The organism is Paenibacillus pabuli NBRC 13638, from assembly GCF_001514495.1.
Taxonomy (GTDB): domain Bacteria; phylum Bacillota; class Bacilli; order Paenibacillales; family Paenibacillaceae; genus Paenibacillus; species Paenibacillus pabuli.
Map to the genome: position 1 here is coordinate 1 of NZ_BCNM01000021.1, position 57,671 is coordinate 57,671.

The 57,671-nt window shown below is 48.2% G+C and carries 56 protein-coding genes and 2 pseudogenes (1 of these 58 running past the window's edge); 23 read left to right on the forward strand and 35 right to left on the reverse strand.

The window, feature by feature from the left end; translation table 11 throughout:
* Positions 1-323 precede the first annotated feature (323 nt).
* From PPA03S_RS24405 to PPA03S_RS24460, 15 genes and pseudogenes are all read right to left on the reverse strand, one after another.
* Entirely contained in the window at positions 324-578 is a 255-nt protein-coding gene (locus PPA03S_RS24405) for a hypothetical protein (protein ID WP_245683716.1), read from the reverse strand.
* A gap of 258 nt (positions 579-836) precedes the next feature.
* The gene (locus PPA03S_RS24410) at positions 837-1,214 is read right to left on the reverse strand and encodes a retropepsin-like aspartic protease (protein WP_062326750.1); all 378 of its coding nucleotides are present in this window, start codon (positions 1,212-1,214) and stop codon (positions 837-839) included.
* A complete protein-coding gene (locus PPA03S_RS24415) occupies positions 1,215-1,457 on the reverse strand; it encodes a hypothetical protein (RefSeq protein WP_062326752.1) in 243 nt (80 codons plus the stop codon).
* A 105-nt stretch (positions 1,458-1,562) separates the two neighbouring features.
* A complete protein-coding gene (locus tag PPA03S_RS33430; RefSeq protein WP_161557068.1) occupies positions 1,563-1,703 on the reverse strand; it encodes a hypothetical protein in 141 nt (46 codons plus the stop codon).
* Between the two features lie 106 nt (positions 1,704-1,809).
* Entirely contained in the window at positions 1,810-2,190 is a 381-nt protein-coding gene (locus PPA03S_RS24420; RefSeq protein ID WP_240037248.1) for a DUF7674 family protein, read from the reverse strand.
* A gap of 253 nt (positions 2,191-2,443) precedes the next feature.
* Entirely contained in the window at positions 2,444-2,923 is a 480-nt protein-coding gene (locus PPA03S_RS24425) for a GNAT family N-acetyltransferase (protein ID WP_062326755.1), read from the reverse strand.
* Positions 2,924-3,134: 211 nt separating this feature from the next.
* Complete coding sequence (locus tag PPA03S_RS24430) at positions 3,135-4,082, reverse strand: hypothetical protein (protein ID WP_245683717.1); 948 nt, start codon at positions 4,080-4,082, stop codon at positions 3,135-3,137.
* A 134-nt stretch (positions 4,083-4,216) separates the two neighbouring features.
* Positions 4,217-4,975 (reverse strand): barstar family protein, encoded by a 759-nt coding sequence (locus PPA03S_RS24435; RefSeq protein WP_082704301.1) that lies wholly within the window; start codon positions 4,973-4,975, stop codon positions 4,217-4,219.
* A 185-nt stretch (positions 4,976-5,160) separates the two neighbouring features.
* Positions 5,161-5,340 carry a tyrosine-type recombinase/integrase gene (locus PPA03S_RS34290; protein WP_369691093.1) on the reverse strand — a complete coding sequence of 60 codons (180 nt, stop codon included), beginning with the start codon at positions 5,338-5,340 and terminating at the stop codon, positions 5,161-5,163.
* Between the two features lie 452 nt (positions 5,341-5,792).
* The gene (locus tag PPA03S_RS33035) at positions 5,793-6,032 is read right to left on the reverse strand and encodes a hypothetical protein (RefSeq protein ID WP_157284354.1); all 240 of its coding nucleotides are present in this window, start codon (positions 6,030-6,032) and stop codon (positions 5,793-5,795) included.
* Complete coding sequence (locus PPA03S_RS24440; RefSeq protein ID WP_062326760.1) at positions 5,971-8,010, reverse strand: B12-binding domain-containing radical SAM protein; 2,040 nt, start codon at positions 8,008-8,010, stop codon at positions 5,971-5,973. The genes PPA03S_RS33035 and PPA03S_RS24440 overlap by 62 nt, the downstream gene beginning before the upstream one ends.
* Before the next feature lie 681 nt (positions 8,011-8,691).
* Positions 8,692-10,572: a DNA helicase RecQ gene (recQ, locus tag PPA03S_RS24445; RefSeq protein ID WP_062326762.1), complete on the reverse strand. Its 1,881-nt coding sequence runs from the start codon at positions 10,570-10,572 to the stop codon at positions 8,692-8,694.
* A gap of 381 nt (positions 10,573-10,953) precedes the next feature.
* A pseudogene (locus tag PPA03S_RS24450) lies at positions 10,954-11,232 on the reverse strand (Rpn family recombination-promoting nuclease/putative transposase); the annotation flags it as partial.
* A gap of 15 nt (positions 11,233-11,247) precedes the next feature.
* Positions 11,248-13,056: an ABC transporter ATP-binding protein gene (locus tag PPA03S_RS24455; RefSeq protein WP_062326766.1), complete on the reverse strand. Its 1,809-nt coding sequence runs from the start codon at positions 13,054-13,056 to the stop codon at positions 11,248-11,250.
* Entirely contained in the window at positions 13,049-14,884 is a 1,836-nt protein-coding gene (locus tag PPA03S_RS24460) for an ABC transporter ATP-binding protein (protein ID WP_062326768.1), read from the reverse strand. The genes PPA03S_RS24455 and PPA03S_RS24460 overlap by 8 nt, the downstream gene beginning before the upstream one ends.
* A gap of 115 nt (positions 14,885-14,999) precedes the next feature.
* Here PPA03S_RS24460 and PPA03S_RS24465 point away from each other — a divergent pair, with 115 nt between their 5' ends.
* Positions 15,000-15,893, forward strand: coding sequence for a helix-turn-helix domain-containing protein (locus PPA03S_RS24465; protein ID WP_062326770.1), 894 nt, complete (start codon positions 15,000-15,002; stop codon positions 15,891-15,893).
* Between the two features lie 18 nt (positions 15,894-15,911).
* Positions 15,912-16,430: a DUF5412 family protein gene (locus PPA03S_RS24470; protein WP_062326772.1), complete on the forward strand. Its 519-nt coding sequence runs from the start codon at positions 15,912-15,914 to the stop codon at positions 16,428-16,430.
* A gap of 84 nt (positions 16,431-16,514) precedes the next feature.
* On the opposite strand, the gene PPA03S_RS24475 is transcribed toward PPA03S_RS24470, so the two are convergent.
* Genes PPA03S_RS24475 through PPA03S_RS24495 form a run of 5 tightly spaced genes read right to left on the reverse strand, consistent with a single transcriptional unit; the run spans position 16,515 to position 21,709 of the window.
* Entirely contained in the window at positions 16,515-17,645 is a 1,131-nt protein-coding gene (locus tag PPA03S_RS24475; protein ID WP_068964216.1) for a glycosyltransferase family 2 protein, read from the reverse strand.
* A 56-nt stretch (positions 17,646-17,701) separates the two neighbouring features.
* A complete protein-coding gene (locus PPA03S_RS24480) occupies positions 17,702-18,448 on the reverse strand; it encodes a class I SAM-dependent methyltransferase (RefSeq protein ID WP_062326775.1) in 747 nt (248 codons plus the stop codon).
* Positions 18,435-19,985, reverse strand: a complete 1,551-nt coding sequence (locus PPA03S_RS24485; protein ID WP_245683721.1) for a nucleotide sugar dehydrogenase — start codon at positions 19,983-19,985, stop codon at positions 18,435-18,437. The genes PPA03S_RS24480 and PPA03S_RS24485 overlap by 14 nt, the downstream gene beginning before the upstream one ends.
* A gap of 25 nt (positions 19,986-20,010) precedes the next feature.
* A complete protein-coding gene (locus PPA03S_RS24490) occupies positions 20,011-21,000 on the reverse strand; it encodes a polysaccharide biosynthesis protein (RefSeq protein WP_062326777.1) in 990 nt (329 codons plus the stop codon).
* 19 nt (positions 21,001-21,019) lie between these two features.
* Positions 21,020-21,709, reverse strand: a complete 690-nt coding sequence (locus PPA03S_RS24495; protein ID WP_062326780.1) for a glycosyltransferase — start codon at positions 21,707-21,709, stop codon at positions 21,020-21,022.
* Positions 21,710-21,995: 286 nt separating this feature from the next.
* Between PPA03S_RS24495 and PPA03S_RS24500 the strand changes: the two genes are divergently transcribed.
* A complete protein-coding gene (locus tag PPA03S_RS24500) occupies positions 21,996-22,706 on the forward strand; it encodes a GT-D fold domain-containing glycosyltransferase (protein WP_062326781.1) in 711 nt (236 codons plus the stop codon).
* Between the two features lie 83 nt (positions 22,707-22,789).
* Here PPA03S_RS24500 and PPA03S_RS24505 read toward each other — a convergent pair whose 3' ends face one another.
* Entirely contained in the window at positions 22,790-23,206 is a 417-nt protein-coding gene (locus tag PPA03S_RS24505) for a hypothetical protein (RefSeq protein ID WP_062326783.1), read from the reverse strand.
* Between the two features lie 189 nt (positions 23,207-23,395).
* Here PPA03S_RS24505 and PPA03S_RS24510 point away from each other — a divergent pair, with 189 nt between their 5' ends.
* From PPA03S_RS24510 to PPA03S_RS24565, 13 genes and pseudogenes are all read left to right on the forward strand, one after another.
* Positions 23,396-24,529, forward strand: coding sequence for an RluA family pseudouridine synthase (locus tag PPA03S_RS24510; RefSeq protein WP_062326785.1), 1,134 nt, complete (start codon positions 23,396-23,398; stop codon positions 24,527-24,529).
* Between the two features lie 112 nt (positions 24,530-24,641).
* Positions 24,642-25,223: an SLOG family protein gene (locus PPA03S_RS24515; RefSeq protein WP_174532158.1), complete on the forward strand. Its 582-nt coding sequence runs from the start codon at positions 24,642-24,644 to the stop codon at positions 25,221-25,223.
* Positions 25,224-25,415: 192 nt separating this feature from the next.
* A complete protein-coding gene (gene speD, locus PPA03S_RS24520) occupies positions 25,416-26,231 on the forward strand; it encodes an adenosylmethionine decarboxylase (protein WP_062326787.1) in 816 nt (271 codons plus the stop codon).
* A gap of 194 nt (positions 26,232-26,425) precedes the next feature.
* Positions 26,426-26,836: a flagellar basal body rod protein FlgB gene (gene flgB, locus PPA03S_RS24525; protein WP_062326789.1), complete on the forward strand. Its 411-nt coding sequence runs from the start codon at positions 26,426-26,428 to the stop codon at positions 26,834-26,836.
* Positions 26,837-27,042: 206 nt separating this feature from the next.
* Positions 27,043-27,534 (forward strand): annotated as a pseudogene (locus PPA03S_RS34055) (GNAT family N-acetyltransferase); the annotation flags it as partial.
* 150 nt (positions 27,535-27,684) lie between these two features.
* The gene (locus tag PPA03S_RS33750) at positions 27,685-28,140 is read left to right on the forward strand and encodes an NUDIX domain-containing protein (protein ID WP_062326985.1); all 456 of its coding nucleotides are present in this window, start codon (positions 27,685-27,687) and stop codon (positions 28,138-28,140) included.
* A gap of 229 nt (positions 28,141-28,369) precedes the next feature.
* Positions 28,370-28,885 (forward strand): RNA polymerase sigma factor, encoded by a 516-nt coding sequence (locus PPA03S_RS24540; protein WP_062326791.1) that lies wholly within the window; start codon positions 28,370-28,372, stop codon positions 28,883-28,885.
* Positions 28,882-30,201: a DUF4179 domain-containing protein gene (locus PPA03S_RS24545; protein ID WP_062326793.1), complete on the forward strand. Its 1,320-nt coding sequence runs from the start codon at positions 28,882-28,884 to the stop codon at positions 30,199-30,201. Before PPA03S_RS24540 ends, PPA03S_RS24545 begins: the two co-directional genes overlap by 4 nt.
* 113 nt (positions 30,202-30,314) lie before the next feature.
* The gene (locus PPA03S_RS34060; RefSeq protein ID WP_245683718.1) at positions 30,315-30,500 is read left to right on the forward strand and encodes a hypothetical protein; all 186 of its coding nucleotides are present in this window, start codon (positions 30,315-30,317) and stop codon (positions 30,498-30,500) included.
* Positions 30,457-31,101 (forward strand): S66 peptidase family protein, encoded by a 645-nt coding sequence (locus PPA03S_RS24550; RefSeq protein WP_062326795.1) that lies wholly within the window; start codon positions 30,457-30,459, stop codon positions 31,099-31,101. Before PPA03S_RS34060 ends, PPA03S_RS24550 begins: the two co-directional genes overlap by 44 nt.
* A 72-nt stretch (positions 31,102-31,173) precedes the next feature.
* A complete protein-coding gene (locus tag PPA03S_RS24555; RefSeq protein WP_062326796.1) occupies positions 31,174-31,479 on the forward strand; it encodes a hypothetical protein in 306 nt (101 codons plus the stop codon).
* A gap of 380 nt (positions 31,480-31,859) precedes the next feature.
* On the forward strand, positions 31,860-32,555 hold the full coding sequence (locus PPA03S_RS24560) for a threonine/serine exporter family protein (RefSeq protein WP_245683722.1): 696 nt from the start codon (positions 31,860-31,862) through the stop codon (positions 32,553-32,555).
* A 19-nt stretch (positions 32,556-32,574) separates the two neighbouring features.
* Positions 32,575-33,024 carry a threonine/serine exporter family protein gene (locus PPA03S_RS24565; protein ID WP_062326798.1) on the forward strand — a complete coding sequence of 150 codons (450 nt, stop codon included), beginning with the start codon at positions 32,575-32,577 and terminating at the stop codon, positions 33,022-33,024.
* Between the two features lie 371 nt (positions 33,025-33,395).
* Here PPA03S_RS24565 and PPA03S_RS24570 read toward each other — a convergent pair whose 3' ends face one another.
* From PPA03S_RS24570 to PPA03S_RS24595, 6 genes are all read right to left on the reverse strand, one after another.
* Positions 33,396-33,863 carry a DinB family protein gene (locus PPA03S_RS24570; RefSeq protein WP_245683719.1) on the reverse strand — a complete coding sequence of 156 codons (468 nt, stop codon included), beginning with the start codon at positions 33,861-33,863 and terminating at the stop codon, positions 33,396-33,398.
* Positions 33,864-34,034: 171 nt separating this feature from the next.
* Complete coding sequence (locus PPA03S_RS24575) at positions 34,035-34,979, reverse strand: YwqG family protein (RefSeq protein WP_062326802.1); 945 nt, start codon at positions 34,977-34,979, stop codon at positions 34,035-34,037.
* Positions 34,980-35,125: 146 nt separating this feature from the next.
* The gene (locus tag PPA03S_RS24580) at positions 35,126-36,421 is read right to left on the reverse strand and encodes an ammonium transporter (protein WP_062326804.1); all 1,296 of its coding nucleotides are present in this window, start codon (positions 36,419-36,421) and stop codon (positions 35,126-35,128) included.
* Positions 36,418-36,837 carry a hypothetical protein gene (locus tag PPA03S_RS24585; RefSeq protein ID WP_062326806.1) on the reverse strand — a complete coding sequence of 140 codons (420 nt, stop codon included), beginning with the start codon at positions 36,835-36,837 and terminating at the stop codon, positions 36,418-36,420. The genes PPA03S_RS24580 and PPA03S_RS24585 overlap by 4 nt, the downstream gene beginning before the upstream one ends.
* A gap of 320 nt (positions 36,838-37,157) precedes the next feature.
* Positions 37,158-37,661, reverse strand: coding sequence for a GNAT family N-acetyltransferase (locus PPA03S_RS24590; protein WP_062326808.1), 504 nt, complete (start codon positions 37,659-37,661; stop codon positions 37,158-37,160).
* 100 nt (positions 37,662-37,761) lie between these two features.
* Positions 37,762-38,865, reverse strand: a complete 1,104-nt coding sequence (locus tag PPA03S_RS24595) for a peptidoglycan DD-metalloendopeptidase family protein (protein ID WP_062326810.1) — start codon at positions 38,863-38,865, stop codon at positions 37,762-37,764.
* Positions 38,866-39,080: 215 nt separating this feature from the next.
* Here PPA03S_RS24595 and PPA03S_RS24600 point away from each other — a divergent pair, with 215 nt between their 5' ends.
* The 3 genes from PPA03S_RS24600 (at position 39,081) to thrS (ending at position 44,039) form a co-directional block, all read left to right on the forward strand.
* The gene (locus PPA03S_RS24600) at positions 39,081-39,848 is read left to right on the forward strand and encodes a response regulator transcription factor (RefSeq protein ID WP_062326812.1); all 768 of its coding nucleotides are present in this window, start codon (positions 39,081-39,083) and stop codon (positions 39,846-39,848) included.
* Positions 39,845-41,605, forward strand: coding sequence for a sensor histidine kinase (locus PPA03S_RS24605; RefSeq protein WP_062326814.1), 1,761 nt, complete (start codon positions 39,845-39,847; stop codon positions 41,603-41,605). The genes PPA03S_RS24600 and PPA03S_RS24605 overlap by 4 nt, the downstream gene beginning before the upstream one ends.
* A gap of 487 nt (positions 41,606-42,092) precedes the next feature.
* Positions 42,093-44,039 (forward strand): threonine--tRNA ligase, encoded by a 1,947-nt coding sequence (thrS, locus tag PPA03S_RS24615; protein WP_062326818.1) that lies wholly within the window; start codon positions 42,093-42,095, stop codon positions 44,037-44,039.
* Between the two features lie 191 nt (positions 44,040-44,230).
* Here thrS and PPA03S_RS24620 read toward each other — a convergent pair whose 3' ends face one another.
* Positions 44,231-45,097: an SDR family oxidoreductase gene (locus PPA03S_RS24620; RefSeq protein ID WP_062326820.1), complete on the reverse strand. Its 867-nt coding sequence runs from the start codon at positions 45,095-45,097 to the stop codon at positions 44,231-44,233.
* A gap of 127 nt (positions 45,098-45,224) precedes the next feature.
* Here PPA03S_RS24620 and PPA03S_RS24625 point away from each other — a divergent pair, with 127 nt between their 5' ends.
* Positions 45,225-45,767: a hypothetical protein gene (locus PPA03S_RS24625; RefSeq protein ID WP_062326822.1), complete on the forward strand. Its 543-nt coding sequence runs from the start codon at positions 45,225-45,227 to the stop codon at positions 45,765-45,767.
* A gap of 82 nt (positions 45,768-45,849) precedes the next feature.
* Complete coding sequence (locus PPA03S_RS24630; protein WP_062326824.1) at positions 45,850-46,581, forward strand: MBL fold metallo-hydrolase; 732 nt, start codon at positions 45,850-45,852, stop codon at positions 46,579-46,581.
* A 100-nt stretch (positions 46,582-46,681) separates the two neighbouring features.
* On the opposite strand, the gene PPA03S_RS24635 is transcribed toward PPA03S_RS24630, so the two are convergent.
* The gene (locus tag PPA03S_RS24635) at positions 46,682-47,875 is read right to left on the reverse strand and encodes a PQQ-dependent sugar dehydrogenase (RefSeq protein WP_062326827.1); all 1,194 of its coding nucleotides are present in this window, start codon (positions 47,873-47,875) and stop codon (positions 46,682-46,684) included.
* Between the two features lie 450 nt (positions 47,876-48,325).
* Here PPA03S_RS24635 and PPA03S_RS24640 point away from each other — a divergent pair, with 450 nt between their 5' ends.
* The gene (locus tag PPA03S_RS24640) at positions 48,326-49,417 is read left to right on the forward strand and encodes a M24 family metallopeptidase (RefSeq protein ID WP_062326829.1); all 1,092 of its coding nucleotides are present in this window, start codon (positions 48,326-48,328) and stop codon (positions 49,415-49,417) included.
* A gap of 145 nt (positions 49,418-49,562) precedes the next feature.
* Here the strand turns inward: PPA03S_RS24640 and PPA03S_RS24645 are convergent, their stop codons facing one another.
* Together PPA03S_RS24645 and PPA03S_RS24650 are read right to left on the reverse strand one after the other, a co-directional pair.
* Entirely contained in the window at positions 49,563-50,246 is a 684-nt protein-coding gene (locus PPA03S_RS24645) for a queuosine precursor transporter (RefSeq protein WP_062326831.1), read from the reverse strand.
* Between the two features lie 239 nt (positions 50,247-50,485).
* Entirely contained in the window at positions 50,486-51,883 is a 1,398-nt protein-coding gene (locus PPA03S_RS24650) for an L-cystine transporter (protein WP_062326839.1), read from the reverse strand.
* Positions 51,884-52,217: 334 nt separating this feature from the next.
* Between PPA03S_RS24650 and PPA03S_RS24655 the strand changes: the two genes are divergently transcribed.
* The gene (locus tag PPA03S_RS24655) at positions 52,218-53,918 is read left to right on the forward strand and encodes a methyl-accepting chemotaxis protein (protein WP_062326841.1); all 1,701 of its coding nucleotides are present in this window, start codon (positions 52,218-52,220) and stop codon (positions 53,916-53,918) included.
* Positions 53,919-54,065: 147 nt separating this feature from the next.
* Here PPA03S_RS24655 and PPA03S_RS24660 read toward each other — a convergent pair whose 3' ends face one another.
* The 4 genes in view from PPA03S_RS24660 to cobT are tightly spaced (at most 57 nt apart) and all read right to left on the reverse strand, a layout consistent with a single transcriptional unit that may run on beyond the window.
* A complete protein-coding gene (locus PPA03S_RS24660) occupies positions 54,066-55,622 on the reverse strand; it encodes a cobyric acid synthase (RefSeq protein ID WP_062326988.1) in 1,557 nt (518 codons plus the stop codon).
* A 57-nt stretch (positions 55,623-55,679) separates the two neighbouring features.
* Entirely contained in the window at positions 55,680-56,576 is an 897-nt protein-coding gene (gene cobS, locus PPA03S_RS24665) for an adenosylcobinamide-GDP ribazoletransferase (RefSeq protein WP_062326843.1), read from the reverse strand.
* Complete coding sequence (gene cobU / locus PPA03S_RS24670) at positions 56,573-57,133, reverse strand: bifunctional adenosylcobinamide kinase/adenosylcobinamide-phosphate guanylyltransferase (protein WP_062326846.1); 561 nt, start codon at positions 57,131-57,133, stop codon at positions 56,573-56,575. Before cobU ends, cobS begins: the two co-directional genes overlap by 4 nt.
* Positions 57,130-57,671: the end of a nicotinate-nucleotide--dimethylbenzimidazole phosphoribosyltransferase gene (cobT, locus tag PPA03S_RS24675; RefSeq protein ID WP_062326987.1), read on the reverse strand. It continues 595 nt past the right edge of the window; 542 of the gene's 1,137 nt are visible here — the last part of the coding sequence; the start codon falls outside the window, past its right edge; the stop codon is at positions 57,130-57,132. The genes cobU and cobT overlap by 4 nt, the downstream gene beginning before the upstream one ends.

A 57,671-nucleotide genomic window follows, 5' to 3' on the forward strand; every position in this document is an offset into this window, starting at 1 on the left:
TGGGTGAGATGCTCTTTAAACTTATGAATTAAATCACCTCTTAAGAATATTGGGCCAATCATATTTGGGCCTCCTCTTTAAAAAAATTCTGTGCTTTCGCCTAACGTTTGTGTATCTACGAACCCGAGAGGCTTAAGGCGCGCACGCGCCGGGTCCAACGGACTTAGCCTCGTAGGGTTGTGAGCTGATTCCACTTCTCTGACTACTCCATCTTGCGAACCAAGGGCAGAGCCCGCAGCGTAGATAATGTGTTATATGATGGATCGGGCATCTTGAACTACTTCCACAACTTTGTATTTATTCATTGTGTTAATCAGTAAAATCTATGCATAATAACCGCCTTCTAATAAATAAGTTCTTGTCTCTTTATAGTGTTTATAGATTTTACTAAATGCCCTGTTTGCTTTATGCTGGTAATCTATATCACTTATGCATGGTTTAATTACTTTCACTACTTCCCTCATATCCGTATCCCTTGGAATCTCGCCTGATATTAATTTTTCTAAATCTAGTTCAAATAATCCCTCAAAGTTTTCTGAACAATCCCCATACGCATATACTGCTTTGTTATCATCCATTCTATATAACTTGAATTTAATACAGATTGCCACAGAATTCATCCTCTATTTCTTTAATTTTATTGAATTACTTGTTTTTCCGATCTTTCATATAACGTTCCTGTATTCATGAATAATGAAGGGATTGTCTGCTGAAACTCCTCTTCGAATTTCACCCAGCAGACCCAGGCTCCTTTAGGAGCCGCTGCTTGAATATGATGTTAAGTGATGTTCCAGTCTTCCTCGAATCACCACTCAATTTTTTGCGTCTTTTATCTCTTATGAACGAAGTAATTTAAATTTTTTTAGATCAATATTAAATTTTCCTTCCGTCAGTACATCGAGTCCCAAAAGTCCGTTAATGTTGTGATATTTAAATGAAGTAAAGTCTATGTATACATCCTTTAAAATGAAATCCCCTACCTGTATACCGTCGATTCGCTTACTGAAGGCATGCTCTTTACCTCCGATTCCGTAGCTGGTTATGATTTCATCGTCCATACTCACTAGGATCCCAATCTCATCCACTTCATCCTGTGAAATCAAGCTATGACTGGCTCCTGTATCGATCACGATGTTTGATATCACTTTCTTCTGCTTATTAAAATGGACTGTTATTTCCGTGAATAACAGCCCATCTCTATATTCAATATTCATTTAAAGATTTCTCCTTAATCCTATATTTTTCCGTACCTTCACAACGATTTGATCTTTGGAAGTATGGTAAACCAGAGTCTTGTCTCTACTGTTCAATAATTCGCGAGTCGCTTCTTCATCGCTGATCGGGCCAATCACGGCCACATCATCAATGATCTCTTGATTGTCTGTTTCTTCAGAATGAAGAACTTCGAATTTTACGAATTGATTCGGAAAAATCTGTTGAACTTCTTGCCATTTCATCATTGTACCTCCTATGTTTTGATGGTTATATTATACCATTTCACAAGCCTATAGCTCTCACTGGAATTTCACTTAACGTTATTGTGTTCACGACGTCCCACCACCTTAAGCCCGAAGGGCGGCCGCGATGCGGTTAGGTGGTGCGGATGTGTCCGGCTGATCCAGCTTCCCCGAACTCTGAAATGCCTCTCTGAATCCTCTTCTTACTCCGGCCGGACCGAGGGCGAATGCCCGATGCGTGAACATGGTGTTAGCAGATGCCTCTGTCTTCTTCGAAAAACATACACTTCACTCTTCTCTACTCATATATCAATTCTTTACCAAAGTTCTAAATTTATTTGTTTCCTTAGCACTAGCTTCTACCTAAACCTCTGTCAGCTTCAATTTGAAGTTGCGTGGTTGTAGGTCCCATATATTCTTTTGCTGTTCTTAGAATATTTTTATCGTTACCTAATATCTCCAATACTGTTACTGAAAAAATGCTATTTATAAAGTAACCGTCATTGCAATTAGATATTTCTTCAAAATAATCAAATATACTTTCTATTAGCTGTGTGTTTTTATTTTCTTTTAATAGCAAAATTATTTCTGGCATGAAGATACCTTCGATTATGACAGTTACTAAGATCTCACCGTGTTCATCAATTGATTTCAAAAAATCATTTGTTGTTTCAGGCAAGAACATTAACATATCTCTTAGAAATTCATCTGTTTGTTTGTTGATGACTTCCAACTCCTCTATTCATGCAGCTTATATTTAGAAACTCAAGTTTTTCAATCATTGTTTTCACATCGCTCTTACAGAGGTTTCTGCTAACGTTGTTGTGTTCCTGAACCCGAGAGACTTAAAGGAGCGTGGCTTCGCCACTTAGCCACGCAGGGTTGTCTGCCTGACATCCCTTCCTCGAAATGCATCGGGCAGACCAAGGAGCGAAAGCGACGCAGCTGGAAAACAGTGTTATCTGATGTAACAAGACTTCTTTGATTTAGCTGTAAAAATCTTGTATCTTTCTACTATTTTCAATTCGATCTTTAAATTCACCTTGCGTGTATTCATTTATGACCTTATTCCAAAATACCTGAGCTTGTTTGTTGCTTTCTAATTGATAAACTTCCCACTGCCCCTTATGTAAATCAAATATTTGTTTTGCTACTGCTTTACCTATTCCCTCTTTTCTATATTTCTTCATAATAAAAAACTCCGCAATCGAGTAGTAATTCCGCTCTTCTGATTCAATAAATCTTACTAACACAAAACCTATATACTTATCTTCTTGCTTAATGATATATGGAAATCGATGATTAACTTCTTTCCAATAGTCTTCCAAATATGGATATGCTCCAAATAATCCATCATCTTCCACATCACATTTTACAAATTCAGAGAAATCATAAATATAAAATTGCATTAGGTTTCTTATGATATCTTCATACTTTTTAGAAGCTTGAATTAATTCATAATTCATTAAAGTGTTACCACCTTTGTTTTATATGTGTGTTGAGTTTCATGTTATTTCAGATAACGTTAATGTATTCACGACGATGAGAGGCTTAAGGCAGCTAAGCTGCCGGGTCCGACGGACTTAGCCTCGAAGATGTGTTCGCCTGATTCCACTTCTCTGCCGTTCCCTTCGGGCGAACCAAGGAGCCGTCAGGCTCCGCAACGTGAATATGATGTTAGATGATGCCAATGCCCTCGTCGATTTGCTTACATAATTGTTTCCAATATTCCCATGCCTGTATATATTCCTTTAAGTCATTCGGATGATGACGCACACTAAGCCCTATTCGACAGTAAAGCTGGATCAAAGTTTCCTCAATCAATCTCGTTCTTTCAATATTTCCATGTTCAAGTAAATCCGATGCTTTAAACAATGTGTCAGAATTAATATCGTCAGGCGAAGAACAAAATGCATATAGAAAATCATATACGATTGGTCCCACCATTGGTGATGGATCAATCACACCAATTAATGTTGCATTATTATAGACGAAGTTATGAACTCCAGTATCACCGTGCAGCAAATATTTAGTTCCTTGCTTTGAATCATCATAAAATAGTTTGCTAGCTTTTAATTTAACGTAATTATAGTCTTCTGTTGATAATACATTCCTCAGATTCATCCTTGCTTCATCAATACTTATTTCATTAAATTCCTTCCATGTCTTTCGTGGGTATTCTATTCTTCCCCATGTACTTGTTTCTTTATGTTCCACGTATTTGTTGAGTAAATCCATTATCAATATTTTCATCCAACTACTCTTTGGACCACGATTAAAATGAGTTGTTCCATCAAGAAATGTATAAACAAAATATGAACTGTCTTCGGCTGAAAAAAGGACTTTCGGCAATAATACTGAGTGCTCATAGGTATGAAGCAGTTGTTCAACTAATCTAATTTGGCTTGGATTATCAAACTTTAAGATATATTTAAATTCATACTCTGATTCTAATCTTAAAACTAATCCAGAGGTTGTTCCTGATAGTCTTTGAAAACTTACAATTTGATCATTGATTTTATGTTTCTGAAATAGAACATTAACTGATTCGATAGTTGGTTCAATCATTGTAGGCTCCCTTACTTTAGATCTTGCATTGGTTTTATCTAACGTTCCTGTATTCATGAACCTCAAAGGGGTTGTCTGCTGAAATGCCTCTCCGAATCCCTTCTCGCAGACCAAGGCTCCATCGGAGCCGCTGCCTGAATATTATGTTATAAGATGTCGGCGTCTTCTTTGAATAACATTCAAATTGTTTATTAGTCTATAAAATTAATTGTAACCCTATGTTCTCTAAGTACTTGAAGAATCTTTTCAATATTTATTGATTTGTTAGCGTATCCACTTAACTCAATCGTAAATGGCGGTATCACACCGAAGCCCCCACATAAACAATCCGACAAACTATCTAGGCACCCTCCAAAATATCCTCCCGGGCCGTTAATAGATTCACCTAGTAAAAAATAAAATGAAGTTACATCTGTGATATTTCGACCATTAAGATAATAAGTTTGATTAGTTTTGTCTTGATGTTGTAAGCAGTTTGCGAAAGTATTACAATTGTTTCTGATTATTCCCATCCAAATATCACGCTGCAACTCGGAAAAGTTTAACCAAATAGCGTATTTACTCGGTATATAATCTTTCCATAAATCCCAAAGTGCTATAGTTTCCTGGAATAGACCTGTTGGCAAATATCCTTCTAGAATAACATCTTGATCATCTATTAGTTCAGAGGTAATAACCCTCTTCCTCGAACTCAATACATAATAGTAACTACCAATTACAAAACCAAATTTATCCAAAACTAAAATATACAAATTACTTATAGAATGTCTTCTAGTTGTACAATACTCTCTAAATTCATTAGTGAAATGAAAATTTTTAAGTTTAAGATGAACAATATCACCATTCTGAGTATCTTTAAGCTCCATGCTTGGTAACCCACAAATATACTCGAAATGGCCAATAAGTAAATTGCTTTCTTCATCCTTTAAACTATATTTATAAGGCATCATTTACTCCTTACTTAAAAATGTATTGTATATGATCTTTATCTTTACGCCGATTTCTTATAACATCTAATTTATGTACTTCGTAAATACCACAGATCCTGCATGATATCTGAACTACGTATATGATAACCTAAGCAGTGGTATTTGCGAAGAATAATTTGGGGAAAAAGGGATATTTATAGGAACACTCAATCTCCAAGATCCAAACGATCCAGCGGGCTCTGAATACGCTGAATATTCTTCGTACTCACATGCGTATATCGCTGGGTTGTTCGTGCACCCGTGTGACCAAGCAGCTCCTGAATATAGCGCAGGTCTGTTCCGTTTTCCAGTAAATGCGTAGCGAAAGAGTGCCTTAAGGCATGAATACTAACTTTTTTTCACAATGCCTGCGCGTTGTCTGCCTTCTTCAAAAACCTTTTGCACGCTACGCTCGGTCAGATGCCTATCCAAAGATTGTCCCGGAAATAACCAACGATTGGGTCTATACTCAGTAATGTATTCCTGCACAATTTCCCAAGCAAGATTGGAGAGGAGAGTTCTTCGTGCCCTTGATTCGACGAATTCACTCAATATGTGCAGGGTTATATGTGATATGAATGCGCAGTAACTCAGCGGAACCTTTAGTTATGGTAATCGCCTTTTCAGTAGTAGCATATTTATTCATAGGAAATTCTCCTTCGTTTGGATAGGTTATGTTTTTGACCCAAATTCGGAAAAACAAAAAAGGAAGGCCCTTCTTCATCCACTAGGGAATCAGACGACCTTCCGATGCTTTCGGAACATGCATGTTTTGATAAAAGGTGAAGCGGAGCGCTGCTTATACAGTGGCAAGCCGCGTAAGGGTGAGGTGCTGCGCCCAATGGGGCAGCACCTCACGGGATTGCACCGCGTCCATAACCGCGGTGCTCACCGTTGTAGCACCAGGACGGCAAAGCCATGGTGCTTCCCCCACTGCATGCAGCCATCGGCCATGCAGCTCCCCAATGCCGCTGCACCTACATGGCAGCGGCTTCTTCTCCCAGCGGCAGCGTGTAATACTGCGCCTGCTGCCCTTCATGCTGCTGGTATACCACAACCAGCAGCGTCCGGCCTTTCGCGGCAAGCGGGCTGGCGCCAGCAAGCACACGCTCAAGCCGGAACGGAAGCACATCCAATACGGTGTGCTTCTGCAATTCCTTTTCGCCGAGACCGAGGTCGGCGAAAGCACGGCCACCCATGACCGTCTGTGCGGTCATGGCCGAAGTCATCGGCAACGCACGCGAAGCGTTGCCGTCCACCCCGTCCGCCGCTCCATCCGCGGCGGACCCTGTTGCGTCGCCCGCAGGAAGCGACGCTGAACCCCCGGCTTCGCTGCCGATCACACCCGCCGCATCCGCAGCGTCTTCCCCGGCAGCAGCCGAACTTCCCTCAGCGGCAATCGCACTTGTGCCGCTGCTTTCCAGCCATGCCGAGCCTGAGGCACCGGCAATGCGGGGCAGACGAACGTCTTCCGGACGTTCAGCCAACGTTTTCATATAACCCGCCCATTGGTCTTTCTGGAGCGGATCTTCCCACCATATTTTGCGTGGTTTGTATTTGTGACCGAGGAAATAATCCAGCTTCATCAGGCCAAGCACAACATCCATGTGCGGTGTGTCGCGCGACTCCAGGAAGCTGTGCAGACGGGTGAACAGATCCTCCAACTGGTGGCCGATCTTCTGCCAGCCCTGCCCCTCCCAGTAATCTCCGAACGCCTGGAAGAAATCAAATGGCGAGTTGAATTCCTGCTCCATCAGATACTTCAACGTATGGTCCATCCGGTGTGCGTTCCAGTATTTCTCCAGCACATCCTCCAACCGCTTCAGGCGCACAATGTCGCTGAACGGCAGCACATCACTGCCCAGAATCTCATACGGCGCGTGATCCATATACGTGTAATTGTACTTCTCCGCATCCAGACGCAGACCCGTACCACGCAGCATTTTGAGGAATCCGAGCTGAAGCTCTTCCGGCCCCAAGGCGAATACATCATTAAACGTCTTGCGGAACGTATTGTAATCTTCCTCCGGCAGTCCGGCGATAAGATCCAGATGCTGGTCGATTTTGCCGCTGGCTTTGACTTTGTTTACCGTACGACTCAGTTTGGAGAAGTTCTGGCGGCGTTTCACCAACTCATTCGTCGGATCATTCGTAGACTGAACCCCGATCTCGAACCGGAATGTGCCCGGAGGTGCATTCTCTGCCAGATAGTCCAATACCTCGGGACGCATAATATCAGCCGTAATTTCAAACTGGAACACCGTCCCCTGATGATTCTCGATCAGGAACTTGAACATCTCCATCGCGTAATCCCGTTTGATGTTAAATGTCCGGTCCACAAACTTGATCAGCTTCGCACCCTTCTCGATCAGGTACAGAATGTCTGACTTCGTCCGCTCAATATCGTAATACCGCACGCCGACCTCAATACTGGACAGACAGAACTGGCAGCTGAACGGACAGCCGCGGCTCGTCTCAAAATAAACAACCCGTTTCCCGAGATCCGGGATATCCTCTTCAAAACGGTGCGGTGACGGCAGATCGTTCAGATCCGCTTTCGGCCGTCCCGGCATGAGAATGACCTCTTCCCCTTTGCGATACGCCAGTCCATACACAAAATGGAACTTCTTGCTCCCCTCCAGCTCCGTCAACAGCTGATGCAGCGTCTCTTCGCCTTCACCCATCACGATGAAATCGACATTGGGAATCCGGTTCATCCAATATTCCGTGTCGTAGGACACTTCCGGCCCGCCCAGCAAAATTTTCACGTCAGGCATAACCTTTTTCAGATTATCAATGACCTTGATCGTCTCTTCGATGTTCCAGATGTAACACGAGAACCCAATCACATCAGCCCCGCGCTGGTACAGATCAGACACAATATTCATGACCGGGTCCTTGATCGTATACTCCGCCAGGTCAATATCAAAATCCTTCTCACTGTACGCCTTCAGACACCGCAAGGCCAGCGAGGTATGAATGTACTTTGCATTTAATGTAGAAAGAATAACCTTCATGGTTCACAACCTTTGCCTGGACACCCAGACCATATTTTTTTGGTAAAAGTAAAGCTCTACAACCATCCTGACCCGGATGCTGTTCATGCAAACCTCTATGGATAGCCATTCCACGTATCGTGGACATATCTAACTTTTGTCTTTCAAAGAGTGGACACTCTTTTCAAAAAGACATATACACCCCGCCACACCAAAACCACAACATACAGTATAAAATCCATTCAATCAAACTACATGCTGTATACGATGCTATCAGCCATTTCTAACGCCACTGTCCACCTTTTGAAAGACAATCCACCATCTTTTGTCCACTCCACAGAGACGACATATCCAAATCCATAATCAACTTCAACTTGTAAAAGACCTCATTCGCATTCCATCCACAATTCGATATCCACATCTTACTGTCTTGAGCCTTGAGCCTTGAGCCTTGAGCCTTGAGCCTTGAGCTTTGAGACTTTAGCCTCAAACCTGTGCCAATCACTTTCCCCGTATCATGGACAAATCATCGACTTGCACGAAGCATATATATCAACTTTTTAATCAATTTAAGCTTTTTTGCGTCATGAACTTCAAAGACCTGAAAGCGCGAATGTAACAACAATTCTCACTCCATCCCAATCAGCCAAACTCGCTCATAATTGATCATACTCACTCATACTTACTTATACCTTCTCATACCTACTCATACTCGTAAAAAGCATCATCATCCGTATCGACGTCTTCGCCCGTTTGCTTCTGGAAAAACTCCAGGAACGGCAGCCCGTACTTGCGGTACTTGACCTCACCGACCCCTTTGATATTCAGCATGTCACGTTCTGACTGTGGACATACCACACTCATCTCGCGCAAGGTCGCGTCATTGAAAATAATGTACGATGGCACATGCTCTTTCGCCGCCAAATCACGACGGATCAGACGCAGCTGCTCAAATACCGTCTCGTTCACCGCAGATGGCATTGCATCGCGTCCGCGGCGTCCGCCGTAGTTTGTACCCGAAGCCGTCGCCGCCGTCTTGCGGACCACCCGCTGCATCACTTCACGCTGACCTTTGAGCACTTCCACCGCGAGTGGCTGCAAACGAACAACCGGATATTGTCCCTCGGACAGCATCAGATAGCCTTCCGACACCATGACGTTGATGATCTCGGCGATCTCACGTTCCGTACGATTCCCCATCACACCATAGGTTGGCAGAGAATTGAAGCCGTAATCGAGCACTTTTTTGGCACGGGAGCCTTTGAGCACGGAAGCGACCAACGATACACCATACCGTTCACGCATGCGGTGAATGCAGCTGAATATTTTCTGTGCATCAATCGTCATATCCACCAGCTCGCGGTCGTCCGTACATGAACTGCATATACCGCACGGCTTGTCCTCATGCACCTCACCGAAATAATCCAGCTGCGCACTGCGCAGGCAGCGCGTCGTGTAGCAGTAATCCACCATCTGCTGCAGCTTCCGGTAGTCGTTTTGTTTCCGGTCGCCCTCCATCGGGTTCTGCTCGATCAGAAACTTCTGAGTAATAATGTCCTGTGCCCCAAATAACAAAATGCACTGGCTCGGCTCCCCGTCTCGGCCCGCACGTCCAGCTTCCTGCACGTAGGCCTCCATGTTCTTCGGCATGCTGTAATGCAGCACATAACGCACATTGGATTTATCAATCCCCATCCCGAACGCATTGGTCGCCACCATCACCCGGATATCATCGTACAAAAAAGCTTCCTGGCTCTGGGCCCGTTCATCGTCCGTCATCCCGGCATGGTAGCGTCCTGCGGGCAATCCCGCGTGCAGCAAACGCTGATGCAGATCGTCCACGTCCTTACGCGTCGCGGCGTACACAATACCCGGCTCGCTCGCATGCTCGCGTGCGTAATTCAGCACAAAGTCTTTCTTGCTCTCGCCGCGCAGCACGCTAAACGCCAGATTATCCCGCCCCAGTCCAGTCACATACGTCTGCGGGTTCTGCAAACGCAGCAGCCGCAGAATATCGCCCATGACCTCGGGCGTCGCTGTCGCCGTAAAGGCCGCAACCACTGGCCGCTCCGGCAAACTGTCCACAAACGGCGCTACCGCCAGGTAGCTTGTCCGAAAATCATGTCCCCACTGCGACACACAGTGGGCCTCATCCACAGCAACGCATGAGATCGGCAAATAGCCCATCTCCTCGCGGAACCAGTCCAGCTCCAGTCGCTCAGGCGCGACATAGAGCAGCTTCAGCTCACCGCGCTGCGCCGCGCGGATGCGATCATTCACTTCTTTGCCGCTGAGTGTACTATTAATATAGGCGGCAGCAATCCCGGCCGTGGTCAGCGCATCGACCTGGTCCTTCATCAATGAGATTAGCGGGGAGACCACCAGGGTCAGCCCCGAATATAACAAAGCGGGGATCTGATAACAGATCGACTTCCCGCCCCCGGTTGGCATAATTCCGAGCGTATCTTCGCGTTCGAGCAGGCTGGCTACGATCTTTTTTTGTCCCTCGCGGAAGTCGGGGTAGCCATAATATTTTTGCAGGAGACCCTGCGCTTCTTCTAATGTAGGTGTTTGCACACTCATGTAAAGACTCCTTACTTATCACCGGTGTTCTTCCACCAGCTTGGTCCGATCCGATTCTGACATCCGAAAGCGGCATATCCCGCATCCTTGACAACAAAATGGCGTTCTCATGACTTGTCCGTCAAGCAAACGCCGCTCCCTTTAGTTTAACGGCCCAGCCCCGAATGAGCAACCGCGTTTTACTGTAAAACGATCTTTAGCAAATGTGTAACAGCCGTACCACCTGAGTGATCGGAAAGATTGCAAGTAGAGTAAGGTGTGATTGAATCATTTTAGGACAAATTAAAAACAACCGTCCTGCCCTTGTTGGACAAAACGATTGCATTAATTGTAACAAACCCCGCTAAGCCATCCAGCGACTGTTTCATCTGGATTGTGCTCCTAATCTTTCAGTGCCTCAACTTCAGATTCAGTTAGACCACTTGTTTTGGCAATCACTGAAATTTCAAGACCAAAAGAAAGCATATTTTTCGCAATCTCAATCGTCTTTCTTTTTTCCCCTTCTACTATTCCCTTTTCAGTGGCCCATTCAATCATCGAGGCTTCATCGTGTAAATACTTCTGCCGTTCTTCATACAAGCGATGCGCTTCCCGATCCTGACTCAGAAACTCCAGTGTATCCATCGCTTTTTTCAATGTAGATTCATTCATTTGCAGCACCCCACGATCTAATTCTCAAAATTCCTCCCGCATATTCATGCGATAGTATAATCCTCTCTTCTCCATCAATTGCTCGTGGGTTCCATCCTCGACAAGTCGACCTGCTTCCATCACAATGATGCGTGAACACTGGCGCGCGATTTCTATACGATGAGTTACGATAAGTGCGGTTCTTCCTTCCATAAAGCTTAACAGATTACTCATGACTCTCTGCTCTGTCTGGATATCCAGCGAAGCTGTCGGTTCATCCAGAATGTACAGATCCGATGTCCGCATGAAAATTCTAGCCAGCGCGAGCCGCTGTTGTTGCCCACCAGACAGATTGGAGCCTTTCTCCTGTAAAGGAGCATCATATTGCCCCTCCTGGGCATCAATGAATTCATGCAATGCTGCTCGCTCTGCCGCGAGTCTTACGCCCGGTAAAGCAGCTTCTGCGGTTAGGCGAATATTCTCTTCTATTGTACCTGTAAAAAAGGTCGGTATCTGGGACATATACGTCAAAATGGGTATGTCATCTATTCCGATATATTGATCAACTGGCGTGTTATGCAGTAATGCTCTTCCTCCTGTAGGTTCAATCAGCCCTGCACAGACTTGGCACAAGGTCGACTTGCCCGAACCACTGGTGCCAACCACAGCTACCATCTCCCCCTGCCTCACATTCAACGTAAATTCATCGAGAATGACACGACCATTTGTCTCATTGGTTACGCTAACCTGTTCAAGTCGAAGGATCGCTTCTGCCGGATCATCGGTTGGTTGTATATTCCATTGTCCATACCGCTTTTTATCACCATCCGCTTCCCCCAACTTCAGCCATTTCGAGATTCGTCCGAATGCCCCCACACTCGCCTGCATTTGGCTCCACTGACTGGACAGCCCGAGTACTGGCCACACGACCAGCTCAAACAGGAGACTGCTGGCTACAACCGTACCTGGTGACAAGCTGTCTCTAGCCGTTGACAAAGCGATCAGAAACAAGGCAGCCAACTGAGCAAGACCAAATACAGCCATAGATACGTTATCTGACAGGCTCAAGGTCATTTTCAATTTTGCCTCACTCTGTTGGAGTGCCTCTTGTTGTGATCGAAAACGAGATAGAAACCAGTCGGAAGCCTTATAGGCTTGAACCAATGGTATCCCCTCAACATACTGCTGAATTTGCTGCTGAGACTCTCCTTCTTTCGCTTCTACCTCATCTGACAGACGTACAATTCGCTGATCATATAGTCTCGCTGTCAACCAGATCGCTGCCGCACTCACTAATGCAATTACAGCGATCCATGGGTCTGCCCTGTACAAATATCCAAGTGACAATACAATAATAAAGACAACGGTTACACCCTCCGCAATGGCCTCCACGACTTCTGCGCCATGTTTGGTGTCTTCTTTAATGCGGAGCATGATATCTCCAGACTTCTGCCTTCGCACCCACGCATACGGCATTTGGTTTAACAGCGTCAGCAGATCCATCGACATATCCCTGTGTAGAGATTCTTTTAACCACACGAGAACATATCGATGCATCGCCAGTAAAACGATAAAACCTATCAGTAGGCCTACGACGAGAATCGCTGTGTCGTTAAGCTGCGCCTGCCCTCCTTGATTAATGGAATCAACGAAGAATCCCTGGACAAAGGCAAGTCCCCAATCAAATACGGCATCTGCTGCTATAAAAATAAGCAAAACCACGATAGCAAGGCCATACGGCTTCATGAAGCGAAAAATAACAGGCCATACATTCGCCAGAGTTGCCGATGACTTATGTTCATTAGCTTGGATTTTTTCATCCATACGTTCCGTTTCCACATTGATGTTACTCATGGTGTTCCTCCACTTCCGGGACCTGCTCCTCAATATAGCTACGATATCCATTCGGGCGAGCCAACAATTCATGATGTGATCCTGTATCCACAATACGGCCTTCCCGCATATAGACCACCTGATCCGCCTGTTCGAGAAGCGGCACTCGGTGTGTAACTGCAATAATCGTCTTTTTTTTCTCCGCAGTAAGTTTGTTGAACATGGTATTTAATCGTTGTTCATTAACGGGGTCTTGTGAAGATGTGGGCTCATCCAGCAATATAACATCAGGCTCTCTGAGAATTGCTCTGGCGAGACTGATTCGCTGAAGTTCACCACCAGACATCGAACTTCCCAGGGGTTCAAGAACCGTGTGATATCCCGAGGTTTGACGCATAATTGCATCATGCACCTGAGCAAGGCATGCGGCATCTACGATTCGTTCCTGTAGGACCTGCTCTTGGCCAAAGGCAATGTTTTCTTCTACAGTACCTGTGAAAATAAAAACTTGCTGTGGTACGTACACCTGACTATAGGCTTTCATGCCCGGAATGTGTCCAAGTATAAATTGCACCGAACCACTCGAAGGCACTTGTACATCTGCTATACATTTTAGCAATGTAGATTTCCCACACCCGCTTGGCCCGGTGATGACGGTGAGCTTTCCCGTTTCAGCCGTAAAGGTGACATCGGATAGTGTGGCTTTCTCCGCGTAGCTGAAGTATATATGCTGTATATGCATGCCTGCCTTTTGGATCTGTCCTTCGCGATCAGCAGTACTTTTCTCCAAGTTTTCATATAGATCCCCATTCACTGAACCAGACTGCATATTCTTCAAGGGCCACGCCATCTGGTTGGTCCAGGTTTTCTTTTTCTCCAAATCCATTACTTCAAAGATTCTCGCCGCATGCGAAGCTGATCCGATAAAACCATTCCAGAGGCCGGATATGGCCTCAATCGGACGAGTTAACTGACTGCTCGCTATGAGAAAAGCTGCCAATCCTCCCACATCCATACGTCCATGTAGCACCTGAATCCCACCGAGATACAAAATTAAAATCATCCCGCCATAAGTTGATACTCGCCCAGCCGCTTCCGAAAGACGCTGCAAAACCGACACAGACATCGTTTGTCTGAATACCTGATTCATTCGTTCCTGATAACGTTTGTATATGTAACCCTTCAGTCCGTAAGATCGAATCTCCAGAGGAGCCTGAATCACTTCAGTCAGCAGTGCATCCCTTGCTGCAGCATCCGCATTCAACTGATCATGTCGTCTTTGCAGGCGGCTGCCCAGACGCATAGTGACAACAGGATAGACCAACGTGAATATAATGATCGCCAAAGACAATGGCAGATTCACCCAACTAAAGTAGGCAAACGCGAGGATGAGTTGAATGATATTTTTGGCCAGCTCAATACCATGCTGATTCAACCCATTTTGCGCTTCTTTGGCAGATGTCCAGACCCTCGCAGTCAAATCGCCTGTGTGATAGTGAGTAAGCTCACGTGGAGCAGTGTCTCCCAGTGAGGTCAATAACATCATCTGTAAAGACAGGAGTGACTTTTGTTGAAATAGCGTCTCAAGCCACGTCATGATTGCGGTTACAATGACTCTTAACGCAACAATAGAAACTCCAATCGCAAGTCCCGAATAGATCAGGGGAAAATGTGACTCCGTGGCGCCTTTGACCAGGCGTCGTATGGATTCCATATAACCTACTTCTATCAATGAGATGGCTAAGGCAGCGCAGAGCAACAGAACAATGAACATCCGATATCTGCCCGTTAATGTCCATAAACGAGTGATCATCCCTCGTGTGGTATACGTTCTTTTTTCAGCATACATGGATGCTTTCTCCAATCTTGTCATTAAATTAAGTACTTGGTTATGATATCATCGGATATAAGGAAAAAATGAACATTTCTTGCTCTAACTACTTGAATTGATAAGGGAGATTCATATGCAACACGATCAGCTACATACCTTTGATAAGTTATTTGACTACATAGAGGATCATATCCATGAAAAATTAACGTTGGACCATCTGGCTATAGCCGCTCACATATCCAAATTCCATCTCCACCGGATGTTCAAACATATGAGCGGACAACTGCCCGGAGAATACATTCGCTCACGCAAACTGGCCCGCAGTCTGGAGCAGTTGGTGGATCAAAACTGGAAGATCATCGATATTAGCGGTCATTATTCTTTCGAACATGAACAGTCCTACATACGTGCATTTAAACAAGCATTTGGTATCACACCTCTGCAATACCGCAAACAAGGGACTGGCGATCTCCAGCTAACCGCACGCTTGACTTCGTCTATGATTACAACGCTTCCGTATGGATATATTTTCAAACCTACGTATGTACGGAAACCAGCTATGATGCTGGTTGGTCAACGTTCACAGATACGGTATATCGATAACGAGGAACATTATGAATCCAACGCAAAAGGGAATAGCTTTTTTGAAAAATATTTCCATACCATACCCGATACGATGCATCCGAATGTCTATATTGGATTCACCAACGAGATTAAGGATGACTACAGTACCTATCTGCCTTCTGTGCAAGTGACATGCTTCGACCGTGCACCCGCAGGATTGGACCAGATCGAGGTTCCGGCCAACCAGTATGCCGTATTCAAATACGTATGTGATTTCCATCCCAGTCTAATCAACATTGATCATCTGGACAGTGTCTGGACGTTTATTGACGAATACTGGCAGAGCCATTCAGGATATTCGAAGAGTGACTCGTATTATTTTGAAAGGATCGACGGTAGCCTCGCGCAGGATCACTACGGGGAGATGGAAATTTATATTCCTGCGAAGCAAACTTCACTTTAAAAGGAGGGTCAATGCGGTATGGACCAGAATCCTCAAGATACCCAATCATCTATAGCAAAGCCGCACAAGTCATGGATACGCCGACATCCAATATTCACTGCATTTTCGATATTGATTCTGGCTCTGTTTGCCGCCGTATTCCTGTATTTCACGCTTCGTCCTTACTACTCCACGTTTGATCGTTCTGAACAAGGGGATCTCGCCTACACGATGCCATCGCCGAATGGAGAGTATGTCGCCGAGATCTACGGGGTGCCTTACGGAGGTGCGGCAGGTGGAGTCACCATCTGGGTGGATGTGAAGAAGATTGTTGCCTCGGACGTGTTTACAGTAAAAACCATATATCGTGCTGAACACCACGGGGCCAACCACCTCGAATGGGAAAATGAAAATACGCTCCGGATTGAAAACCGGAACGAGTACAGCGATGATAGCATTACGCTAAACATCGATGATGAAATATATGACGGCAGGGGCTGGGCATGCCAAAGCCTGCGCATGAAGGATCAGTACGTACGGTGCCTGGCACCCGAATAGTAAAAACTACAAATAAGCAGCCCCGCTTGCCGATTCTCATGGCAAGCGGGGCTACACTTGTTCCACCTCTACAACGGATCAACCCTACTCTTTCTCTTTCTCTTTCTCTTTCTCTTCCGGACTGCTGTTCCCCATACTCAACACCGCTTCAAGCTTCTGCCGATTGGCGAGCAGACCGGGATCATTGGGCATATATTCTCTTGCTTTCCCGTTATGCAGAAGCGCCTGCTCCCAATTTCCCATATGAGCATAACAAAGTGAGAGCCGGGCATGGGGCAGCCAGGTGCGGCATGCCACAGGCACGGGACGCAGACCCGGATCGCGGCTGCTCACATCCAGCGCCTGCATATACCAGTAGATGGCGGAGACCAGCTCCTGCCGCTCCTGGAAACAGGCAGCGATTGCGCAGCAGAAGTCGGCATGGGGCAAGTCGAATTGAAATGATTGCAGCAGCGCCCCCAGCTTCCGGCCCGGCTCGCCAAGCCGCTCATAACATTCTGCCAGCCGCGCGCAGGCAATGAGCCGATCCTCGCGATAACCGCTCGGCTCCAGCAGCAGCTTCGCGTACGCTCGAACCGCCGCCGCATAACGCTTGCGGTCATAACATTCGCCTGCATAATAGAACAGCAGGCGTCCCTGGGCTGCGCCCTCTTCGGCGATCCATTTGCGCAGAATGCGCACGTTTCGCACCGAATGATGGCCCGCTTCGCGGCGGTGCGTGACGGCAATGTCTGCCGTAATGACCCCGCCCGGCGGGAAGCTTAACTGCTCGTGCAGCCGGCCATGCCAGCGGCATCCCGCCTCCCGCTTGACGAGGCGCAGCCGTCGGTCCGTCACGAGCGGACTTCCCTCCGGCCCCTCGGCCAGCGTATAGCCCAAGACCACAGCCGCCGTCTCCCCCCCGGACGGCAGCTGCTGCTTCAACCTTTCCAGCCTCCCCCGTTCCGCGGGCAGCAGCACATCATCCGCATCCAGCCACAGAATATATTCCTGTGTCGCCTGGTCGAATGAATAATTCCGCGCGGCAGCAAAATCGTCCCTCCACTCATACGTGTAGACCCGGTCGGTATACTGCGCGGCAATCTCCTTCGTCCGATCGGATGAACCGGTATCTACAATAACGATCTCGTCCGCGATGCCGGCGACCGAACCCAGACAGCGCGCAAGCGTGCGTTGTTCGTTCTTCACAATCATGCACAGACTGATGGTGATCACGGTTTAAGCCCCTTCCTGTCTTACGCGTATTGCGGTCCTTCTTCTAGAATTATCTGTTACCCTTCTCCGCCCTCTTGACGTCGCAGACGTTTAACCTGCTCCACCGCATTATCCAACGCTTTCTTGCGCTGAGTCATCAGGCGAAGGTGGTTCTTCTCCACGGCGGCAAAATGAAGGTGGTCCAGCTCCATCCATTCCGTCAGCTGGTTCAGGGTCGGTGGCATATGCAGCTGCGTTTTCCGCCTTTTACGTGCCACACAACATAGATATTTATGATGAACTTCCAGCTTCAATACTTCAAAATACGGCAGCAGGCACATCGCCAGATTCCCCGCATAGAACGTTTGCTTGTGATCGTAAAAGGGATGATAGCCATACGGCACAGTTACAACCAGGGTTCCCTCCTCCTGCAGCAGTCGATGAATTTGCAGCAACAACGTCTCCGGATGGGCAAAATGCTCCAGCACCTCGCCGAGCAGTACCGTATCAAAGGTCGTTCTGGCCTTCCATTGTGTAATATCCAGCAGCCGAAAATCCACATTGTTCCGCACCGGTCTGGATTCCTTCGCGAGTTCCTCTCGCGCATATTGTATACTCTCTTCTTCCAGATCAATTCCGGTCACCCGAAAGCCTTCCCGACCCAGCAAAATGGAAGTGACTCCCTGACTGCATCCAATATCCAGAATTCGCTTGCCTGTCGCTTCCCGGCACATCCAGTGAATGCGGGTACGTGTGGCTTCATGCGATTCCTCCGAATTGATCTCGCCGTAATAACGCTCGTTTACCCGATCATGATTCGCCATGGCTGCCTCCAGAATTTTCGTGCGATTGTTTAAAGTGAGATGCACGGTCTGTCTCGGTAAGATCTGTGACCCCTCGCTTATCCCCACCCGCCGTCTGAGACACTCGCATATTCTCATGATTTTGCATTTGATGTATTTCCTTAACGTCGTGCACGGCGTTCACATCCGGTCGAACCGGTTGCCCAAGCACCACGATATTACCACCGACACATCCGGCGGTGGCATTACGTGTATCAAAGATCTGCTTGGCATGATCCGCCATCTCCTGATAATCGAAGCCTGTGTGATCCGTCGTAATAATAACCAGATCAGCTCCTGCCCACAATGCAGGTGATGCTGGTTGAGCCTGGGCAAGCGCACCATCATCCTTGCGGAATACAGGCACCATTGGATCGGTATAAACCACATCTGCCCCTGCTTCACCAAGCAGTCTATAGACATCCAGCGCTGGCGATTCACGCAAGTCGTCGATATCTTTTTTGTATGCCATACCCGCCAGCACAATTCGGGCTCCCTGCATCGATGAACCGTTCTGTTCGAGCAGCTCAGCGGCACGCTTAACCACTCTTTCCGGCATTTTCCGATTGGTCATATCCGCAAGCGAAATGAATTGCAGCTCCGATCCCTGACGGCCTGCGGCCCAGGACAGGTAGATCGGGTCAATTGGAATACAGTGTCCGCCAATGCCCGGACCGGGATAGAACGGCATATAGCCGAACGGCTTGGTCGCCGCAGCGTCCAGCACCTCCCAGATGTTCACGCCCATCTGCTCACAAGCAGGTGTCAGTTCGTTCACGAGCGCGATGTTTACGCTGCGAAACGTGTTTTCGAACAATTTTGCCGTTTCCGCCACCGCCGTTGAACGAACCGGAACGATTTCGTTCAGGAACGAACCGTAGAATGCTTTTCCATAAGACAGACAGGACGGCGTGGATCCGCCAATGATCTTCGGTGTATTTTTCACGCCGTAATGCACACTTCCGGGGTCTACTCTCTCTGGAGAATAACAGACATGGAACTGCTGCCCTACTTTCCACCCTTTTGCGGCTTCGATGGGCTGCTTCACACGCTCCTCGGTGGTGCCGGGATACGTCGTACTCTCCAATATGACCAGGCATCCCTCCCGAAGATAAGGCGTTATGCCATCCACCGCTGCAGCGATAAATGAAATGTCGGGCTGATGCTCTGCGGTCAAAGGCGTAGGTACACAGATGACAATGACATCGGCCTGCGCCACTGCAGCGTAATCCGTCCCTGCTATGAACAATCCGGCCTGAGCAAGAGATTGCACCACCTTATCCTCAATGCCGATCACATACGATTTTCCTGCACGCAGCTTAGCCACTTTTGTCCCATCGATATCAATCCCCTGCACCTGATACCCAGCCTGGGCCATCTCCACCGCCATGGGCAGCCCTACATATCCGAGACCAATGACGGCGGCTTTCAGGGAGCGGTTTTTTATGTTTTGAAGCGTGGTACGTTCCTGTGTTTCCTTCTTTCCTTCGGGTTTGCTGCTCTCTTCCATTCCTTCCACCTCCAAACGGTCCGCCTCCCTTCTATTAATCGATAAAGCCGCCTGCACGTAAAAATGGGGCAATCGCGGAACGGTTCATCATCGCGCTGTCTGAACGATACTCGGAAAAGGTTACACGAGGCAGGCTGCTATAGGGATCTGTCAGGCTCTTGTCCGGTTCCTGTGGCAAAATCACATAATATTGTTCGTCAAACTTGTAGGTACGTGGTGCTTCGAATGGAGAAATGAGTACTTCATGCAATTTTTCACCTGGACGAATCCCGGTTACTTTATAATCGTGAGCCGGACGACCTGCCTGTTCCAGCATGACCGAAGCCAGATCCGTCATCTTGCAGGCTTTCATTTTCATGACAAATGTCTCTCCGCCCACCGCTACCTCTGCCGCCTTCAGCAACAAATGAATCGCCTCCGTCCGTGTCAGGAAAAAGCGGGTCATGCCTTCGTCCGTGATGGTCAGGCTCTTGCCTTCATCAATCTGACGACGGAACAATGGAACAACACTGCCGCTGGTTCCAAGCACATTGCCCCCGCGAATACAGACAAAACGGGTGGATTCACTCAGCCCGTTGGCACGAATCATCATCTTTTCCCCCAAAGCCTTGGTCATGCCATACACGTTAATCGGATCTACCGCCTTATCGGTGGATACATCAATGACTTTGGCAACTTGCATGCGGATGGCTGCGCGGATAATGTTCTGCGTGCCAATGACATTCGTCTTGAATGCTTCATCCGGCTGATCCTCGCAGACCGGAACGTGTTTCAGTGCAGCCAGATGAAAGAGAACATCCACTCCGCGACAGGCTTCCTCCACTGCCCGATAGTCGCGAATATCTCCGATGACAAAACGCAAACGTGCATCATGACCGAAATCGCGCTGCATCGCAATCTGGGCATACTCATTTCGCGACAGAATCCGAATCTCGGCCGGATTCTGTTTCAGCAGTACCTCCGTCAGTTTTTGTCCCCACGAGCCTGTTCCTCCGGTGATTAGAATCGTTTGTCCTTGAATCATAGGTGAACCCCTCCTTCATTCAGATCATGAATTCGCGTAATACCGCAGCCATCTCTTCCCGGCTCAATCGGTCTTTGGGTGGTACTTTTTTGACAGATGTATTGCTGGAATGCACGATATTCACGTAATTGCGCGGAACCAGCAGCTCGTGCGGCAGATCGATGACATTGCCATGTGTTCCCCTGCCCGGCAGCTTCACCCGGTATCCCGCAGCATACTCCGCCGTTTTATACAGGTAGACATAGAACTGCGGGGAACGGTGAAACACTGGAGCCATCTCATGATTCACGCTGTCCCACAGGTATCCATTCTGGTTGATGAGTGCCATCGTTCCAGGCTGTGGCTGCACATCATAGAGCTGCTGAACAAACGTCCTGTGATATAGATCATCCGAATCCAGTCGCGCTATATAGATATCCTCTGCTCCCTCAGCAAAAGCCAGAATGGCACGCACACTTTCGATATTTGTTCCAAAACGAATATTGGAAGGCAGCGGTTCCTGTTCAGCCAAAATCTCCTGCATTAATTCCCCCGATTCCTTGGACAGCTTCACCACCGTCAGAAAATCCTGATTCGTCTGCGCCTTAAGGCAATGAAGGGTGAATGTACGAAAAATGCTCATTCGCCGCTCCAACCAATCTCTTGTCAAACGCTGTGGGTCCATTCCGTAATTGTTGAAGTTAATCTCAATAACCACTTTTCTGGACATCCCCATCCTCCTCATCTTCTGTGATCTTCTTTCAACTCAGCCAGACTGTTTTCATAGTTTTTACAGCCGACTCTATAAGGTATGAAAAAATAATAGAATCGGTCCGGACACTTGCACAGGTTCTTCCACAAATCAGCTTTTACATAAGCCGACCAACACTTGTCGCTCCCGGAAGTAGATTGAGAACCAGCCGAAGATGCGCCCTGCAGGTCGAACACACAATACGTTACCGAAGCCGCAACATAGAATAGAGCAATGGAATTTTCAAAGGGGGTCTTATATCACAATGAATTCAATCTATCTTGAAATGGAAGGTGTGCTGGATCAACTTGAAGCCGCGGTGAGGGAGCAGCGTCCCTTCTCTCTGGTGCGTGTGGGTGATGGGGAGAATATCGTCATGTCCCAAGAAACAGTCTGGCCCACGGAACAGGTTCTGAAGGAGCGATGGGCCATTAAGGCCAATCTGGGGCAAAAAGGACTGCGTCTGCCCAATCTGCAGCTTCGGGATGAGGTCGCCGCTTCCTTGCAACGGGCCGATATCGTAGGTGTGCTTCCACACGGGGACAGTACCATCAAAGCCCCGGAGCATCTCAAAAGACAATTGACTGACATCGTGTTCGCACATTTTGGCATCTCTCCGGCACTGACTTGCCATGCCTGTATCAATCGGGAACTAGCGCAAATGCCCCGTTTCTGGAATATGCTTTCAGGCAAGCGGGTGCTGCTCGTTACCCGCGAGATTGAGCAGCTGCGGACCATGCTTGTTCGGGAACCGTACCATCTGGATATTACAGCTGCCCTGCCCTTCGACAGCTGGGACCAGATGGGAGAAACATTGCAGTGGATTCAGACGAATCGGGATACCTTCGATGTCGCGCTCTTCTCCTGCGGAGTGAATGCAGTTGTACTGGCCGAGCGCACAGCGGCACTCGCGGGCAAAGTCGCCATCGACTTCGGCAAAGCCAACAACATTATTTTGAAAGGACGTGCGAATTAGTCTGCAAATATGATTAATACAACAAAAATCCCGGACTCCTTGGAGCCGGGATTTTGTTCTGGTTTCTCTCTCTTACCTTCTGTTCATAGAAACCAATTGGTGGATGCAATACCATAGAACATTTCGGGTCCGGTTCGTACCGATGTGGATACCCCGGATATAAACGAGGTATATACACTTTCCAGTGCAGGCGGTGCGGACAGATCCTGTGCCGTGAACGAATGAAATTCAGCGCCGCCATTCTGACCTACCGTACCTTCGGCGCGATAGATCACAAAGAACGGATCATAAACACTGCCCCGTACAAGCTCAACGACGAACGTATCCCCTACTTCTCCGGTAACGCCAACCGTGCCATTCAAGGTGATAATGGGATTTGGGACACCAAGGGTCTGCAGACCGATGGAACCGAACGCTTCCGGCGATGGGCCCAGAGACACATTGGGCTGTCCAACTGTTCCCGAGTTCATCGAACTTCTCATATCGAGAAACACACCCATGAGTAACACCTCCAATGCTATGGGATACGTTATTCTATGAATCTCGACTCTTATTGGTTTGGATGGGTAACAGATTCTCTCCACCTATTTTTATTTGCCCCCGGTTAATGGTATATTGGACTGCATAACGAAATGAACGGATCGTATGCACACAAGCGGTACAGGCTGTTCAGAAGGAGATTACTATTTATGAATAAACGCAAACGTCCTACAAGCAAAACATCGGCCAAAGGGAAAGCATCCGCGGGCTCGTCCACAGCGCGGTCCGGTCGGTCCACTTTTACTTCCGCCAAATCATCAGGACCATCCGCATCCCATCATACAGGAGCGGCGAAAAAGCCAGCAGTCGCCAAATCCTCCGCATCTCCCAAGAAATCCGGAGCACCCAAACCCAAAGCAGCCAACCGTTCGGGCAATTCCTATTATCGCAAGCAAGAACCACCACGTCCGTACAAAGTAACTGAACCGGATGAGCTGCTCAATTTCTTGTTGAAACATCTGAAGTCTGGTCGAAATGCGGTCAAGTCCATTCTGGGTCGCGGACAGGTATCCGTGGATCAGAAGGTCGTAACCAAATTTAATGAGGCATTAACACCAGGTCAGATTGTATACATCCGTAAAGAGGGTGCTGTAGCTGCTCCTTCCTTGACAGGCATTAACATCTTGCATGAAGACGATGATATCATTGTGATCCGCAAGGAAGCCGGACTATTGTCGATTGCTGCTGACAAGACGGATGACCTCACGGCTTATCGCCAACTGACAGAACATGTACGCCGAACCAATCCGCTGAACCGGATTTTTGTCGTCCACCGTCTGGATCGGGATACGTCGGGTGTCATGATGTTTGCCAAAAGTGAAGAGGTACAGCAGAAGCTGCAAAACAACTGGAAAGAAAATGTACAGGACCGCGTCTATGTCGCCCTTGTTGAAGGTTCGGTAGCGAAAGAAGAAGGTACGATCTCTTCCTGGCTGAAAGAAACCAAAACGCTAAAAATGTACTCCAGTTCTCGTCCGAATGATGGACAACATGCCATTACGCATTACAAACGTCTGAAGTCGAACCGTGAGTTCTCCCTGCTGGAAGTGCGTCTGGAGACAGGCCGGAAAAATCAGATTCGTGTGCATATGGAAGATCTCGGACATCCTATTGCGGGTGACAGAAAATACGGCGCACGCACAAGAGACCTCGGCCGTCTCGGACTTCATGCACGTATACTCTCGTTTATTCATCCAACATCGGGTGAGTTGATGACATTTGAGACGGACATTCCGAAGCAGTTCCTGTATCCATTCCGCGCGGATGCCCCACCAGTGAACTAACGGGATCCCTTCGGGAAGAGTATCACTGACTCCGTGGTCTCAGCCGATTATGGACAAGCGCGTCGGTGTAAGAATGGGCCGTATGCCTGACCACTTCTAAAAGGGGGAACGGATGCTGAAAAACTTGCTGATTACCGGTTACCGGGCACATGAACTACAGATTTTTGGACAGAAGCATGAAGGAATTCCTTACATCAAAAAGGCGATCTCCTCCCGTCTTACGCCCCTGGTCGAAGACGGGCTGGAGTGGGTGCTGACACCAGGCCAATACGGTGTGGACCTGTGGGCCTGCGAAGTGGTGCTTGAGCTGAAGAAGACGTTTCCGGATCTGAAGCTGTCGATCATTACCGCTTTCCTGAACCCCGAGGAACAATGGAAGGAAGACAAACAGGAGTATTATCGCTCCATCCTGCAAGGTGTGGACTATTATGGTGCAATTAGTCGCCAGCCGTATATCGGCCCATGGCAGTTCACTGCGCGGGATGACTTGCTGCTGCGCAAAAGCGATGGCCTTCTGCTCGTGTATGATGAAGATGCCGGGGAAGGCAGTCCCCGTTTTATCAAGGAAAAGGCCGTCAAAAAACAACTGAACGAAGACTACACGATCATCAGCGTCACATCGGAGGATATCCAATCGGTCGCCGAGGATGAACGGATGAATGATGTCATGGATTACGGAGATTCTTCACTCTAAGGGATAACGGTTCAACTTTCGCATGACGTACGGATGATGTACACCGCCGGGATGTACTAATTCATGCACTTGGATTAAAGCGGCGAAGTCGCTCAGGAATTGGTACATATGTTTTTTTTGGCAGCAGGTTGGGTATAAGTAGTATTATTACTGCGATTACCATGTCGTATGGGACAAAGGGGAACTGCAACCATGACTTTAACGCCAGAGCAGCGCATTCAGCTGCACGGATTCAACAACCTGACCAAGTCGCTGAGTTTCAATATGTACGATATCTGTTATACGAAAACCAAAGATGAACGCCAAGCTTACATTGAATATATTGATGAACAATATAATGCGGACCGGCTGAGCAACATTCTGAGAAATGTGTCTGACATCATCGGGGCCCACGTCCTGAATGTCGCTCAACAGGATTACGTGCCTCAAGGCGCCAGTGTAACGATGCTTGTCTCGGAAGGACCCATTGTGGAAATTCCCGAGGAATCCTTCGACGAATCGCCTGGTCCCCTGCCTGATAATGTCGTCATGCAGCTCGATAAAAGTCATATTACCGTCCATACGTATCCCGAATTCCATCCGAGTGAAGGCATCAGTACGTTCCGGGCAGATATTGACGTCTCGACCTGCGGCGAAATCTCGCCACTAAAGGCACTGAACTATCTGATTCACTCGTTTGATACGGATATTATGACGATGGATTACCGGGTTCGTGGATTTACACGCGATACGAGCGGACGCAAGCTGTTCATTGATCATGAGATCGGCTCCATTCAGAATTACATCCCGGATGAGATCAAGAGCAGCTTTGACATGATTGACGTGAATGTCTATCAGGAGAACATTTTCCATACCAAATGCAAGCTGAGGGAATTCGACCTTGATAATTATCTGTTTGGGTACACGAAGGATAAGCTAAGCAAGGCTGAGCAGCAGGAAATTACGGAGTGGCTCAAGCTGGAGATGGACGAGATCTATTACGGCAAAAACATCAATCGTCCCTCGTAATGGCCGATCCATAAGGATTGATTCATTAGGGTCGTCTCATAAGGATCACGACAAGGATAAGATGTCATGAAGGCAGGCTTTCTTAGCAGAAGCCCCTGGCATGCGCTTGTCCTTTTCTTTTGTCTCATTTGACAGACAGCCTCTTCATTTTTTATGATGAAAGCAATTGCATTTCCAGTGAAGGAGACTACGCCGTGATCGAATCGAACACTTCCAGACGCAACGAATCTCTCTTGCACGTGCTGAACGTGCAGCACAAGGTTACCGCGGACAACATTGCCAATGCAGACACGCCCAATTACAAAAAGAAATCAGTGGAGTTCCAGGAAGAGCTTAGACGTATCATTGAGAATGGTAAAACAGAGAAGTTGGACATGCACCGGACTCATCCGAAGCATTTTCCGGTCAGTAATCCTGCTTCTTCCGTAGTCCCATACCGAATTGTCGAGAACAATGAAACGACCATGAACAATAATGGCAATAATGTTGACATTGACATGGAAATGGCGAACCTTTCGGAAAACCAGCTCATGTATAACTACATGGTTGATCGGGTCAGTGGACATTACAAAAAAATGAAAAACCTGTTGCAGGATTTGAAATAATGGATGTTAGAGCAGCCCCATTGGCTGCTTTTTATTTTGCATATATTCGGTGCAGACATCCATATCAGCTCATGATTTAACGTCGATTTCCTTTTTATAACCAGGAGGATCCGTTCTTCTGCTTGTGCCCTTGTTCGGTATCCTCCCCCTTTCGTAGTATAATGAGATAAAGTGAATGATTTCATATCCCATAAAAGAGGTGCAACATGGCTCCACGACATTTAAATGCTTTTCAAGGCTCCAAAGTCCGGCTGGCCGCTCCTTGCCCGGAAGACTGCATGCGGCTCGCCCGCTTCACGGACAGTTATGATTACTTGCGGAACCTGGATACCGATATTGCTGTTCCGCTAACTCCGGATGAGACAGGGTCATCCGCCGTTCGGAGAGACAACGGTTTTGAATTCGCGCTGCGTACACTGGAGGACAATCGGTTCATTGGATTCACAGCCCTCTACCGGATTGAGTGGAATAACCGCTCTGCACGTCTGGCCATTGGCATTGGTGATGACAAAGATCGGGGTAAAGGATACGGCAGTGATGCACTTGCCCTGATTATTCGTTATGGATTCCATGAATTGAATCTGAATCGGATTGCGCTCGAAGTGATTGAATACAATGAGGCTGCGAGACATGCATATCTGAAAGCCGGATTTCGGGAGGAAGGGCGCCAGCGCTCTGCGGTTCTGCGGGATGGCACGCATTATGATCTGATCTCGATGAGTATTCTTGCGGAAGAATGGGCAGCGCAGACTAAGCTGCCGTTGGCGTTTCAGTCTACCCATCACCAAGGTCATCAACAGACGGAAAATTCCTTAAACTCCCGACTGCTCGCTGCCGAAGAATCCTCGTTGTCCGATTCAGATGCCAAAGTCACTACGGATGATGCCCCTCTTCAGCCTCGGATCGGTGTTGGCGCCGTCATCCTCAACGAGCGTAATGAAGTCCTTTTGGTTTGGCGGAATCGTCAACCGGAACAATACACCTGGAGTATCCCTGGAGGCAAGGTCGACCCTTACGAATCGCTGGAAACGGCGGTCATTCGGGAAATCAAGGAAGAAGTCGATCTGGAGATTGCCATCGAGGGATTACTCTGCACGGCCGAAACCATTCGTCCGGAACAGGAAGAACACTGGATCTCCGTTCTCTATTTCACGCGGGTCATCCGCGGTATTGCCCGTAATTTGGAAGAAGGCGGTGCCATTGGCGAAATCGGCTGGTTCCCCCTAAACGATCTCCCCTCTCCGCTAGCCCGTTTTACCGTGCCAGGGCTACAAGCCGTAATGCAACTCTATTCCAAAGATTGAGTGAGATACGGTGATTTAGAATGACAAACATCCATAAAATGCATAACAACCGCCGAACTACTTTCTCTAAGACAAAGAGGAGGTTGGCGGTTGTTTTCGATTCTCTGCGTAAATTCCTTCTTTGTGGTAGTCTCAGTACATGTATACATAACTTTTTTTCCAAAACCAAGAACCGTTTGGCTCTTTCCACGGTCTAATACGCAATAACATCCATGAAAGGAGGAGCCATGTGACCCCTACTCAGCTCACCATCGCCGCACAAAAAGGGGATGCCGAGGCTTTTGCAGCCTTAATGGAATTGCATCAAAACCGACTGTACCGTATCGCCTATGCCTATCTTCACAACGAAGGCGATGCGCTGGAAGCAATACAGGAGACTACCTATAGAGCGTACCGTAAACTCCAAAAATTAAAAGAGCCCTCATACTTTGGCACATGGCTCATCCGCATTCTGCTCAACTACTGTGCGGACGAACGCAAACGCAAAAGCCGGTTCAGCCACGTCACTGAGATTCATGAACCCAGCAGCTGGGACCGGCCTGAAGATCCTGATCTTGCCGCAGCTGTCTCTGCGCTGGACCGGGATTGCAAGCAGATTATTATTCTGAGTTATTTCGAGGGATTCTCCTTAACTGAAGTTGCCGATATTCTGGAAATTCCGGCCGGAACCGTAAAATCCCGATTGCACCGGGCACTCGGACAGCTCCGTGATCAACTTGAAACGAAAGGAGATGTAACTTCATGACCGATGGACAAAACCCGTTCGAAGGATTGGAACAACGACTGAATCATCGCAAGACGGAATACGACGCCATTCCTGTACCGGATGCCGCAGCAGATCAGGCTGTACAGACCGGAATACGCCAGGCTGCACACAGGCGCAAATCCCGGCTTCGCTGGTACATAAGTTCCATCTCGGCAGCCGCGATCATCCTGCTGTTTACGGGATGTATTCGTGTCTCCCCTGCCTTTGCCTCCTTTGTGGAGCAGCTGCCTGGCATGGAGGGCATCGTCAGTATGATTCGCCAGGACAAAGGATTAATGATGGCCATCGATCAGTCCCTGCTGCAGAAGGTCGGTGTAACCGACGAGCATGACGGTACTTCCGTAACCGTGGACGGCATCATCACGGACGAGTCTCGCATGGTTATTTTTTATACGATGAAAGGCATAATAAATTCTGAAAAGAGTGATTATGACATCGACTTGCTTGATGAACATGGCAAACAGCTTCCGGTTGCCTTCGGTTATTCTTCACCATTACCAACTTCAGATGAGGATCTCTATGAAAGTTCAATTGATGTCTCATTTACAGAGTCCTTACCGCCGCAAGAGCTGACGGTTATATTCAAGGAGAGAGGAAAGGAAACGAATCATAAGTGGAAGGTCACCTTCCCCGTGGATCACAGCTTAACGAAAGGCATGAAAAAAATCATTCCCGTAAACCAAACAATGACCGTGGATGGGCAGCGTATTCAGGTAAACCAGGCTACACTGTTCCCAACTCGTCTTGTACTTGATATCGAATATGATCGGAACAACACCAAAAAAATCTTCGGCATTCGTGATTTGCAGTTGGTAGATGAGCAAGGCCGGGCATGGCGAACGGATTCATCCTCCATCTCAGGCTCTGGAAGTTCCGTCTTTTTCGAAAGCATGTACTTCTCTACTCCGAAAAAACTGACTTTGCAAGGATCTGGCCTTTCAGCGGTGAATAAGGATGAACTGGTTGTCAACATCGATCCATCTTCAGGTGAAATACAAGGTGGTCCAGCGAGTTTGAAACTCCTGAAAAGCACGGTCCAGGGCAAAAATCTGATCCTCGAGTTTTCAATTGCAGACGCTCAAAATGCTACTTCTGGGCTATCATTTACCAATATCGAGGACAGTAAAGGAAACCCTTTCGACATTAATGAAGTAGGTTGGAGCCCTTCCGTCTTTGAAGCAAGAGTTGTCATTAAAAATGGGGCCGCTGCCAAAGGAAATCTAACCATGGAAATATACTCTTACCCTGATCAGATTCGTGCACCGTTCTCTATTGAAATTCCTGTGACTCCCTAAAGAAAAATGTGAGCAGCCATACTATCAAGCCATATGAAGTAGTCATGCACTATAATGAAAATATCAAACATCTACATTAAATCGATATGTTCACAGGAAAGGGTGTTGTACCAATGAATAAGCGTTCGATCCGATATCCACAGCCACTCGTGCCGGGGGACAACATCGGTGTAGCGGCACCGTCCAGCGGTGTAGGCGAATCCCTGCACTATTACCTTGAAGAGAGCAGGCACAACATGGAGCGCCTTGGTTACGGTGTCGGCACACGGTACGAACTACGTGGATCTAAGATCCAATGAACTTGATCCGGTGACCGCCCGCTGGATGGATGTATTACAGACTGGATACGGAGGGCAGATTACCCAATCCTCCTCCACTCACTATCAATCGGAATGGAAGCCGGAATTAGCCGGGTTCAATCTGGATACCCCTTCTCGCTGGAAACAGCTGGGTCAGTCCGAAGGAGTAGACTCACAAATTACATTCTCAGGTCGGTTAATCGGAGGCTGTATGGACACCATCACTTGTCTTATTGGCACGCCTTACGCGCCTGTTGAAGCGTACCTGGATCAGTACTGTGCAGAAGAAGGAACCATCTGGTATCTGGAGAGCTGTGAGATGAATGCGGGTGATATTTACCGTCATCTGTGGCAGATGAGGCAGGCCGGGTGGTTTGCTGGCGTTACAGGTTTCATGTTCGGACGCCCTGCTGGCTATTCGGATACAGGGGATTTCAATTTTACCGACGCCCTGTCTTCGGCTCTCGGGGATATGGATGTTCCCGTACTGTATGATGTGGATCTGGGCCACATCCCGCCACAGTTAACCTTTGTGAATGGCGCACTGGGCAAAGTGGCATATCAAAATGGGATCGGCAGCCTTGAGATGGCATTTGTGTAATCACCGTTTCACCTTTTGTAGGCAGATGCATACCTTGAAGTAAGAAATGATTTTGAGGAAGGGTTGTGCATCATGTCTGAATCCACATCCACACCATCCGTACGGGTCGTATACCAAGCCAATCAACCAATGCTCCAATCCGTGCAAAGTGTGCGGAATATGCTTCATCATACAGCCCGGCAGCATGTCGGCAAGAAGGTGCAAGTTCAGAATATTGATGGTCAGGTATGGGAAGGTGTCATTATCAGCGCAGATCGGGGTATTCTGTATCTCCAGGTTACGCCGATGCATGGATATCCTGAGCCGCGTGCCTTGTTTGGACCGACCATTTTGCCACTCGTGTTGTATGAGCTGTTGGTCATTACGCTGTTGATGTAGTTGTTTTTATCCAGATCTAGATCGGGAAATAACCATAAAAGCTGCTCTTCTGCGTCCTTTGGGCCGTGGGAACGAAGCTTTTTTTGGGGTTTGGCGTAATTTTGATGTTATTCGGGTTTGTGTTTATCGGTAAATCACTGTAGTTGTAGTTGTAGCTTGGGTGACTTCAGCTAGTCGTGCGGTATGTTTCCTTACTAACGTGTGAAATATGATACAATGGTGTCGTTAATAGCCCTATCTCATATGAACGGAGCTTGATCCGGTTGGAATACATCCCTCATGATCCTCCACCCGTGCCTCCGTCTGAAACGGAGCTGGTGGGGAAGAATCATACTGAACAATCCCGTGTGATTGCGATCTGTCTCTTGGCAGGCAAAATCATGCTGCAAAGCGGTGGTGAAACCTACCGTGTGGAAGATACGATGAAACGCATGGCTGCGGCGCTGGGTCTTCCCCATTCGCATAGTTATGTGGTGCCTACAGGCATCTTCTTCTCGGTTGATGCAACCGAGCCTGCCAAGCTGATTCGAATCTCTGAACGAACTACGGATTTACACAAGGTATCCGAAGTGAATGCCGTTTCCCGGCGAATTGGACAAGGTGAGCTGACCGTTGAGGAAGCACATGCCTTGTTACAACGCATTGAGGGACAGCCTTCCTCTTATTCTGCGGTTGTACGGCTTACTGCGGCAGCATTATCCAGTGGGTGTTTTACCATAATGTTCGGCGGAGGATGGATTGACTTTCTCCCCGCAGTACTCTGCGGTGGGATTGGCTATGCAGCGGTCATTGCCTTCCATCGATTGGTACTGGTGAAGTTTTTCGCGGAGCTGACAGCCTCATTTGTCATTGGCCTGCTCGCCTTTTTGCTTGTCTATATCGGTGCGGGTCATGAACGGGATAAAATCATAATTGGCTCAGTCATGCCCCTGGTACCGGGACTGTTGATTACCAATGCTGTGCGTGACCTGATGGCCGGACATCTCGTATCCGGGTTATCCAAGGGAGCCGAGGCGTTTCTAACCGCTTTTGCCATTGGTACCGGCATTGCTGTTGTTTTTTCACTTTTTACGTAAGACGGAGGAGTGCAGGTTTATGCTTCATTTTATTGAACAAGCCCTGACCAGCTTTGTCGCGTCAGCTGCATTCGGCATTATATTTAATGCCCCCAGGCGAATGCTGCTTCACGGTGGATTTGTCGGCATGATTGGCTGGATCATCTATATTGTGCTCGAATATGCTGCGGATGCCGTTCCTGCTACACTGGCAGCCACCATCGCGGTAGGTGTCATCAGCCAGTTGTTCTCTCGCATGTTTCGTGCACCTGTCATCATTTTTAGCGTTGCAGGTATCATTCCGCTCGTTCCGGGCGGGCTTGCGTATAATGCCATGCGCAGCTTTGTGCAAAATGACTACGGTGCAGCCATGGAAATGGCTGCCAAGGCACTCATGTTATCCGGTGCCATCGCCATCGGACTTGTATTGTCCGAGGTGTTGAACCAGATGATTCGTCGGATACCCGAATCATTGCGAGCAAAATCCTAACAGAAGACGAAAAACATATCACTAACACGATAAGGACCCGCTTGGAGACAGGTAACGCTGTCCTTCACGGGTCTTTTGCTTCAGGCCATGTATGCCAACCATACATATTACCAGCATTGACCGGCGGTTAATCTGCGTAAATCATTGGGCCTGAGAAGGGGAAAAGCATGGAATTCCCGGTACACTTAATACCCTTTCATAATAGATTCAAATATGATTACCTACCCTTCTTCTGAATAGGTTCAATCTATTTCTCTCAACGTATCTAATCCCGGTTTAACCGCTACTCATTGCGGATAACATGCTCTATGTATTCTATTAAATCTTGTTCTTTATTCAGGCAGAACCTCGTATTATTCACCTAGGTCTATCTATTCAAACAATGCCACTTTGGGCTCTATGCCAGTCAGCGTCAGCATCGTATGCAGTTGGCCCCTGTGGTGATATACATGTCCCATGATCTCAAGCAGCCACTCCAGACGACTATAGGAAGCTCCCCAATAGGAGTCCGTCACCTGTAATAATTCCTTTGTATCAAACTGTCTGTACCGATGGTAGAGGTACATCTGATTCGCAATCAGCGCTTCCTTGATCTCGCTCAGCGTATTTGGCTGATTTTTCTCGTAAAACAAAGCCATTTCCTCTTCGGAAGCTCCCTCCGAAATATGTACATCCGCACGACAAATGACGGATATATGTGAAAGTAATTCTCCAACCGGTCGTTTGCCTTCAATCGGAGTCAAAGCCAAATCCTGCTCGGACAGTTGATCACATAAATCGATTAATGATGTCACTGCCACATCAATATGTTTAAATGCAGACTGAATCAACAGATACACTCCCTTTTTATCCCATTATACAGAACATATGATCCCCCATCAACCCATATCCCCCTTTATATATAAACCAGCTATATTCACAAACCAACAAGACGAACAAAAAAAGTCCCGCCTCCCTCTTATAGACGGGATTTGGGACATTTTGTTGCTCCTATGATAACCAATGCGGGCTTAACTTGAATATAACGAACAATACGTTTGGTCGAATCGTCCTGCGAGCAAGTCTGCCTTGCGAATGAAAAATTGCAGCTCCCCGCAGTCCCACCATTGAAAACCGATGGCGTCATGCGTATCAATTTTCAACAGAAGCAGCATATCCGAAAGCTCCTGCTGTGTTCGTTCCTCGTCTCCGCCATAATGAGCAGTCAACTTTTTCTCACACGCCTGCTCGTCATAACCATACTCTTCACCAAGTACGATCTGCAGCAGCGCCCGATGCTCTGCATCTGGATGCTGACCGTCAGGGTATCCGAACATGCCACCCCAGTTCTGTGTACTTGGATGATTCCAGTCGGATTCGAATTCAAGATATCGATCATATAGACCATCCTCCCCTTCGACAGCTACCGTTCCACCAGCCAGCGGGGCAACAAGTGCATTCAGAGCCAGAGCATCAATATATGCATATGTAGGGAACTCAAGATTAGGCAGTACTGTTACCGAATGCGCTACAAAATCAGCCTCGTTCAGCGCGGTTTCGCCCTCAGGCTCTCGCCTCGTCAGGTGATGGGCGTCTGGCTCGTAAATTACACGATGCTCAATATGATAAGCAGGTTCGTCCACACCAATGAAAAAGTATAACATCCCCCGTTCTGGCAAACTTCCGCGCCCATCATTTGGCGTATACGGTGTCAAGTCTACGAGATTCAACTGGGCCAGGAACGTCATGGGCACCCCATCCTGTGTCATAGGCCAATTCATCTGCTCTGGCAGATCCGGATTTCCACCAACACGTGAATTCCCTGTTCTGCGATACTCATCCTCAGTCGATACATCAAGGCGAATTCCCCAACGACTTGAAGATAACAGCAGATCGGCAGCATTCCCCAATCCATATTCCTCAAGAGTTTTCCGGGCTTTTCTGGTTAGACGTTCACATTGTTCAGGTTTAATCATGCAGATCCTCCCCTTCTGACAATACATCTATGTTGAGACATATTCAGGTTCACATCTGTATATTCTTCTGCTGCCTCTTCTTTCCCTGCTTCTAACGAAAAAAGAAACTGACATCCGCTGTCAGCCCTTTTCATGATCTATTCCATTCATTCTGAACGCTTCTGATTCGGTGACTCATCCTGGAAAGCCCGAATATGCTCCTCGCCATCCAGGAATTCATGCGACTGGTGAGCGGCCATTACACCATGGTAACTAATGTCCAGACCCAGATCTTCCTCTTCTTCCGTGGAACGGACAGGAACGATTTTGCCGATCAGCTTCAGACCAATCCAGGTCATGACAAATCCCCAGACGACCAAAGCCGTGAGTCCGAGCGCCTGAACGCCCAGCAGCCTCCAGCCTCCTCCCGTGAACAAGCCACCATCGGTTGCAAACAAACCCACGGCAATGGTTCCCCACATCCCGGATGCGGCATGAACAGGAAACGCGCCTACCGGATCATCAATCTGCCTGCGATCCAGCCAATTCGTTGCAGCCATCATAAGCAGCCCGGATACTGCACCGATGAATATCGCAGCTGCATCGCCAACAAAAGCACACCCTGCAGTAATGCCGACCAGACCGGCCAACGAGCCATTAATGACCGATGGTGCATCCGAACGATTGAACCGGAACAAGGTGTAGAGCAATGTAACCGCGCCGCCTGAAGCAGCAGATAACATCGTAACGATGGCAATGTGACCGATCCTTACATCTGTTGCGCTGAGCGTACTTCCTGCATTGAAGCCAAACCAGCCGAACCACAGCAGAAATGCACCTACAGACGCGAGCGGCAGATTGCTCGGAAGCGCAATGGCACTCACGCCAAGCGGCGTGTATTTGCCTTTCCGTGGCCCAATAATGATCGCAGCAGCCAGTGCCGAGAACCCGCCCAATGCGTGAATGACAGCAGAACCGGCAAAATCCTGCATCCCCAGCTTGCTGAGCCAGCCGCCGCCCCAGGCCCAGTGTCCACCAATCGGATAAATAATGGCCGTCATCAATAGGATGTACAGCAGATAGGCACGAAAGTTAATCCGCTCAGCTACAGCACCCGATACGATGGAAATGACGGCAATGGTGAACGCTGCCTGGAACAGCCAGAATGTCTCCAGTGATACCGGCACGTCCAGATGGGACAGATCACCATTCAGGAAAAACCCGGTTATACCTACCAATCCTCCGGCATCTGAGCCGTACATCAAGCCAAATCCGATGGCATAGAAGAGCAATGTTCCAATCGTGATGTCAGCGAAAACCTTCATAATAATATTCACGCTGTTTTTATAACGTACAAATCCAGCCTCCAGCAGGGCGAATCCGCCCTCCATCAATAAGATCATGGCTGCACTCAGTACGACCCAGACCGTATCGATCCCGGAGCTTAACGTCTCCAAAGTCATGCTTGTACACCCTCCGTTTCCCTAAGCTGTCTGATCTCCCGGATCGTTTCGGGCGTAAGCTCAATTTCGTCCCGTTCAATACTGTCCGGATGCACGATTCGTTCGGCAATGCGATCCAATTCTCGTATCCGCCGCCGGATCTGCTCCATTTTGCGGAAACGTTCCTTCACCTGAACCATATATTCCACCGCCTGGTGGTGGGATGCGGGCCGTCCTGCGAACCATTTGCGTACGGTAGACAAAGATTGATAAGCCACTTCTTCCGCACGTTTTTTTTGTTCGAATTGTTCGATTTTATGTTTGAGCGTTTCGATCTCGTTTTCTTTTTTGACCTTGAGCTGTTGGATAAGGTACAATAAATCGGACGATGATATTTGCAATGCTGTATGGTGATACACCTCGTCAATTACTAACATATCATGTCAGGACTCCTCACATATCGAGTTACTTGTTATCGATTATAGAGTCCAGCAGCACTCAGCGTCAATTCTTTTTTGGCGATGCCAATATTTGAATCTGGTTTTTTTATGAGAAATTACTTATCTCCAGATCCTAACTTCTTATAACAAAGAAAATAAAACATGATTTCGCATTCGCCTTTCATAACCTCTCTGAATTTAATGGAATGCGTGATTGTGAAGCAATGCTGCGCCGCACTGGAGAAAGAACAGCATAAAAAATAACCTCCAATCCACGTCCTGTGGATTCGGAGGTTTTCATTTGCTATGAAACTTTGTTATATTTTTTTGCCCAAAATCGCCAAATCCCGGTTGACACCATCCAGTACAGCTACTTCAGGGTAGTACCCCCACTGTTCAAAGCCATGCTTGCGCAATAACCCCAGACTTGGTTCATTATGACCAAAGACAAAGCCCAGAATAGTCTTGATTCCAAGTGCAGGACAAGCGGCAAAAATCGTGTTCAGCAATCGTCCACCCGCCCCAATTCCCCGGCACTGCTGATCCACATATACACTGACTTCCACTGTTCCATTGTACGCAGGTCGTCCATAAAAGGAGCTAAGACTGGCCCAGGCTACAACTTGCCCCTCATGCCTCATCACCCAAAGTGGACGATAATCCGAAGAATGCTCCTCAAACCAAGGTATACGTTGTTCCACGGTCACCGGCTTCAAATCTGCCGTCACCATCCGGCTCTCGATTGTAGAATTATAGATCTCCACAATTCTCGGCAAGTCCTCACGACGAGCATACTCAATCTGCACACTATCCAGCTCCATGTCTACTCCTCCATCATCCTGATCGATTCTATCTTATGACGGTATTATAACGGAGAAAGGAAGCCAGCGTCATCCCCCAACATTCGGGTCAACTTCACAATTACTCAGGCATTCCCTGGATGGTCTTCCCTCGGGTTAACTGCTGACTTTGATCCGCCCAACGAATGTTGACGGAACGGGAAGTGAATAAATCCGGGCCGTCCGATACCTGGAAGTGCAGATGAGCTTCGCTGGAGTTCCCTGAGTTGCCGAGCTCTCCAATGAGATCTCCCTGCTTGACTTTATCCCCCTTTTTGACTGCTACACTTCCCTTTTTTATGTGTGCTGTAACGCTATATTCGTCCTGACCATGATCAATGACCACATAATTCCCCGCCGGCTCTTCCGGATTCATAACGCCTGGTGTGTTGTCGGGAATGTCATTTTTGATTTCTACAACCGTTCCATCCGCAGCAGCATAGAGTGGTTCACCAAAAGCATAGTAGCTTGCATTCACCTTGGCATCTCCGTTGAAACTGAAAGACTCTTTGGTTCGAACGATATCTAGCGCATAGCGCTGTGTTTCATGCTCGTAATGATAGTTCGACATCACATCATTGCCTCCCCAGAACACGTACCATTCACCCTTCATCGGAAACTGGAATGCGGTTTTGGTGAACTTTTGATCCGTATCTTCATGGGTTTCCAGCGGCTGGATCAACAAACCTTCTATCTGATTTTCTTTGGAAAAATAGGCTTGAATCCCTTTGGTCCCTGTTTGATCCTTCCATGAATGCTCAGTTAAATTGTTCATTTGCGCATCCACCACTTGGCTAAAGGAAGTTACGCCCTGCAGGAACTGGTCGGCAGACGTTTTGAACTGTTCAAGCGTCATCGCTTCCTTCATTTCCGGGGAAAACTGACTATAGATCGCATCCTTCGAACCATTCATTAATGTATCTATGAAATTGTCTGGGGTTACCATCGTGCTCACCTCTGAACCGGAAGTCTGTTCCTGATCGGTATTCTTACCCGTTTCATTTGTATCGGACGTCTGTTCGGCCGACTGCTTTTCCCCCTGTTCGGATGTAATCGAGTTATCGTTGCCACAGGCAGACAATATCACACAGGCACCAAGAGCAATTGCAAGCAGCTTCCAGCCCTTTCTGCTTTGTAATTTGTTGTGTGAAGCTTGCTCTGAATTCAGCTGACTTTCCCTGTTCATTCTCAACACCCCTTCTATTGATCGTTATACTTTCCAGTTAAGTGTACAGAATGAATCTTATGCTTCGTCTAACCCTTCCTTACTTGTAGTTAAATTGTGACAGCTTCCATTGGCTCATAATTAAGATTCCGTTAAGATATCTCACACGCCAAACTGTTCTTATGGATGGTATGATTGCACTATCACAAAGGAAGCCCAGGAGGTCATTACACATCATGGACCACGTCTCCATCCTGCTTGTTGATGATGAACAAGCCATTTTGCATATGCTCAAAACCGTTCTGCTCAAAGAGCAATTTGTGGATATTGACACCGTCACGACTGCAGAAGAAGCGCTCACCGCCTGCGAAAATAAAACCTATCATTGCATCGTACTCGACATCATGCTGCCCGGCAAAAGCGGACTAGACATCTGTCCTTTCCTCCGGCAAGTCACTGATGCACCGATTCTTTTTCTGACCGCAAAAACAACGGATTACGACAAATTAACCGGTTTCGCCGTCGGCGGCGATGACTATGTCGTTAAACCATTTAATCCACTAGAGGTAGTGGCTCGGATTAAATCGCTGCTGAAACGTTATTTGCCTACCAAAATGGCGACGAATACAACGGTGACTCCAACCTCTTCTGACGTAACTTCGTCATCTCCCGCCATGCAGGAAGGGGTATATGATTTTGGCCGCTTTCAAGTATTGGATCAAGCTGGCGAACTTCGGGTTGAAGGTGAATCCGTATCCTGTCCGGCACTTGTTTTCCAATTGCTGCTCTTTTTCTGCAAACATCCCAATCGTATTTTCACCAAATCGGAATTGTATGAGCGGGTATGGGGTTCGGAAGCCATCAGCGACGATAACACCGTTATGGTACATATCCACCGTATCCGTGAGCGTATAGAAGCCGATCCCTCTAACCCTGTCTTTCTTGTGAACGTCCGGGGTCTTGGCTACAAGCTCATTCAGCCAGAAAAAGCGTCCCGTTTATGAGTATTCGTCGCAGATTGATGACCCGGTTTATCGGGATGCTCGCTGGCGCAGTAATCCTAATCATCCTGTTGGGTTCTGCAGCCACCTACTGGGTCGTTCAAAGGATAAATGAAGTAAGTCTGGTGGATGACTTCGCTACAAGCGGACTGGACCAATTAATCAATACTGCAGAGATGAAGCCCGATGGCACGGTCCGATATGACCCCAAGCTGCTGGAGCAGGTTAAACATAATCAGGGATGGTTGCAGGTTCTGGATGAGAAGGGCTATGTCATTGACGATTTCCATACCCCGGACGATGTTCCGAAGCAATATAAGCCTGGAGAGTTGATTGCATACTGGGAAGCCAAAAAGCCGTTCCCCTATCAGATCGTCATGCTGATTCGGGAGAAAAACGGCGAGAATTTTACCTTGCTGTACGGCGAGCGCAATCAGGCCCAATCCTTGCTTGATCAAGCCCGACAAAGCAGTTATTACACGAATGGTGAGCTTGTTCTTCAGCCCAAACAACAGGATGCCCTTCGCTCCAAAGGCGCCTACCTGCAAGTGTTGGACGCTTACGGCCATGAACTGGATTCCTTTAACAAACCCGCCATAGGCGTCCCCAGCAGCTATAACATTCAGGAAATGGTTTTGCGTGTTCGTTATCCCAGTCGGTATGGAATATCGACCGCAACCTTGTACGATGAACAGAACAGCACAACCTGGATGATTAGCATACCTGTAGACCCATCTGCGTCAGGAGATCAGAATCCATATAAATTCATTTTGGCACCCGCTCTACTCGTGCTGCTTCTGTCCGTTGTCATTTTGCTTATCCTTCTGGCCCTATGGTATGCCAATCGTTTCGGTTCTCCCATGCTTCATATGCTCCAATGGCTCCAGCGCCTGGAACAGGGACATTATGAAGAACCCAAAGGCATTGGAGGCGCACCTCGCAGCCAGCGACGAAATGGCAAATGGAAACGGAAATACCACGTGTATGCCGAAGTGCTTCGCTCCATGCAGGCATTATCCGCAACATTGAAACAAGACGAAGAGCTCCGTAAAAAGACCGAGTCACTGCGCGAGGAATGGATTGCCGGTATAACGCATGACCTTAAGACACCGCTGTCCTCCATCCAGGGATACGCCCATATGCTTGAAGCACAGAAATACAGCTGGTCACCGGAAGAAGTACGAGAATTCGCGGGCATTATGCTGGACAAATCCATGTATATGGATCGGCTTGTGAATGACCTTGCCATGACGTACCGTTTGCGCAGCGGCGGATACCAACCCCCCGTCGAAGAGACTGACGTGAATACGTTACTGCATGATCTCGTCCTGCGTGCAGAACGCAACCCGGTATATGGTGAGGGACGTATTTGCTTCCAACCTGCCCACGCTCCGGTATATGGTCATGTGCATATTCCTTCGTTTGAACGAATTGTGGATAACCTGACCGCTAATGCCTTACTGCATAATCCTGCTGAGTCGACTCTGACCGTCAGTGTGCATCCGGGTAAGCAGGCAGGTGAGTTCAGTGTTCATTTTGCCGATGACGGACAAGGAATGGACCCGGAACTGGTCTGGAGGCTGTTTGAACGATATTACCGAGGGACGGATACAGGCACGTCCGATGTCGGATCAGGCCTTGGTATGGCGGTAACAAAAGGCTTAATTGAAGCGATGAAGGGTCGTATTGAGGTACAATCGGTTTCTGGTAAGGGTACCGTCATTCGATTAATATGGGATGGGAAATCCGGACATGGGTAAAAAACATTCCGCTTGACCTTTTCATTTTCAATCTATATAATCGACACTCAATAACACCTGTTCCCATATATTGATATGGACTTCAACAATTTTCAGAATAATATAAGATCCATTCAAGGATATCAACTTTGCATATTTGGCGATGACCAGAGACAAGATTCCGTTTGCGTGCTGCCCAGAGAGAGAAGGGATTGGTGAAACCTTCTTCAGTGAACGGACCGGAATTACCCCTCTGCAGCCGTGAGCTCGAACCTCAGCTTTTCGGTCTTCTTCATGAATTCCGGACAAAGCTGTCAGTAGAGTTCACCGCCTGATCCCCGATAACGGATTCCAATGAGGGTTATGATGTTTCTTGCTTGCGGCGGCTGGTCGTGTTCAGGGGCATTCATAACCAAATTAGGGTGGAACCACGAGCTGAGCGCACTCGTCCCTTTTCCGGGACGGGTGTTTTTTGCGCTTCAAATTTGAATATTGGAGAGTGGTTCACATGAGTAATCCGAATAAAAGTCAGCCTCCCGAATCTTTGATCCATATCCGCTTGCAGGGTGGGGCGGTACGATCTTACGAGGCCGGCATCACTGTAGGCGCAGTCGCTGCATCCATCAGCACAAGTCTGGGTAAACAAGCCATTGGCGGTATTGTTGATGGCATGAATGTCGATCTTGATGGGGTGTTGGAACAAGATTGCGAACTCGTCATTGTTACTTTGGACAGCGTGGAAGGGTTGTATCGTTATCGCCACAGCACAGCTCATGTACTCGCCCAGGCTCTCAAGCGCATCTATGGTGCGGATCAGGTGAAGCTGGGCATTGGTCCAGTCATCGAAGATGGATTCTATTACGATGTCGATCTGGAGCATACTCTGTCCATCAGTGATCTGGCTGCAATAGAGCGGGAAATGAACAAAATCATTCAGGAAAATCAAAAAATTAGCCGCCGGGTGGTTAGCCGGGAAGAAGCCCTCCGCATCTTCGGAGAGATTCAAGACCCGTACAAACTCGAACTTATTCGGGATCTACCAGAGGATGCTGAGCTTTCGATATATGATCAAGGCGAGTTCTTCGATCTGTGTCGCGGTCCCCATCTTCCATCCACTGGCCGAATCAAGGCATTCAAGCTGCTGAATGTGGCTGGTGCGTACTGGCGGGGCAGCTCGGATAATAAGATGCTGCAGCGTATCTACGGCACTTCTTTTCCGAACAAAGCCCAATTGGATGAACATCTGCACATTCTGGAAGAAGCGAAGAAACGGGATCACCGTAAACTCGGCAAAGAGCTTGAACTGTTCATGTTCTCCGAAGAAGCTCCCGGCATGCCCTTCTATCTGCCCAAAGGCATGACTGTTCGTACTGAACTGGAGCAGTTCTCCCGTGAATTGCAACTACAGGAAGGCTATCAGGAAGTTCGCACTCCCCTCATGATGAACAACCGTCTGTGGGAGCAATCCGGCCATTGGGAGCATTACAAAGACAATATGTACTTCTCGGAAGTGGACGATGCCACTTTTGCCTTGAAACCAATGAACTGTCCGGGGCATATGTTGATTTTCAAAAATACACTTCATTCCTATCGTGAGCTGCCGATTCGCATGATGGAATTCGGTCAGGTCCATCGGCATGAATTCTCAGGAGCTCTGAACGGCATGATGCGGGTGCGGACATTCTGTCAGGATGACGCCCATCTCTATGTGATGCCAGAACAGATCGAAGACGAGATTAATCAGGCGATATCCCTGATCGGACGCATGTACGACATCTTTGGATTTGAGTATACAATTGAGCTGTCCACTCGCCCGGATGATTCGATGGGATCGGAGGAGCTGTGGGATCAGGCCGAACGCGCACTGCAAAATGTACTGGATCGGCGCGGTGTGAAATACCGCATTAACGAGGGTGACGGTGCATTTTATGGTCCGAAAATTGACTTCCACATTCTCGATGCACTGAAGCGCAGCTGGCAGTGCGGAACAATCCAGCTTGATTTTCAAATGCCGGAGAAGTTCGATCTCACTTATATTGGCGAGGATAGCCTGAAACACCGTCCAGTCGTGATCCACCGTGCCATCTACGGTTCCATTGACCGCTTTATCGGCATCCTGACTGAACATTATGCAGGAGCTTTTCCACTCTGGCTCGCTCCCGTGCAAGTGAAGCTGCTGCCCGTGTCTGATCACTACGCAGACTATGCACTACAAGTACAGAGCCAGCTCCGGGCTGCCGGCATTCGGGTGGAAACAGATCTGCGCAGCGAGAAGCTCGGCTACAAAATCCGTGAAGCCCAGATGGAAAAAGTGCCTTACTCGCTCGTACTCGGTGAGAATGAGAAAAATGCCTCATCCGCCTCTGTCCGCGCATACGGTCAGGGTGATCAAGGCATTCAGCGTATTGATGCTTTTATTGAATGGATTCAGCAAGCTGTGAAGGCAAAAGCCTAAGCGAATCGGACCTGGTCGGGTTGAATCTTAGGGTCTGAATTTGGTGGCCCGATGTCGATGTTGTGACGTTTCGTACCCGGCACAACTTGGAGTCAATGCAGAAGGTATCACACGGAATAGAAGCGCCTTTATTCTTACGTGCTCGTAATCCGTACCTTCTGCGATGACTGCCTGTTTTAACCTCTCGTCTGTTATAACCTCTCGGCCGCCCTCAGTCCAACCTGTTCTTCGCTCCACGTCCAGAAACGTTCAGCCGTCGCATCATCCGTGGCATGAGCTTTTAACTGCTGCTCCTGCTGTTGGTAGAAATATCGCCCGGTTACTCCCGCGACTTCAGGACTTGTGGCGAGATAGATGGCCGTTTGCGCCCCTTCTTCAGGAGAAAGAAAAAAGGGCAGCTTGCCCACCAAAGCCATAATACGTGTGCCAAACCCGGTATTGCGGTCTACCCCAATACTTGTGCCCACCGCACCGGGATGCAGGCAGTTCACCGTGATTCGGGTATCCGCTAATTTGCGCGCCAGAACACGGGTGAACAATACGTTGGCCAGCTTGGATTGGGCATAACTTTTGATTGGATTGTAGCCTTTGTGCAGATGGGGATCTTCAAAATGGATTTTTCCGGCTTTGTATGCACCCGACGAAACGTTTACAATTCTCCCCTGCTTGGCAGCTTTCAAAGGTTCGATCAGGAGTAAGGTAAGCAGGAAATGTCCAAGATGGTTAATACCGATGGCTTGTTCGAAACCGTTGGAGGTCTCTTGGCGCTTCAACATGACAACACCCGCATTATTAACGAGAACGTCAAGTATGTCGTAACGCTCACGGAATGATTGGGCAAAATGACGGATGCTCTCCAGTGACCCCAGGTCACACAGCATCAGTTCAATCGCAGCAGAGCCGGACGACTGTCGCAGCGCCTCTTCCAGAGCCCGCTGTCCGCGTTTCTCACTGCGGCACGCCATAATTACGCGATACCCTTGTCTTGCAAGTTCAATGGTGGTTGCCAGACCCATGCCTGAGTTGGCTCCCGTAACAATGGCTGTTGGAATGGACATCAGGTACTTCCCTTCTGAACCAGAGGTTCTTCTTATTTTGGAACACTCATCTTCTTGTTTTTGGCACTGCTGACGTCAATATGAGATAATCGAAAGATCATATATAAGTCTTATAGGGAGGATACGCATGCTAACCAAAGAAGACTTCAAGAAACTGAAAAAAGAAGCGAAACATGAGATTGCACTCATAGAAAGGGAGGCTCAACATCTCCAGCAAAAGTCAGAGTCATCACTGCACGAAAAAGATAATCTATGGACTGTTGAAGAGATTGGTGAGCTTATCCAAAAACGGAACGAGCGAAAATATAGTTCATGGACGATTGAATTATGTACCATTATTGAAGAATTGCTGAATCAGCTATACCAACAAACTCATCAAAAAAAGTTTAATTCGATCCAGCTGATGAAAATTCCTGCATACCGTTCATTATCCAATATCGAGATTCTTCAGGCTGAATTGAAAAATCAGTACCTTTCCCTGAAATCGGGGGAAGAAAACGTAGAAAAAGAACTAGCCCAAGTGTTTCAACTACGAAATAAACTTATTCATTCCAACTTTTCTTATGTTTCTATTGTCAGAGCGAATCGCAATGCGAAAAAAGAGTTTGAATTTATCCTGGATACGGTGAAGAAGTATAGAAAATGCTTGAAATATAATCAGCCCGAGTAATAACGAATGCATGATGATTGCAAAATGGAAATTGGTCCTACACCATAAAGGAGGTGCTCCGGATTCGATCCGGAAAACAAATATGAACAAACCATGGATGGATATTACGGTTCTAAATCTTCATATTGTTACACCTGCGGGTAAAAACCCGATCTACCCTGTTATGCTGCGCGATGAAGATGGTATTACGCTTGTGGATACAGGCATGATTGGCCAATTCGCCGAACTTCAGTCCGCACTGGAACATGAAGGCGTTCAGCTATCTGATATCAAGCGCATTATTGTAACCCATTCCGATATAGACCACATTGGTAACCTTGGTGCCCTAGTGAATGCTATTCCGGAAGTGGAAATCTGGGCGCATAACGATGAAATTCCGTATATCACGGGCAAAGAGCCCATGATCAAGTTCACACCAGAACGCAAAGCGTTGCTGCCTGAACCTATAGCGGAGCTGGCGGAACAATTGATCTCACAGCGGACCGAGTTCAAAATATCCAAAGTGTTAGAGGACGGTGACATGCTGCCTCTACAAGGCGGTATCCAGGTCATTCATACACCCGGACACACCCCAGGACATATCTGCCTGTACTTCCGGGAGCAACAGTTCCTGCTCGCTGCCGATGAATTACGTGTGGTCGATGATGAATTGGTGGGACCTGCTCCACCTGCAACACCGGACATGCCCGAAGCCCTGCGCAGCTTGAAGAGGCTGCTCGGCCTGAAGCTGGAGAAGGTGCTTTGTTACCATGGTGGCGAGTACACCGATGAGCCGAGTCGGCGCATTGCCGAACTCGCAGAAAGTGCGGACTAATTGGTACCTGCAACTAACTTAAATTTACGTAAATATTGAAGCAAAGGGGCTGTCCCATACGTCATGAACATGGCGGGACAACCCCTTTCTATTGTAAATGTTACGGTTTCGGCGTCAGAACGATCAGTCGGTCATCCCCATCGCGTGGAGATCCCCGACCATCACGGTTGTTCGTCAGCACATATAAATTCCCGTCTTCTCCGGCTGTCACATTGCGAATACGACCCCACTCGTCTTTGAACATCGGTTCCACCTGTTTGACTTGTGTGCCATCTTCGGACAGCGTAATTTTGAGCAGCTGCTCACCCCGCAGACTGGCAGCAATCAATGACCCGGCCCATGGCCCTTCTTCTATATAGGCTACACCTGATGGAGCCCATGTTTCATCTCCACTATGGGCAAGCGGAGCCTCATAAACGCCATTGCCATCATCGTCTCCCTCTACCTCCGGCCAGCCATAATTCTCACCAGCTTCAATCCGGTTAATTTCATCCAAATTACGCTGACCATGTTCTGTGGCATACAGATAGCCATTGTCCGGGTTCCAAGCCAGGCCCTGTGCATTCCGATGCCCCATACTGTACACAGGTGAATTAGGCCAAGGGTTATCTTCTGGGATCGATCCGTCGAGACCAATCCGCAATATTTTGCCCCCCAAGCTATCTTCGTTCTGGGCCAGCTCCGGTTCATACCGTTCACCTGTCGTAATATAGAGCAAATTGTCCCGGCCAATCTTGATCCGCCCGCCATTGTGATTCACGCCGCCTGGAATGTCACTGAGCAGCTCCTTGTCTATGGTCGCCTTCCCATCACTCACTTTCAAGCGCAATATCCGATTCGCAATGTCATCGCCTTCCAGATAGGAATGGTATGCATACAGATAGCCATTATCATCAAAATTCGGATCAACAGCAAGTCCGAGCAGACCACCTTCGCCCTCTTCATTAAATGGAGCAGCAAATTCAATTAGAGGTTCAGATGCTAGCTTTCCGTTCTCGATGACCCGAATGGTACCCGGTCGCTCGGTTACAAACATCCGTCCATCAGGCACGCTTACCAACTCCCAGGGTACATTGAGTCCGTCGACTAACACAGAAGCCTCGTAAGGAATTACAGTATTTTCGTCCGTTTCCTCTTCCCCACCACCCGTACCGTCATTGCCACCATCCGCCGTCTGCCCCTGTCCTTGGGACGTCTGCTGCGATTCTGCCGTCGAGTCACCCGAAGCACAAGCAGTTAGTAAAGCTATACTGAGTAACGAAGCATATAACGGAACGCTTAATCGATTATTCATCAGTACATCTCCCTTCTGATGTCGTTGTTATATTGTATAATCTTAGTTTCAAGGATCGTCCATTTCCATCTCTAAGTTAGTTAGTTAGTAGGTTAGTAACCCCACTCGGTTTCGCCCTGTATTACCCTTCCTTTCTGCCACTCAAACGCGGATTCTACTCTGATTTTCCATCAAAACCAATGCTTCCATTTGGATTTCCCCAACATTCTTCTATAATAGAAACAAGATATATAAATTGAACTAAACATTTACACAATAACGGAGAGGATAGAAATAACCTGAAGAAGCGGAGCGTTCGCCTTTATCCCCGGATTTCCCCCCTTGAGAAAGACAATCAAAAAATCTGGGGATAACAGCGATCAGAAGGTTGTTCTGTCATCGGAGTGGCAAGTGTAAATATTCTTTAGTTCAATTTATATAGAACGAACTGAAAGGTGGACAACTACACTCATGAATCAAACTCCTTTATCCCGGCTGGAAGCTGGTCTGTCTACGCAAGGATTGGACGCCATGCTAATTACAGATCCGAAACATATTTACTATTTAACAGGTTTTGCGAGCAATCCGCATGAACGTTTCCTCGGACTTGTTCTTGCGCGCGGCGAAGATCCGCTGTTGATCGTGCCCGCACTCGATGAGGAAGCTGCCGCAGCTGCTTCTTCGGTATCCAACATCGCCACGCATTCAGATACGGACAATCCGTATGCCTTATTTGAGCGTTATCAGAGACGTCTGGGCCGTGTAGGTCTCGAAAAAGAGTACGTGACGGTCGCACGTTATGAACAGTTGACCGCCGCGCTGGGCGCTGCCAACTTTGAAGATGTCGGCCCTCTGCTTCGCACCTTGCGTGTGAAAAAAACACCGGATGAAGTCGCTCGCATTCGCCACGCCATTCATCTGATCGAACAGACGCTTCGCCAGGGCCTGTCTCACGTTCGTACTGGTGTAACCGAGATTGAACTGGTTGCCGAGATGGAATACCAGATGAAGAAACTGGGGGCAGACGGTCCTTCCTTCGATACCATGGTGCTCACTGGACCCAAAACCGGCTTGCCACATGGCACACCGGGTGAACGCCAATTGCAGCATGGCGATCTGTTGATGTTTGATATGGGTGTCTACGCTGGTGGGTATGCTTCGGATATTACGCGTACATTTGCCTTTGGTGACATTTCTCCTGAGCTCAAAACCATCTATAACACCGTGCTCGCAGCAAACGAAGCTGCCATTCGTGCAGTGAAGCCTGGCGTCACCTGTGCGGATATTGACCGTGCAGCACGCCAGGTTACGGAAGAAGCCGGATATGGCGAGCGTTTCCTGCACAGAGTCGGACATGGAATGGGCATTGACGTGCATGAGTATCCTTCCCTGCATGGGCAGAACATGGACATTCTGGAGGAAGGTACAGTATTTACGATTGAGCCGGGCATTTATGTAACTGGCGCAGGCGGTGTGCGCATCGAGGATGATGTACTCGTGACAGAAAATGGCGTTGAGGTGCTGACATCCTATCCGAAAGAGCTGCAAATCCTGACGGACTAAATCTTTTGACATCGGGCCCCTCGCGATTCGGTTTTCCTGAAGAAAATAGGGTACCATAACAAAAGTCCCGCGAAACCATGAAAGCATGGTTCTGCGGGACTTTTGTGTTTGGATTCAGCATTTAGTGGACGGACTTCCTACGAATCTAGGCCTCATCCTTGAATTTAAAGCTTCGTGCAGCATATAGAAACGGCGTTCCTACCGCGGTCAATACAAATTTGATCACGTACGTCGTCAGGAAGATTTCAAGCCAGACATCCCATGGATAGATGAAAGCAAACGCAATCGTGCAGAACACCAGCGTATCCGCAAACGAACTGATGATTGAGCTGCCGTTGGTACGGATCCACAACTGATTGCGTCCTGGCGCCACCTTGCGCAGCCAAGTGTACAGACGTACGTCCAAGAACTGACTGATGAAATAGGCCGTGAGACTTCCGAGTGCCAGACGTGGCAGCAGACCAAACAGTGTTTTCATCGACTCCTGTGCAAAGTCCGTCGATGCTGGCTCAAAGAACAATACCATCTGCATGAGCACGGTCGTCATGATCAATGTGAAGAACCCGAACCATACGGCTTTGCGTGCCTCACCTGGTCCATACTTCTCATTGAGCAGATCACTGGTCAGGTACATGCTGACATACATTGTATTGCCCAGCGTGAGAACGATCCCCATAATATCTATCGTTTTGGTCACCTGTATATTGGCAATGACTGTTGCCACACCGATCCAGGCATAAAGACCCTTTTTACCGAATAAACGGTAACACAAAAGAAAAAAGCCATACGTTACGAGAACAAAAAGCGCTCCCCATCCTAAATTAAACACAATTCATACACTGCCTTCCTAGTTTTGATTACGCGGGATGGTTACGAACCGCGGTTTGGCTCCGGGCCAAAACATGAATACTCTATCACATTTCCCCACGCTTGAACAGCACTAAATAACGCCAACTTCATCTTTAATGCAAAAACCGCCCTCCGGGTTAACCCGAAGGACGGCTGATTAAACATATGGTAATTACACATCCACCTACATGTCAGAGGTGAAAAGTTTGTCTGAATCCATTACGCCTGAACGGCGGAATCCAGATCATGGCTTTGATCATTGAATGTATCCTGATCGTTTTCTTTCAGAATTTTGCTGGATACGAGACCCGCGGTCATTGAATCGTTAACATTCAGTGCCGTACGGCCCATGTCGATCAGCGGTTCAACCGAGATCAGCAAGCCTGCCAAAGCTACCGGCAGGTTCATCGTGGACAACACGATCAGGGAAGCAAAGGTTGCCCCGCCACCTACACCGGCTACGCCAAATGAACTGATCACGACCACCAGGATCAGGGTAATAATGAAGTCCCAGCTCATCGGGTCAATCCCGACCGTAGGAGCAATCATGACCGCCAGCATGGCCGGATAGATCCCGGCGCAGCCGTTTTGACCAATCGTAGCCCCGAAACTTGCCGACAGGTTCGCAATCCCGTCCGATACGCCCAATCTCTTCGTTTGTGTCTCCACGTTAAGCGGAATCGCTGCTGCACTTGAACGGGATGTGAAGGCAAATATTAGCGTTGGCAGAACCTTTTTCACATACGTAATTGGATTGAAGCCAAACAGTGAAATAATAATCAGGTGGATGATGAACATAACGATCAACGCCACGTAGGAAGCAATGACGAATTTGATCAGCTTCAGAATCTCATCCGGATTCGTTGTGGCGGTTACCTTCGTAATCAGCGCTAGTATCCCGTATGGCGTCAGCCTGAGCACCAGTGTTACAATCCGCATAACCACCGCATATACCGCATTGACCATGCCGCGGAACGTTTCCGCCTGCTGTGGTTTTTTGCGATCCAATCCGAGAACTGCTACTCCGATAAAGGCCGAGAAAATAACAACTGCCAGTGTAGATGTACGACGTTCTCCGGTCATGTCCGCGAAAGGATTTGACGGAATGAACTCCAATACTTGCTGGGGAATCGTCTGATCCTTCACGTCAACGAGACGTTCCTCCATCTTCTGCCCCTGTGCAAGCTCTCTGTCTCCACCCTCAATCTCAATGGAAGTCAGGTTGAAGCTCAAACTCGTCACAATACTTACGCTTGCGGCAATTGCCGTCGTGATGAGCAAGATCGCGATGATCGAAAGGCTCATTTTACCGAGATTCTGCTTGCCTTTCAGATTCATGATGGCCGAAATGATGGAAACCATAATCAATGGAATCACGACCATTTGTAACAAACGAACATATCCTGAACCGGCCAGATTAAACCAATCGACCGACTTGGTAATGATGTCAGAATCAGATGTGTAAATCAGTTGCAGAATGACGCCGTATACGACTCCAATGCCCAGACCCGCAAATACACGCTTCGTAAAGGAAACATGTTTCTTCTGCATCCAGAACAGGACACCCAGAAGAGCGAGCATAACCACGACATTCAAAATGATTAAAAAGGTATTCATTTGTATAAATCCTCCTCAGTGTGAGTAACCGGATCTTCCGGTTTTCTACTCGCTCAAAAGCGATATTCAACAATATATCACATAACAAACTATTCTGGTAGGTATTAATTGATATTATGTAATATGCATGTAATTAATTCATCTATTTCTGAAAAAAATACACGAAATCGTGAAAATTATAGTATTCAACCTCAGGTTAATTTTGTAATATAGGTATATCCGCTTATTCCCAAGTTTTCTCAACGTGAAAATTAGGCCTTTCTTCGTTGGTATTTAGTCTTATGATGACGGAAAAGCGACAATGTTAATGAACATGACGTGAAAGGATGATTATATGTTTCGAAATCGCACCGTTGCCGGTAAAATCAGAGGCACCTTGTTCCTCGTTCTGCTGGTTGCTTCTCTGTTGTTCAGTATCAGTTTCTACGCCGTGTCCATGAATATTATGCAAAGCTACGTGCTTCCGCAGTTCGACAAGGTCCTTAATACGTCTATTCAGGATATATACAAGAACACATCCTCTTCCAAGATTTTGCAGGTGCAAAGTGGCGGCGCAGGTTCTGATGGTGCAGCGCTGACCGTCGAATCGTATTTGGCTGGTAAAGCAAAAGAGCACAATCTGGATGCGGCCTACGTTGTCGCTGTTCAGGACGGTAAAGCTACCGTTGTGATCGCGAACGCCTCCTCAGGCATGAAAGCCGGGGATGAAATAGACGTAGACGCAGCAATGAATACAGCCACTGAGAAGAAAGAAATGGAAATCAGCGAGGTTTATTCCGATTCCTTCGGTGTACATAAAGCAGCCTTTATCCCAATAGCAGGAAGTAACATGATCATGGCTGTAAGTATGGATGCACAGTTCATCCAGGACAAAATTGCCCAGATTTTCTGGTTATGCCTCGGTATTACGGCATTGGTCTTTGTGCTTGGATGGCTTATCTCGACAAGCATGATCAAAAGAGTAACCAAACCGATCATCCAGCTCGTTCAACATAGCAAACAGATCTCACAAGGTGACTTGACCGCAGAACTTCAGATTAGAGGCAAGGATGAAATCGCACAGCTCGCTTCAAGCTTCCAGACAATGACTCATAATTTGAAAGAAATGATTAGCCGTGCCCTCACTACGTCCAATGAGGTTGTGGAAGGCTCCAATGATCTGCTCAAGCGGGTTGAATCCATGTCCGATATGGTGAAAGATTCCAGTCGCTCTGCTGAAAGTGTGGAGAAAGGCAGTGAAAGCATCGCTTCCAGCGCAGCCGAAAATGCAAGAGCCATGGAAGAAATTACGCAGGGCATTATGCATATCGCCTCTTCTTCTGCCGAAGTGTCCGAGCAGATCGGAGATGCTGCGACCGAAGCGGTTAATGGTAACCGTCTGGCTCAGGATGCCATTCAGCAAATGGAACGTGTGGGTCAGACCGCAAGCGAATCTTTGCGTTATGTGGAAACAATGAACGAGCGTTCGATCGCCATTGGGACCATTGTTCAATCTATTTTTGAAATCACGAAACAGATCAACATGCTGTCCCTCAATGCGTCCATTGAAGCAGCACGCGCTGGAGAGCATGGACGCGGGTTCGCGGTCGTTGCCGGAGAAGTACGCAAGTTAGCTGAACAATCCAAGACAGCTACAGAGGAAATCTCCGACTACTTGAGTACCATTCGTGAAGATGCCGAACGTTCGGTTGATGCCATGAACCGCGTTACCCAAGAGATTGGATCAGGTTCTCATGTGGTGCAGCAGGCAGGTTCCGCGTTCCAACAGCTTAACGAGTTGATTCAGAACGTAAATCTGACGATACAGACGGTATCCGCATCTACTCAGCAAGTATCTGCCGGAGCTGAAGAAGTCAGTGCATCCGTGGAAGAAACGGCTCAGATTACGTCCAAGTCCCGTCAAAGTATGCAGCAAATTGCTTCTACAGCGGATCTTCAACTCAGCGAGATGGATTCACACTCGAACACCGTTCGCCATCTGCATGAACAAGCCGTAGAACTGCAATCCGCCATGAAGAACTTCAAAATAAACTAACAGGTATACCATTAACCCATCATTCCCACATTTAATCAAATCATATCATCAGAATATGCAAATACCCCCATGTTCAGCTTCGTTCCAGGTTATAGGGAACGGCTGCACCATGGGGGTATTATTTTGGACAATATGCTGGGACGCATCTTATTCAGGTGCCTGAACACCCATAATCTCGTACACACGCTGCATATCCAATGAAGAGCGTAATGATTCGGCTACACGGTTAAACTCCATTTCCTTGCGTTCCCGGGCACTGTACGTCTCCAACAGCGGAGCAAGCCCTTTTCCTTCACGAAGACCGTTAAGCCACGAACGCCGGAACTGATCACTTTCAAACAAACCATGCAGGTACGTTCCCCACACTTTGCCGTCCATTGTGCCCCAGCCTTCATTGAAGGGCTGACCACCCGAATGGGCGATTTCGAACAAGGCAGTTACACGTTCAGGCTCATGACACTCGGTAACCCCCATGTGAATCTCATAGCCTTCAATGAGTAACGAGTCTATTGCACTGCTTTCCTCATGCAGACGAATCGGATGAAGACCGTGTACATGCCCGGAGGCTCTTACCGTTTGTTTGTTCTGTAGAAATGTTGTTGATAGAGGCAACCACCCCAATCCGTTGGCTTCCTGAATCTGATTCGCTTCTACCGCATATGGATCCTGGAGGTGCTGACCGAGCATCTGGTATCCACCGCAGATCCCCACAAGCTGAACATGTTCACGCTCGGTCTGGCTGGCAATTGCCTGTTCCAGTCCTGACGAACGCAGAAAGGCCAGGTCGCCAATCGTATCCTTCGTACCCGGGAGCAGAATGGCGTCAGGATTCCCCAGCTCAGCTGGAGAAGTCACATATCGCACATTCACATCCGGTTCCCGGGAAAGGGCATCAAAATCTGTAAAGTTGGAGATACGCGGATAACGAATTACCGCAAGGTCAAGCTCCTGCTGACCGGATTTACCGTGGCGCATCGAGTCCAGCACCACCGAGTCCTCCGCTTCAATCTGAATATCGCTTATGTAAGGCAATACGCCCAATACGGGAATGCCTGTCCGTTCTTCCAGCCAGTCCAATCCGGGCTGCAGCAAGGAGAGATCGCCGCGAAACTTGTTGATGATGAACCCTTTTACACGCTGAACCTCATGTGGCTCAAGCAGCTCCAGCGTACCCACAATGGAAGCAAAGACGCCGCCACGATCAATATCCGAGATCAGAATAACCGGTGCATCGGCCCAGCCGGCCAGATTCATGTTCACGATATCCCGATCCTTCAGATTGATCTCCGCAGGACTTCCCGCGCCTTCCATCAGCACGATATCATACGTCTCGCGTAACCGATTCAGTGCATCCATAACCGTCTGTTTGGCTTCCGGCAGAAAGTGCTGCCGATAGTCCCACGCACTCATCTGTGCAAAAGGTACACCATGTACCACGATCTGGGAATGCATATCCCGAACCGGCTTAATCAGAATCGGATTCATGTCAGTCGTCGCTTCAATACCACACGCCTCAGCCTGTACGCCTTGAGCTCTGCCTATTTCCTTGCCGTCTTCCGTGACATAAGAATTCAGTGCCATGTTCTGTGATTTGAACGGGGCTGGCCTGAAGCCATCCTGCTTGAATATCCGGCATAGCGCCGTCGTAATTACGCTTTTCCCCACATCCGATGCTGTTCCTTGCAGCATTAATACTGCCGCCATTTGTTCGGACGTTTGTGTATGCGTACCTTCCACGTTCCCTCACCTCAGTTTTCAGCGTTATAACCAAAAGAAGCCCTGCAACAGACTAAGTACCGTTAGCAGCACAGCTTCCAGCAGTTCATTCATGGCTCCATACGTGTCCCCTGTAAGTCCACCCAGCCTTTCGCTGATACGCCCGGCTACGAATTTGCCAATCACATAGCCAACCAGTGGAACTGCAATAATAGCTGCAGCAGGGTATAGCCACCATGGTAATGTCCCCAATCCATTCTCCGTTGCCAGTACCTGAAACATGGCAGTATCCGGCTGAAAGATCCATACGGCCGCAAGTGTAATAACACCTGCCAGAAGGGTTAGCCCGGCCGCAGAGCTGCGTGCACGCTGGACTTCCCTCCGCTCTCCCAATCCCTTGAAAAGAACAGCAAGCCCATCGTCGTTCCGGGCATTCGGCCAGGCCGCCATGGCATACACCATGAACCAACGGCTCCAGATCATCGGCAGGATGAGCAAGGCTCCATAGGCCCAGTTGCCACGTGCGATAAAATCAGCGATCAATGCTGCTTTCATCATCAACAGCAGAACACAGGCGATTACGCCCATGGCCCCGACACGGCTGTCCTTCATAATCTCCAGCATTCGCTCACGGGTGCGATAACTGAGCAGCCCGTCTGCCGTATCCATCCACCCGTCCAGATGAAGGCCTCCGGTTAGCCATACCCACAGCGTCAAGGTTAATACCGCTGCCGGAAACGCTGGAAGCAGCGCACCCGTCAGGGCTCCGCCCAGCCAGACACACAATCCGATGGCCGCACCAACCAGCGGGTAATACACGACACTCTCCCGCAATAATGGCGGGACGAAATCGATCTGCATTTTCACCGGAAAACGGGACAGAAATTGAAAAGCGGCCGCAGCCGCATGGTTTTGGTTTTGGTTTTGGCTTCCATCACTCATAAACGATACTCCTTGCTTTTCAGCTCCATCGCAATGCCTACTGTCACCAGAAACACTTCACGGCAAATCGCAGCAATCCGCTGATTGAGAATGCCCGCCAGATCCCGATATCTTCTGCCGAGTGCATACTCCGGTACAATGCCATCCCCGACTTCATTGGTAACAAGTACGAGTAAACCCGGGTAAGACTCAATGGCAGCTACCAGTGCATCCATATGATCATACAGCACCTGCACCGGCTCATGTTCATGCATTAACAGCACATTGCTCAACCATAGGGTCAGACAATCTACCAGAATGGTCGGAGCTGACGTACCTGTATAGGACTCTCCCATTCGTGTAATGAATTCAGGCAGTGCCAATGGCTCCTCCACCGTATGCCACAGATATCCTGCTTCATCCCGCTGCTTCTGATGCAGACGTATACGCTCGCGCATCTCGTCATCATAGGCCTGAGCTGTCGCAACATACCAGGCCTCAGAAGATCGCTGCATACAGAGGCGCTCGGCAAATGAACTCTTTCCACTCCGCGCCCCACCCGTCACAAGTACACTCATGGAGATACCTCTCCTTGAACGGATGAACCAGGAGAAGCGGATGAAGCATCGGCACGTTCAGCGTCGGTCTCCATCGCGCCTCCAGATACGCCTGCACTTGCAAATGTCGCCATTTCGCTGAGAATACGGCATGACGCATCAATCAGATGAAGACTTAGCACGCCTCCAGTACCTTCACCCAGTCGCATGTCGAGATCCAGCATAGGCTTCAGTCCAAGTTCACACAGTAAGGCAGCGTGTCCGCTTTCATGCGATGTGTGAGAAGCAATCATATATGCTGTACTCACTGGAGCCAGCTGCCTCGCAATCAACGCGGCAGCGGTGGAGATAAACCCATCCACAACAACAGGGCATCCGTTTGCAGCAGCAGCCAGAATCACACCCGTCAGCCCGGCGATCTCCAGGCCACCCACTTTGCAAAGTACATCGAGTGCATCGTCTGCATTCGGCGCATTCACGCTAAGAGCCTGGCTGACCACGGCGGCTTTGCGCTGCAAACCGGCATCGTCTACCCCAGTCCCTCGCCCAACCGCTGAAG

What these genes read in the sequence shown, in the direction of transcription:
- PPA03S_RS24405 (WP_245683716.1), bottom strand. Translation starts at nt 578, where the DNA reads ATGGATGATAACAAAGCAGTATATGCGTATGGGGATTGTTCAGAAAAC.
- PPA03S_RS24410 (WP_062326750.1), bottom strand. Translation starts at nt 1,214, where the DNA reads ATGAATATTGAATATAGAGATGGGCTGTTATTCACGGAAATAACAGTC.
- PPA03S_RS24415 (WP_062326752.1), bottom strand. Translation starts at nt 1,457, where the DNA reads ATGAAATGGCAAGAAGTTCAACAGATTTTTCCGAATCAATTCGTAAAA.
- PPA03S_RS33430 (WP_161557068.1), bottom strand. Translation starts at nt 1,703, where the DNA reads ATGTTCACGCATCGGGCATTCGCCCTCGGTCCGGCCGGAGTAAGAAGA.
- PPA03S_RS24425 (WP_062326755.1), bottom strand. Translation starts at nt 2,923, where the DNA reads ATGAATTATGAATTAATTCAAGCTTCTAAAAAGTATGAAGATATCATA.
- PPA03S_RS24430 (WP_245683717.1), bottom strand. Translation starts at nt 4,082, where the DNA reads ATGAATACAGGAACGTTAGATAAAACCAATGCAAGATCTAAAGTAAGG.
- PPA03S_RS24435 (WP_082704301.1), bottom strand. Translation starts at nt 4,975, where the DNA reads ATGATGCCTTATAAATATAGTTTAAAGGATGAAGAAAGCAATTTACTT.
- PPA03S_RS33035 (WP_157284354.1), bottom strand. Translation starts at nt 6,032, where the DNA reads ATGAAGGGCAGCAGGCGCAGTATTACACGCTGCCGCTGGGAGAAGAAG.
- PPA03S_RS24440 (WP_062326760.1), bottom strand. Translation starts at nt 8,010, where the DNA reads ATGAAGGTTATTCTTTCTACATTAAATGCAAAGTACATTCATACCTCG.
- recQ (WP_062326762.1), bottom strand. Translation starts at nt 10,572, where the DNA reads ATGAGTGTGCAAACACCTACATTAGAAGAAGCGCAGGGTCTCCTGCAA.
- PPA03S_RS24455 (WP_062326766.1), bottom strand. Translation starts at nt 13,056, where the DNA reads ATGAGTAACATCAATGTGGAAACGGAACGTATGGATGAAAAAATCCAA.
- PPA03S_RS24460 (WP_062326768.1), bottom strand. Translation starts at nt 14,884, where the DNA reads ATGTATGCTGAAAAAAGAACGTATACCACACGAGGGATGATCACTCGT.
- PPA03S_RS24465 (WP_062326770.1), top strand. Translation starts at nt 15,000, where the DNA reads ATGCAACACGATCAGCTACATACCTTTGATAAGTTATTTGACTACATA.
- PPA03S_RS24470 (WP_062326772.1), top strand. Translation starts at nt 15,912, where the DNA reads ATGGACCAGAATCCTCAAGATACCCAATCATCTATAGCAAAGCCGCAC.
- PPA03S_RS24480 (WP_062326775.1), bottom strand. Translation starts at nt 18,448, where the DNA reads ATGGCGAATCATGATCGGGTAAACGAGCGTTATTACGGCGAGATCAAT.
- PPA03S_RS24490 (WP_062326777.1), bottom strand. Translation starts at nt 21,000, where the DNA reads ATGATTCAAGGACAAACGATTCTAATCACCGGAGGAACAGGCTCGTGG.
- PPA03S_RS24495 (WP_062326780.1), bottom strand. Translation starts at nt 21,709, where the DNA reads ATGTCCAGAAAAGTGGTTATTGAGATTAACTTCAACAATTACGGAATG.
- PPA03S_RS24500 (WP_062326781.1), top strand. Translation starts at nt 21,996, where the DNA reads ATGAATTCAATCTATCTTGAAATGGAAGGTGTGCTGGATCAACTTGAA.
- PPA03S_RS24505 (WP_062326783.1), bottom strand. Translation starts at nt 23,206, where the DNA reads ATGGGTGTGTTTCTCGATATGAGAAGTTCGATGAACTCGGGAACAGTT.
- PPA03S_RS24510 (WP_062326785.1), top strand. Translation starts at nt 23,396, where the DNA reads ATGAATAAACGCAAACGTCCTACAAGCAAAACATCGGCCAAAGGGAAA.
- PPA03S_RS24515 (WP_174532158.1), top strand. Translation starts at nt 24,642, where the DNA reads ATGCTGAAAAACTTGCTGATTACCGGTTACCGGGCACATGAACTACAG.
- speD (WP_062326787.1), top strand. Translation starts at nt 25,416, where the DNA reads ATGACTTTAACGCCAGAGCAGCGCATTCAGCTGCACGGATTCAACAAC.
- PPA03S_RS24545 (WP_062326793.1), top strand. Translation starts at nt 28,882, where the DNA reads ATGACCGATGGACAAAACCCGTTCGAAGGATTGGAACAACGACTGAAT.
- PPA03S_RS34060 (WP_245683718.1), top strand. Translation starts at nt 30,315, where the DNA reads ATGAATAAGCGTTCGATCCGATATCCACAGCCACTCGTGCCGGGGGAC.
- PPA03S_RS24555 (WP_062326796.1), top strand. Translation starts at nt 31,174, where the DNA reads ATGTCTGAATCCACATCCACACCATCCGTACGGGTCGTATACCAAGCC.
- PPA03S_RS24560 (WP_245683722.1), top strand. Translation starts at nt 31,860, where the DNA reads ATGCTGCAAAGCGGTGGTGAAACCTACCGTGTGGAAGATACGATGAAA.
- PPA03S_RS24565 (WP_062326798.1), top strand. Translation starts at nt 32,575, where the DNA reads ATGCTTCATTTTATTGAACAAGCCCTGACCAGCTTTGTCGCGTCAGCT.
- PPA03S_RS24575 (WP_062326802.1), bottom strand. Translation starts at nt 34,979, where the DNA reads ATGATTAAACCTGAACAATGTGAACGTCTAACCAGAAAAGCCCGGAAA.
- PPA03S_RS24580 (WP_062326804.1), bottom strand. Translation starts at nt 36,421, where the DNA reads ATGACTTTGGAGACGTTAAGCTCCGGGATCGATACGGTCTGGGTCGTA.
- PPA03S_RS24585 (WP_062326806.1), bottom strand. Translation starts at nt 36,837, where the DNA reads ATGTTAGTAATTGACGAGGTGTATCACCATACAGCATTGCAAATATCA.
- PPA03S_RS24590 (WP_062326808.1), bottom strand. Translation starts at nt 37,661, where the DNA reads ATGGAGCTGGATAGTGTGCAGATTGAGTATGCTCGTCGTGAGGACTTG.
- PPA03S_RS24595 (WP_062326810.1), bottom strand. Translation starts at nt 38,865, where the DNA reads ATGAACAGGGAAAGTCAGCTGAATTCAGAGCAAGCTTCACACAACAAA.
- PPA03S_RS24600 (WP_062326812.1), top strand. Translation starts at nt 39,081, where the DNA reads ATGGACCACGTCTCCATCCTGCTTGTTGATGATGAACAAGCCATTTTG.
- PPA03S_RS24605 (WP_062326814.1), top strand. Translation starts at nt 39,845, where the DNA reads ATGAGTATTCGTCGCAGATTGATGACCCGGTTTATCGGGATGCTCGCT.
- thrS (WP_062326818.1), top strand. Translation starts at nt 42,093, where the DNA reads ATGAGTAATCCGAATAAAAGTCAGCCTCCCGAATCTTTGATCCATATC.
- PPA03S_RS24620 (WP_062326820.1), bottom strand. Translation starts at nt 45,097, where the DNA reads ATGTCCATTCCAACAGCCATTGTTACGGGAGCCAACTCAGGCATGGGT.
- PPA03S_RS24625 (WP_062326822.1), top strand. Translation starts at nt 45,225, where the DNA reads ATGCTAACCAAAGAAGACTTCAAGAAACTGAAAAAAGAAGCGAAACAT.
- PPA03S_RS24630 (WP_062326824.1), top strand. Translation starts at nt 45,850, where the DNA reads ATGAACAAACCATGGATGGATATTACGGTTCTAAATCTTCATATTGTT.
- PPA03S_RS24635 (WP_062326827.1), bottom strand. Translation starts at nt 47,875, where the DNA reads ATGAATAATCGATTAAGCGTTCCGTTATATGCTTCGTTACTCAGTATA.
- PPA03S_RS24640 (WP_062326829.1), top strand. Translation starts at nt 48,326, where the DNA reads ATGAATCAAACTCCTTTATCCCGGCTGGAAGCTGGTCTGTCTACGCAA.
- PPA03S_RS24650 (WP_062326839.1), bottom strand. Translation starts at nt 51,883, where the DNA reads ATGAATACCTTTTTAATCATTTTGAATGTCGTGGTTATGCTCGCTCTT.
- PPA03S_RS24655 (WP_062326841.1), top strand. Translation starts at nt 52,218, where the DNA reads ATGTTTCGAAATCGCACCGTTGCCGGTAAAATCAGAGGCACCTTGTTC.
- PPA03S_RS24660 (WP_062326988.1), bottom strand. Translation starts at nt 55,622, where the DNA reads ATGGCGGCAGTATTAATGCTGCAAGGAACAGCATCGGATGTGGGGAAA.
- cobS (WP_062326843.1), bottom strand. Translation starts at nt 56,576, where the DNA reads ATGAGTGATGGAAGCCAAAACCAAAACCAAAACCATGCGGCTGCGGCC.
- cobU (WP_062326846.1), bottom strand. Translation starts at nt 57,133, where the DNA reads ATGAGTGTACTTGTGACGGGTGGGGCGCGGAGTGGAAAGAGTTCATTT.